Source organism: Pseudomonas peli, from assembly GCF_050563605.1.
GTDB classification, from domain to species: Bacteria; Pseudomonadota; Gammaproteobacteria; order Pseudomonadales; family Pseudomonadaceae; genus Aquipseudomonas; species Aquipseudomonas peli_A.
Genome location: NZ_JBNXUH010000003.1, coordinates 228,832 through 285,416 on the forward strand (window position 1 = coordinate 228,832; position 56,585 = coordinate 285,416).

At 61.9% G+C, this 56,585-nt stretch carries 53 protein-coding genes (2 of these 53 only partly in view); 30 read left to right on the plus strand and 23 right to left on the minus strand.

Annotation, left to right across the window (positions count from 1 at the left end; all coding sequences use genetic code 11):
* The 7 genes from ACQ4LH_RS05645 to pilG form a co-directional block, all read right to left on the minus strand.
* On the minus strand, positions 1–536 hold the 5' portion of the coding sequence (locus ACQ4LH_RS05645) for a chemotaxis protein CheB (RefSeq protein WP_430696315.1). The gene continues 484 nt to the left of window position 1, outside the view; 536 of the gene's 1,020 nt are visible here — the first part of the coding sequence; it begins with the start codon at positions 534–536; the stop codon falls past the left edge of the window.
* On the minus strand, positions 533–7,960 hold the full coding sequence (locus ACQ4LH_RS05650) for an Hpt domain-containing protein (protein ID WP_430696374.1): 7,428 nt from the start codon (positions 7,958–7,960) through the stop codon (positions 533–535). Before ACQ4LH_RS05650 ends, ACQ4LH_RS05645 begins: the two co-directional genes overlap by 4 nt.
* 33 nt (positions 7,961–7,993) lie before the next feature.
* Positions 7,994–8,851 carry a protein-glutamate O-methyltransferase gene (locus ACQ4LH_RS05655; protein ID WP_430696316.1) on the minus strand — a complete coding sequence of 286 codons (858 nt, stop codon included), beginning with the start codon at positions 8,849–8,851 and terminating at the stop codon, positions 7,994–7,996.
* Between the two features lie 68 nt (positions 8,852–8,919).
* Complete coding sequence (locus ACQ4LH_RS05660) at positions 8,920–10,965, minus strand: methyl-accepting chemotaxis protein (RefSeq protein WP_430696317.1); 2,046 nt, start codon at positions 10,963–10,965, stop codon at positions 8,920–8,922.
* Positions 10,966–11,049: 84 nt separating this feature from the next.
* Entirely contained in the window at positions 11,050–11,586 is a 537-nt protein-coding gene (locus ACQ4LH_RS05665; protein ID WP_430696318.1) for a chemotaxis protein CheW, read from the minus strand.
* A gap of 45 nt (positions 11,587–11,631) precedes the next feature.
* Entirely contained in the window at positions 11,632–11,997 is a 366-nt protein-coding gene (pilH, locus tag ACQ4LH_RS05670) for a twitching motility response regulator PilH (protein WP_108485952.1), read from the minus strand.
* A 57-nt stretch (positions 11,998–12,054) separates the two neighbouring features.
* Positions 12,055–12,462 carry a twitching motility response regulator PilG gene (gene pilG, locus ACQ4LH_RS05675; RefSeq protein WP_160012893.1) on the minus strand — a complete coding sequence of 136 codons (408 nt, stop codon included), beginning with the start codon at positions 12,460–12,462 and terminating at the stop codon, positions 12,055–12,057.
* Between the two features lie 240 nt (positions 12,463–12,702).
* Here pilG and gshB point away from each other — a divergent pair, with 240 nt between their 5' ends.
* The 7 genes from gshB (at position 12,703) to ACQ4LH_RS05710 (ending at position 18,534) form a co-directional block, all read left to right on the plus strand.
* On the plus strand, positions 12,703–13,665 hold the full coding sequence (gene gshB / locus ACQ4LH_RS05680) for a glutathione synthase (protein WP_430696319.1): 963 nt from the start codon (positions 12,703–12,705) through the stop codon (positions 13,663–13,665).
* 56 nt (positions 13,666–13,721) lie between these two features.
* On the plus strand, positions 13,722–14,618 hold the full coding sequence (locus ACQ4LH_RS05685) for a TonB family protein (RefSeq protein ID WP_430696320.1): 897 nt from the start codon (positions 13,722–13,724) through the stop codon (positions 14,616–14,618).
* A gap of 73 nt (positions 14,619–14,691) precedes the next feature.
* Positions 14,692–15,261 (plus strand): YqgE/AlgH family protein, encoded by a 570-nt coding sequence (locus ACQ4LH_RS05690; protein WP_430696321.1) that lies wholly within the window; start codon positions 14,692–14,694, stop codon positions 15,259–15,261.
* Positions 15,261–15,704: a Holliday junction resolvase RuvX gene (ruvX, locus tag ACQ4LH_RS05695; protein WP_170048555.1), complete on the plus strand. Its 444-nt coding sequence runs from the start codon at positions 15,261–15,263 to the stop codon at positions 15,702–15,704. The genes ACQ4LH_RS05690 and ruvX overlap by 1 nt, the downstream gene beginning before the upstream one ends.
* A 31-nt stretch (positions 15,705–15,735) precedes the next feature.
* Entirely contained in the window at positions 15,736–16,242 is a 507-nt protein-coding gene (gene pyrR, locus ACQ4LH_RS05700) for a bifunctional pyr operon transcriptional regulator/uracil phosphoribosyltransferase PyrR (RefSeq protein WP_160012888.1), read from the plus strand.
* Between the two features lie 10 nt (positions 16,243–16,252).
* A complete protein-coding gene (locus tag ACQ4LH_RS05705; RefSeq protein WP_430696322.1) occupies positions 16,253–17,263 on the plus strand; it encodes an aspartate carbamoyltransferase catalytic subunit in 1,011 nt (336 codons plus the stop codon).
* Positions 17,263–18,534 (plus strand): dihydroorotase, encoded by a 1,272-nt coding sequence (locus tag ACQ4LH_RS05710; protein WP_430696323.1) that lies wholly within the window; start codon positions 17,263–17,265, stop codon positions 18,532–18,534. The genes ACQ4LH_RS05705 and ACQ4LH_RS05710 overlap by 1 nt, the downstream gene beginning before the upstream one ends.
* A gap of 194 nt (positions 18,535–18,728) precedes the next feature.
* Here ACQ4LH_RS05710 and ACQ4LH_RS05715 read toward each other — a convergent pair whose 3' ends face one another.
* The gene (locus ACQ4LH_RS05715; RefSeq protein WP_430696324.1) at positions 18,729–19,127 is read right to left on the minus strand and encodes an NINE protein; all 399 of its coding nucleotides are present in this window, start codon (positions 19,125–19,127) and stop codon (positions 18,729–18,731) included.
* 156 nt (positions 19,128–19,283) lie between these two features.
* Between ACQ4LH_RS05715 and ACQ4LH_RS05720 the strand changes: the two genes are divergently transcribed.
* Both ACQ4LH_RS05720 and ACQ4LH_RS05725 read left to right on the plus strand, forming a co-directional pair.
* Positions 19,284–20,495, plus strand: coding sequence for a putative DNA modification/repair radical SAM protein (locus tag ACQ4LH_RS05720; protein ID WP_430696325.1), 1,212 nt, complete (start codon positions 19,284–19,286; stop codon positions 20,493–20,495).
* Positions 20,495–21,373, plus strand: coding sequence for a TIGR03915 family putative DNA repair protein (locus tag ACQ4LH_RS05725; protein ID WP_430696326.1), 879 nt, complete (start codon positions 20,495–20,497; stop codon positions 21,371–21,373). Before ACQ4LH_RS05720 ends, ACQ4LH_RS05725 begins: the two co-directional genes overlap by 1 nt.
* Here ACQ4LH_RS05725 and ACQ4LH_RS05730 read toward each other — a convergent pair.
* Positions 21,339–22,484 carry a PilT/PilU family type 4a pilus ATPase gene (locus ACQ4LH_RS05730; protein ID WP_136663427.1) on the minus strand — a complete coding sequence of 382 codons (1,146 nt, stop codon included), beginning with the start codon at positions 22,482–22,484 and terminating at the stop codon, positions 21,339–21,341. The two genes, ACQ4LH_RS05725 and ACQ4LH_RS05730, sit on opposite strands and share 35 nt — an antisense overlap.
* A 106-nt stretch (positions 22,485–22,590) precedes the next feature.
* Positions 22,591–23,625: a type IV pilus twitching motility protein PilT gene (locus ACQ4LH_RS05735; protein ID WP_430696327.1), complete on the minus strand. Its 1,035-nt coding sequence runs from the start codon at positions 23,623–23,625 to the stop codon at positions 22,591–22,593.
* Positions 23,626–23,688: 63 nt separating this feature from the next.
* On the opposite strand from ACQ4LH_RS05735, the gene ACQ4LH_RS05740 reads away from it, so the two are divergent.
* The 15 genes from ACQ4LH_RS05740 to ACQ4LH_RS05810 all read left to right on the plus strand — a co-directional run bounded on the left by ACQ4LH_RS05740 (position 23,689) and on the right by ACQ4LH_RS05810 (position 38,674).
* Positions 23,689–24,375, plus strand: a complete 687-nt coding sequence (locus ACQ4LH_RS05740) for a YggS family pyridoxal phosphate-dependent enzyme (RefSeq protein WP_430696328.1) — start codon at positions 23,689–23,691, stop codon at positions 24,373–24,375.
* Between the two features lie 36 nt (positions 24,376–24,411).
* The gene (gene proC / locus ACQ4LH_RS05745; RefSeq protein WP_430696329.1) at positions 24,412–25,230 is read left to right on the plus strand and encodes a pyrroline-5-carboxylate reductase; all 819 of its coding nucleotides are present in this window, start codon (positions 24,412–24,414) and stop codon (positions 25,228–25,230) included.
* A gap of 9 nt (positions 25,231–25,239) precedes the next feature.
* Positions 25,240–25,830 carry a YggT family protein gene (locus ACQ4LH_RS05750; RefSeq protein WP_430696330.1) on the plus strand — a complete coding sequence of 197 codons (591 nt, stop codon included), beginning with the start codon at positions 25,240–25,242 and terminating at the stop codon, positions 25,828–25,830.
* Between the two features lie 13 nt (positions 25,831–25,843).
* Entirely contained in the window at positions 25,844–26,140 is a 297-nt protein-coding gene (locus ACQ4LH_RS05755; RefSeq protein WP_430696331.1) for a DUF167 domain-containing protein, read from the plus strand.
* Positions 26,141–26,376: 236 nt separating this feature from the next.
* The gene (locus ACQ4LH_RS05760; RefSeq protein WP_430696332.1) at positions 26,377–28,359 is read left to right on the plus strand and encodes a dynamin family protein; all 1,983 of its coding nucleotides are present in this window, start codon (positions 26,377–26,379) and stop codon (positions 28,357–28,359) included.
* A 110-nt stretch (positions 28,360–28,469) separates the two neighbouring features.
* Entirely contained in the window at positions 28,470–29,609 is a 1,140-nt protein-coding gene (gene metX, locus ACQ4LH_RS05765) for a homoserine O-succinyltransferase MetX (RefSeq protein ID WP_430696333.1), read from the plus strand.
* A 2-nt stretch (positions 29,610–29,611) separates the two neighbouring features.
* A complete protein-coding gene (metW, locus tag ACQ4LH_RS05770; RefSeq protein ID WP_430696334.1) occupies positions 29,612–30,232 on the plus strand; it encodes a methionine biosynthesis protein MetW in 621 nt (206 codons plus the stop codon).
* A gap of 38 nt (positions 30,233–30,270) precedes the next feature.
* On the plus strand, positions 30,271–30,690 hold the full coding sequence (locus ACQ4LH_RS05775; RefSeq protein ID WP_430696335.1) for a DUF4426 domain-containing protein: 420 nt from the start codon (positions 30,271–30,273) through the stop codon (positions 30,688–30,690).
* The gene (gene rdgB, locus ACQ4LH_RS05780; RefSeq protein WP_430696336.1) at positions 30,687–31,283 is read left to right on the plus strand and encodes an RdgB/HAM1 family non-canonical purine NTP pyrophosphatase; all 597 of its coding nucleotides are present in this window, start codon (positions 30,687–30,689) and stop codon (positions 31,281–31,283) included. Before ACQ4LH_RS05775 ends, rdgB begins: the two co-directional genes overlap by 4 nt.
* The gene (gene hemW / locus ACQ4LH_RS05785; protein WP_430696337.1) at positions 31,280–32,440 is read left to right on the plus strand and encodes a radical SAM family heme chaperone HemW; all 1,161 of its coding nucleotides are present in this window, start codon (positions 31,280–31,282) and stop codon (positions 32,438–32,440) included. The genes rdgB and hemW overlap by 4 nt, the downstream gene beginning before the upstream one ends.
* Positions 32,441–32,470: 30 nt before the next feature.
* On the plus strand, positions 32,471–32,794 hold the full coding sequence (locus tag ACQ4LH_RS05790; protein WP_090380340.1) for a DUF3392 domain-containing protein: 324 nt from the start codon (positions 32,471–32,473) through the stop codon (positions 32,792–32,794).
* 296 nt (positions 32,795–33,090) lie between these two features.
* Positions 33,091–35,343 (plus strand): type II secretion system secretin GspD, encoded by a 2,253-nt coding sequence (gspD, locus tag ACQ4LH_RS05795; protein ID WP_430696338.1) that lies wholly within the window; start codon positions 33,091–33,093, stop codon positions 35,341–35,343.
* Positions 35,344–35,566: 223 nt separating this feature from the next.
* Positions 35,567–36,244, plus strand: a complete 678-nt coding sequence (locus tag ACQ4LH_RS05800; RefSeq protein WP_430696339.1) for a hypothetical protein — start codon at positions 35,567–35,569, stop codon at positions 36,242–36,244.
* Positions 36,245–36,280: 36 nt separating this feature from the next.
* A complete protein-coding gene (locus ACQ4LH_RS05805) occupies positions 36,281–38,077 on the plus strand; it encodes a zinc-dependent metalloprotease family protein (protein WP_430696340.1) in 1,797 nt (598 codons plus the stop codon).
* A gap of 66 nt (positions 38,078–38,143) precedes the next feature.
* The gene (locus ACQ4LH_RS05810; RefSeq protein WP_430696341.1) at positions 38,144–38,674 is read left to right on the plus strand and encodes a type II secretion system protein N; all 531 of its coding nucleotides are present in this window, start codon (positions 38,144–38,146) and stop codon (positions 38,672–38,674) included.
* On the opposite strand, the gene ACQ4LH_RS05815 is transcribed toward ACQ4LH_RS05810, so the two are convergent.
* From ACQ4LH_RS05815 to ACQ4LH_RS05840, 6 genes are all read right to left on the minus strand, one after another.
* The gene (locus tag ACQ4LH_RS05815) at positions 38,671–39,072 is read right to left on the minus strand and encodes a hypothetical protein (protein ID WP_430696342.1); all 402 of its coding nucleotides are present in this window, start codon (positions 39,070–39,072) and stop codon (positions 38,671–38,673) included. The two genes, ACQ4LH_RS05810 and ACQ4LH_RS05815, sit on opposite strands and share 4 nt — an antisense overlap.
* Before the next feature lie 140 nt (positions 39,073–39,212).
* Complete coding sequence (locus ACQ4LH_RS05820; RefSeq protein ID WP_430696343.1) at positions 39,213–40,556, minus strand: DUF1329 domain-containing protein; 1,344 nt, start codon at positions 40,554–40,556, stop codon at positions 39,213–39,215.
* 181 nt (positions 40,557–40,737) lie between these two features.
* Positions 40,738–41,457, minus strand: a complete 720-nt coding sequence (trmB, locus tag ACQ4LH_RS05825) for a tRNA (guanosine(46)-N7)-methyltransferase TrmB (RefSeq protein ID WP_430696344.1) — start codon at positions 41,455–41,457, stop codon at positions 40,738–40,740.
* A gap of 10 nt (positions 41,458–41,467) precedes the next feature.
* Positions 41,468–42,262 carry a thiazole synthase gene (locus ACQ4LH_RS05830; RefSeq protein ID WP_430696345.1) on the minus strand — a complete coding sequence of 265 codons (795 nt, stop codon included), beginning with the start codon at positions 42,260–42,262 and terminating at the stop codon, positions 41,468–41,470.
* A gap of 48 nt (positions 42,263–42,310) precedes the next feature.
* A complete protein-coding gene (gene thiS / locus ACQ4LH_RS05835; protein WP_275960366.1) occupies positions 42,311–42,511 on the minus strand; it encodes a sulfur carrier protein ThiS in 201 nt (66 codons plus the stop codon).
* A gap of 102 nt (positions 42,512–42,613) precedes the next feature.
* Positions 42,614–43,000, minus strand: coding sequence for a DUF423 domain-containing protein (locus tag ACQ4LH_RS05840; protein WP_430696346.1), 387 nt, complete (start codon positions 42,998–43,000; stop codon positions 42,614–42,616).
* Positions 43,001–43,067: 67 nt separating this feature from the next.
* Between ACQ4LH_RS05840 and mtgA the strand changes: the two genes are divergently transcribed.
* Entirely contained in the window at positions 43,068–43,805 is a 738-nt protein-coding gene (gene mtgA, locus ACQ4LH_RS05845) for a monofunctional biosynthetic peptidoglycan transglycosylase (RefSeq protein WP_430696347.1), read from the plus strand.
* Between the two features lies 1 nt (position 43,806).
* Here the strand turns inward: mtgA and ACQ4LH_RS05850 are convergent, their stop codons facing one another.
* The 7 genes from ACQ4LH_RS05850 to ACQ4LH_RS05880 form a co-directional block, all read right to left on the minus strand.
* Positions 43,807–44,418 (minus strand): hypothetical protein, encoded by a 612-nt coding sequence (locus ACQ4LH_RS05850; RefSeq protein ID WP_430696348.1) that lies wholly within the window; start codon positions 44,416–44,418, stop codon positions 43,807–43,809.
* 136 nt (positions 44,419–44,554) lie between these two features.
* Entirely contained in the window at positions 44,555–45,409 is an 855-nt protein-coding gene (rpoH, locus tag ACQ4LH_RS05855) for an RNA polymerase sigma factor RpoH (RefSeq protein WP_397492284.1), read from the minus strand.
* A 112-nt stretch (positions 45,410–45,521) separates the two neighbouring features.
* The gene (ftsX, locus tag ACQ4LH_RS05860; protein WP_430696349.1) at positions 45,522–46,541 is read right to left on the minus strand and encodes a permease-like cell division protein FtsX; all 1,020 of its coding nucleotides are present in this window, start codon (positions 46,539–46,541) and stop codon (positions 45,522–45,524) included.
* The gene (gene ftsE / locus ACQ4LH_RS05865; RefSeq protein ID WP_339523477.1) at positions 46,538–47,206 is read right to left on the minus strand and encodes a cell division ATP-binding protein FtsE; all 669 of its coding nucleotides are present in this window, start codon (positions 47,204–47,206) and stop codon (positions 46,538–46,540) included. The genes ftsX and ftsE overlap by 4 nt, the downstream gene beginning before the upstream one ends.
* A 1-nt stretch (position 47,207) precedes the next feature.
* Positions 47,208–48,635, minus strand: a complete 1,428-nt coding sequence (ftsY, locus tag ACQ4LH_RS05870) for a signal recognition particle-docking protein FtsY (RefSeq protein ID WP_430696350.1) — start codon at positions 48,633–48,635, stop codon at positions 47,208–47,210.
* Between the two features lie 208 nt (positions 48,636–48,843).
* Complete coding sequence (locus ACQ4LH_RS05875; RefSeq protein WP_430696351.1) at positions 48,844–49,587, minus strand: TorF family putative porin; 744 nt, start codon at positions 49,585–49,587, stop codon at positions 48,844–48,846.
* A 99-nt stretch (positions 49,588–49,686) separates the two neighbouring features.
* Positions 49,687–51,429, minus strand: coding sequence for an amidohydrolase (locus ACQ4LH_RS05880; RefSeq protein WP_430696352.1), 1,743 nt, complete (start codon positions 51,427–51,429; stop codon positions 49,687–49,689).
* 108 nt (positions 51,430–51,537) lie between these two features.
* On the opposite strand from ACQ4LH_RS05880, the gene ACQ4LH_RS05885 reads away from it, so the two are divergent.
* From ACQ4LH_RS05885 to ACQ4LH_RS05905, 5 genes are all read left to right on the plus strand, one after another.
* Positions 51,538–52,473 carry a LysR substrate-binding domain-containing protein gene (locus ACQ4LH_RS05885; protein ID WP_430696353.1) on the plus strand — a complete coding sequence of 312 codons (936 nt, stop codon included), beginning with the start codon at positions 51,538–51,540 and terminating at the stop codon, positions 52,471–52,473.
* Positions 52,474–52,739: 266 nt separating this feature from the next.
* Positions 52,740–54,095, plus strand: a complete 1,356-nt coding sequence (locus ACQ4LH_RS05890) for a M16 family metallopeptidase (RefSeq protein WP_430696354.1) — start codon at positions 52,740–52,742, stop codon at positions 54,093–54,095.
* Complete coding sequence (locus ACQ4LH_RS05895; RefSeq protein ID WP_430696355.1) at positions 54,088–55,569, plus strand: M16 family metallopeptidase; 1,482 nt, start codon at positions 54,088–54,090, stop codon at positions 55,567–55,569. Before ACQ4LH_RS05890 ends, ACQ4LH_RS05895 begins: the two co-directional genes overlap by 8 nt.
* The gene (gene rsmD, locus ACQ4LH_RS05900) at positions 55,569–56,177 is read left to right on the plus strand and encodes a 16S rRNA (guanine(966)-N(2))-methyltransferase RsmD (protein ID WP_430696356.1); all 609 of its coding nucleotides are present in this window, start codon (positions 55,569–55,571) and stop codon (positions 56,175–56,177) included. The genes ACQ4LH_RS05895 and rsmD overlap by 1 nt, the downstream gene beginning before the upstream one ends.
* A gap of 120 nt (positions 56,178–56,297) precedes the next feature.
* Positions 56,298–56,585, plus strand: the beginning of a protein-coding gene (locus ACQ4LH_RS05905) for a hydrolase (RefSeq protein ID WP_430696357.1). It continues 708 nt past the right edge of the window; only the first 288 of its 996 coding nucleotides appear in the window; it begins with the start codon at positions 56,298–56,300; its stop codon lies beyond the right edge, outside the window.

The window sequence follows — 56,585 nt, forward strand, 5'->3', positions numbered from 1 at the left end:
ACCGGCAGACCGCCCGGTAAGGCATCGAGAAAGGCTTTTACTGCTGCGGGGCCGCCCAGGGAGGCCGCCAGCAACCACACCTGCCGCGCCGGCTCGCCGGCAACCAGCGGGGTATCCGCCAGCGCAGCCGGCAGGTCCAGACGCGATGGACGCTGCGCTTCCGCCAACAAGGCTTCCAGGCTCGGGCCAACTGCTTGCGACGGGTCGCCGACCAGCTTCTTCAGCTTGCCGAACAGCCGACGCTCCCAGCGCGGGTAGTTTTCCGAATGACGCTCAGGCGCGTGGCCTTCACCAAACAGCACCGGGGCCGAGGCACTTTCCATCAGGCTGTCGACCAGCGGCAAGTCTTCCGACTGGGCCAGATCAACTAGCCACAGGTCGGTTTCGCAAGCGTTCAGGGTTTCCTGATCGAGGCGCGCCGGGTCGCTGTTCATCACCACCTGATAGCCGCTACCAGTCAACGCCTGTTGCAGCACATGGCGCTGCAGCGAGGTGTCGGCAATAACCGCAATACGGGCTGCAGTTTTCTCACTCATGTGCGGTTTACCGGGTGGCGGCCCACCAGTTGCTGAATGGTTTCAAGCAACAAGGACTCCTGGTAAGGCTTACCAAGGTACTCGTTGACGCCGATGCTCATGGCCCGCTCACGGTGTTTTTCACCGGTACGCGAGGTGATCATGATAATCGGCAGGTCTTTCAGGCCTTCATCGTGGCGCACCAGAGTTGCCACTTCGAAGCCGTCCATGCGTGGCATTTCGATGTCCAGCAGCATGATGTCGGGCTTGCGCTCCTGCAGCTGTGAGATGGCATCGACACCGTCTTTGGCGGTCAGCACGTTCATGCCGTTACGCTCGAGCAGACGGCTGGTGACCTTGCGCACGGTGACCGAATCGTCGACCACCATGACCAGGGTCGGCCGATCCGCTTCGATCTCTGCCGCCGTTGCCGACTGTTTGAGCAGACGCGGCGTGAGCTGGGTAAGCAAATGCGCATGCAGCACGCGGATAGTCGCCAGCAGGTCGAGAATGACCACCACGCGACCGTCACCGAGGATGGTCGCACCGGAAATCCCGTGTACACCGGCAAACTGCGGGCCGAGGCTCTTCACCACGATCTCGCGCGAACCGGCCAGGGAGTCGACCTGCACAGCTACGGCGTGCTCTTTGGAGCGCACCAAAATCACCGGCAGCGGCAGGCTCTGGCCAACCAGTTTGGGCTGCTGGCCGTTGTTCAGCAGGTCGCCCAGGTAGCGCAGTTCATAGCTCTGCCCGGCGTACTCGAAACGCGGTGCATCCGGCGCGTAGTAGGCTTCCAATTCGTACGGGGAGACCCGCACGATACCTTCGATGGTGTTCAGCGGAATGGCGTAGAGGTCTTCACCCGACAGCACCATCAGCGCGCGGTTGACCGATACGGTAAACGGCAAGCGGATAGTGAAGGTGGTGCCAGTGCCCGGGATCGACTCGATGCTCATCGAGCCACCGAGCTGTTTGACCTCGGAGTGGACCACGTCCATACCAACGCCACGGCCGGAAATCTGCGTGACCTTCTCGGCGGTGGAGAAACCGGCCTCGAGGATAAACTGCAGCACTTCGTAGTCGGTCAGATCGGAGTCGGCGTCCATCAAGCCGCGCTCGATGGCCTTGCGCCGCACCGCTTCCAGGCGAATACCGCCGCCGTCATCGGCCAGGGTCAGGACGATATCGCCACCCTCACGGCCCAGCGCCAGGCGAATGGTGCCCTGCTCCGGCTTGCCGGCAGCACGACGCACATCGGCGACTTCGATGCCGTGGTCGACGGCGTTACGCAGCATGTGTTCCAGCGGCGCGACGATACGTTCGAGTACGGTCCGGTCCATCTCGCCATCAGCGTTGCCGACAACAAACTCGACCTGCTTGCCCAGCTCACCGGAAATCTGCCGCACTATACGGCGCAGACGCGGCACCAGACGGTCGAAAGGCACCATGCGCGTACGCATCAGGCCTTCCTGCAGTTCGGAGTTGACCCGCGCCTGTTGTAGCAACAGGGTTTCCGCATCGCGGTTACGCGCAGCCAGGGTTTCTTTCAGGTCGAGCAAGTCGGAAGCGGACTCGAACAGTGCGCGCGAGAGCTGCTGCAACTGCGAGTGACGGTCCATTTCCAGCGGGTCGAAATCCTCATAGCCCATACGCTCGGCTTCAGCCTCAATACGGCTGAGAATTTGCGCCTGGGTTTCGGTATCGAGGCGACGCAACTGATCGCGCACGCGGTCGATGGTGGCTTCCATCTCACTCAGGGTGAAACCGAAGTCACTCACCTGCTGCTCGACCCGGCCACGGAAAATCGATGTCTCACCGGCCAGATTGACCAGGCCTTCGAGCAATTCGGCCGGCACCTTGACCAGTTCCTGTGGCGCGCGACGGGAAGCGGCTTCTTGCGCAGCTTCTTCAGCACGGCGCACGAATGGCAGCACTTTGGCCACCAGCTCCTTGGCGGGCATGACGCTGGCCGCGACAATCGGCGTGCTCAGTTCCGGCAGACGCGCGGCTTGCTCGGCGACGGGTGCAGGCGCTTGCTGGCTCGCCGTATCGGCCACCAGGCTGTCATTCAGGCGCTGACGTAGCGCGTCGAGTTCCTGCTGCAAGCCTTCGAAGCCTGACTGCACATCGACAAACAGGCTCTGTGGCCAAGGCGCGCCCTGGGCTTGTGCTTCGGTCAGGTGCTGTTCGAGGCTGTGGGTCAGATCGCCTAGACGCTTCTGCCCAGCCAGTCGCGCACCACCTTTGAGGGTGTGCAGGATGCGCAGCATATCGTCGATGGCGGCGCCGTCTTCACGGTCAGCCTCCCAGCGGCCGATAGATACTTCCATAGCTTCCAGCAGGTCATCACCTTCCTCAAGGAAGATGTCGAGGATGTCCGATTCGGCATCGTCATCCTGCTGAGTTTCGGCGGCCTTGAGGGCAACCGACGACGGCATGCTCAGTTGCTCATCCGGGTTGGCGCGAAACCGCTTGATGGTTTCGATCAGCGCCTCGCCACTCGGTACGCCGCGTTTGCCGCGTACCGCTTCGAGCATCTCGGCCAGGCTGTCGTGACAGGCTTGGAGCAAGGTGAAGAGGTCCTGGCTGGCGCGCAAACGGCCTTGGCCAAGGCCTTCATAGAGAAATTCCAGTTCGTGGGCCAGATCGCCGATTTCACGGATTTCGGCCATGCGTGCGCCACCCTTGAGGGTGTGCAGATCACGCTGCAGCGATTCCAGCTCCAGGCTGTTGTTGACGTCGCCCATCCAGCGCTGCAGCGCCGCACCGGCGCTGTCGATGATGTCGAAACCTTCTTCAAGGAAGATTTCCACCAGTTCCGGATCGCGATCGTCATCAAGTACGGCAGGTGCCGCAACAGCGACCGGCGCTGGAACTGGCTCGGGCTCGGGCTCGGGCATCGCAGCAAACTCAACTTCGGCTTCAGCGCCAAACTCGACCAGTGGTTGCTCGTCGAACTCGGCAGCCGGCAGCTCGATTGATTCGATCTCCAGCGACTCGGTCGCCAAAGGCTCGATATCCACTGGTTCCTGCGGCGCATCCGCCAGGATGCCAAAGTCGATCTCTTCTTCTATCTCAGGCAGCTCAGCAAGCTCGGGCTCTGCCAGGTCGAACGACTCGATCATCGGCAAGGCTTCGGCTTCGGCTTCGGCTTCGGCTTCGGCTTCGGCTTCGGCTTCGGCTTCGGCTTCGGCTTCGGCTTCGGCTTCGGCTTCGGCTTCGGCTTCGGCTTCGGCAGCAGGCTCGGAGAAAGCTGGAGTCACAGGCAAGCTTTGTCCGCCACTCTGGCGGAAGCTGCGAATAGCTTCGATCAGCTCCAGCGGCGAATGCATGGCGGCGCGCGCCTGCAGCTGTTCCAGCAGTTGTGCCAGGCTGTCATGGCTTTGCTGCAACAGCTTCGCCAGTGGCTGCGAGAAGCTGTAACGGCGATCCACAAGGCCTTCATAGAGGGATTCGAGTTCATGGGCGAGATCGCCAATCGGACGAATTTCGGCCATACGCGCGCCACCCTTGAGGGTGTGCAAGTCGCGTTGCAGGGATAACAGCGCAGCTTTGTTGTCCGGCTCGGCCAACCAGCGTTCTAGCGCCTGACCGGCACTTTCCAGAATATCAACGGCCTCTTCGAGGAAGATCGACACCATTTCTTCGTCGAGCGACTCGTAAAGCGAAGCTGCTGGCGGTTCGATCAGCGGCTCGTTGACGGCCTCGATAGGCGCAGGCAGTTCTTCAACTTCCGGCGCATCCAGCTCCAGCGGCTCGATCAAGTCATCAGGCTCAGCCAAGCTGAGTTCTTCCAGTGCCGCAGTGGCATCGGCCAGCTCGACAATCTCGATACCGGCTGCACCGTTATTGGACAACAGTGCCAGGGTATTAGGGTCCAGCGCTTCCATCAGCAAATTGCGCAGGGCCGTCACGCGCTCAGGGGCACCGCTGACCTGCAGGCCAGCAGCCACCTGATCCATCATGCCAATCAGGGCTTCGTGGGCCTGCTCAGCCTCGCTGAAGAAACGCTCGCTGACTGCCAGGCGGCCTTCTTCGACTGCACCATAGAGGTCGAGCAGCGCTTCGCAGAGTTCATCAATTTGCGGCAGCTCGGCCATCTCGGCGCCACGGCCAAGGGTGGTCAGCTCGTCCAGCAGGGAACTCAGTTCCTGGCGCTCGGACGGGTGTTCACGCCACTTGCGCAGCAGGTCCTCGGCATCCAGCAGGATATCCATGCCTTCGGCGAGGAAGATGCTGATCATCTGCGGATCGCGTTTCTCGCCCTGCTCACTCTGGCGGCTGTTTTCAGCATGCTCGAGACGGTCGCTGTGCAGCTTTTGTACACGCTCGAGGAACTCGGCAGCACCTGGCAGGACGGCCAGTGGCTGGCTTTCGAGCTGCTCAAGGCCCAGACGGAACAGCTTCTCGGCGCTGCTCAGCAGCTCCGCTTCGGCCAGATCCATCGGGATCAGGTTGGTTTTGAATTCTTTGACCAGCTTTTCCAGCGGCGAGGCGATTTCGGCCACAGGCAGAATGCCGGCCATCGAGGCACTGCCCTTGAGGGTGTGCAGAGCACGCTGCAGGTCATCAGTGACCGGCTGCGGCAACTCCTGGGCACAGTCAGCCAAGAAGCCAACCAGGGTATCGAGGTGCATTTCCGCTTCGTTGCGGAAAATTTCCAGCAACTGCGGGTCTAGCCCGTCTTCATCCTCAACAACTTCGGCGGTAGCGGCTGGACTGCCCTCGGGCTCCGCTACCAGCTCAACCGGGGCTTGAGGTTTTGGGAGGCTTCGACCCTTGGCCAGGGCATGGGCCGTCGCTGCCAGGTGATCGACATCGTCCCGCTGACGCTGCGCCTTGTTGGCGAACTCATCGACCAGCGCTGGCATCAGCACGACCACGTCGGCGATCACCTGCTGCACGTCGGCGCCAGGTTGAATGCTACGATCGAGCACGCGGTTGAGCAGGTTCTCAATCGACCAGCCCAGCTCACCAATGACCAGAGCACGAACCATGCGCCCACTGCCCTTGAGGGTGTGGAAGGCACGACGGATTTCGGTCAGGGCCTCTTTGTTGTCGGTGTTGGCGCACCACTGTGGGAAGTAGTCGCCAATGGTTTCCAGTACTTCACCGACTTCTTCGATAAAGACTTCCAGGAGCTCTTCATCAATCGGCTCTTCATCGGCCGGTGGTGGCAGCAGGCTCGGCGGCACATCGTGGGCCGGCGGGTTGATCGCCTGCACGGGAGCGGCCATCACATCGGCCATCGACAGGGCTTTCTCGGCCGCAGGTTGCGCGGGCTCTTCGCTCAGCGGAGCGCTCGGCAGCTCAACTTCAGGCAACTCGAGCGCGGCCAGTTCGGCCTCGTTCCAGTTGGCGGGGCTGTCGGTTTCGTCCAGTTCAAAGCTGCCCAGTTGCAGCTCTTCACCAGCAAAAGTTTGCTCTTGCTGGGTTTCAGCCAGCGATAGTGGCTCGGCATCGGCCAGGTCGATACTGAAATCGATCAGTTCAAGATCAGCCGACGGCGCTTCGCTAGCCCACTCAGCATCGCTGGTCGTGGCTTCAATTGCGGTCGAATCCAGATCGGCAAATTCGCTGCTGAAATCGTCAGCCAATTCCAGGCTAAGCGGCTCTTCAGCAACCGGCGGCAGGCTCAGCTCGATTTCAGCCGGCAGTTCAGGCTCGGCGCTGAGCACTTCCATATCGTCCAGTGGATCGGCCAGTGGCGCGAAGGACTCTACAGGCGGCTCGACACGGTCGAGAATCGACGGCTTTTCTTTCAGCGGGTAGCCCAGGCTTTCCAGGCTTTCTTCGGCCACATCAAGAATCAGATCGCCCTGGGTCGCATGGTCTTCTGCCAGACGCTCAAGGTAGTACTCAACGCTGGTGATGGCGTCCGCCAGGGTGTCGAGGTTCTGCCAGTTGGGCACGGCCTTGCGCGCCAGCAGCTGTTCCTGGATATAACGGTTGCAGGCATTGAGCAGGTCGGCGGCGCGTTGCAGCGGAATCATCGCCAGGCCGCCGCGTACCTGAGTCAACAGCTCAGGTACGCGAGCCAGGTGTTCGTGGTTCCACTGCGAGGCGATAAACTCGATGATCGCGTCTTTGGCCTGTTCCAGACCATTGCGCGCTTCCTTGATCACCAGCTGGTGAATCTGCGCCACGTCGGTGGTCGGCAGATGGCTTTCTTCGCGGCCGCCGTCCTGCGCGGGGCCAACCATGCCGGCCAGGGTTGCTTCGACGTACAGCAGAGCGCCGGCGACATCCATCAGCACCGCATCGCTCGGCTCGCCCTGGCCCTTGGCCAGACCGTTGACTACATCAAGCTGATCGACAATGACTTTGCGCGGCTGGCCAAAGCCGAGCACTGCGAGGGTGTCGGCAATCTGCTTGAGCGGTGCAGCGAGTGCATCCAGATCGGCGACCTGAGTACGATCACTGCGCACGAACAGATCGAGGCTGTCCTTGACCCGCACCAGTTCTTCACAGAGTGCGGCGACCACCGAGCGCATGGCGTCGCGGTCCGGGCCGGCCAGGCGGGCACGCTCTTCGTCGACAACATCGTTGTCCGGCAGTGCGTCGTCGAGGCGGTATTGCTCTTTAAGGTTGCGCACGCGCGGCGACTGCGCCGACGACTTGGCCACATAGAACAGCAGGTTCTTGCTCAGCTCGTCGGGAGCGGCCTGGTTAAGACCATCGGCGCCCTGCTCGAGCAGGCGCTTGAGTTCCTTATCAACCTGCCGCAACAGGGTGCGAATCGAGGTGCCATTGGCCACGCTGCCATTGGCCAGACCTTCGACCACACCGGAGGCGATCTGCCACAGCGGGCCGAGCGGTGAATCCTTGCAGAGGTTTTCCAGGCGCGCGAACACCCGCGCCATATAGCCCAGGTTGGTTGGCAGGTCCTGATTACGGATCACTCCGACCAGGGCCATTTGCAGCATTTGCCGCAACTTGCGCAGCAATACCGGCAGTTCGGCGGTGCGCAGTTGATCAATGGTTTCATGGGGCAGCGCGGGCGTGCGGCCGGACATATCCGGGGCGAACAGGCTGGTTTCCGAGAGCAATTTTTCCCCACGCGCAGCGCGCAGGTCATTGAGCAGAGGCAGCACGACCATCGGCAGGTCGCGGCGAGCAGTCTGGATACGGTCGAGGTAAACCGGCAGTTGCAGAATCGACTGCATCAGCACTTCCAGGGCTTCACCCTGGTTGGTCACGCGGCCGTCGATCAAGGCACCGGCCAGCTGTTCCATTTCCTCAGCCAGCAGCGCCGCGCCAAAAAACTCGACCATCTGCAAGGTGCCAAGCACCTGATGCACATAGGTCTGGCAGAAACGCATGCGCGTAGCGTCCTGGGGGTTCTCGACGAACGCCTCCAGCGCCTGACGCGCCTGTTTCAGGGTTTCCGCGATCTCGCCCTTAACCCATTCCAGGGCGACATAATCGTGCCGATCACCCATAGCCACTCCACTCATAAACTTGGCTCTTCTGCCTTATCCCTTGCGGGTAAACGCCAGCACTCGCTCGTCGGCTACCGGGATCAACTCCGGATGCTGCCAACCTGCTACTTCGCCCACTCCCACCACCAGCAGTCCTCCAGGCGCCAGGCGCTCGGCCAGGCGGTTAAGGATCTCGCGGCGACGCCAGCGACGAAAATAGATCAACAAGTTCTGACAAAAAATAACGTCCATTCCGGACATAGGCGCCTTGGCCAGCTCCAGCACATTGAGCCGGGCGCAACACACACGCGCGGCCAGATTCGGCACCACTTTGAAACGTCCATCGTCCTGGGCCAGGAAGTAGCGCTGGCACAGATCGGCATCCAACTGTTCCAGACGGCGCGCGCCATATTGGCCATCACGCGCCTTGCTCAGGGCATTCAGGCTGATATCGGTGCCTGTTACCCCGAAATGATCCGGATGTTCACTTTCACGCAGAACTTCAGCAGCACTGATGGCCAGCGAGTAAGGCTCTTCGCCACTGGCGCATCCCACGCTCCACAGCTCCCATGGCTGCGTCATGCCCTGCTGCAAACGCTCGCGCAAATAGCTTTCGAGCACCTCAAAGGACGGGCGATGACGAAAGAAACGAGTTTCCTGCACAGTCAGCCGATCCAGCAGGGTCGACCACTCCACCGCACCGCGGGGACCATCGGTTACCTGCCGGTAATACGTGGCGTAATCCATTACGCCCAGCTCGCGCATCCGCGCACTCAGATTGGTTTGCAGAAACGCCCGCCGCCGTTCATTGAGAACGACTCCGGTGCGCTCCTCGAGCAGCGTCTGCCAGTCACGGAACTCCGTGGCTGTCATGTCTGCCAAAGGCTGCAAGGCCCAGACGCCTGACTGCATGTCGTGCCCCTCGCTCACGGCCATAGTCCTTGTGCGACAGGCTTTTCAGCCTGCCGCGTGGCACCCGATTAAGCCTGCTCCCCACCCGGCAAGGTAAAGCCGGATACCGACTTACGCATCTCACTGGCCATCTTGGCCAGGTTACCAATGCTCTTGGCGGTTGCAGTGGTACCGGAGGAGGTTTGCGAGGTAATTTCCTGGATCACGTTCATCGTGTTGGAAATGTGGCCCGCCGACGAGGCCTGCTGGCGAGCAGCGTTGGAGATGTTCTGAATCAAGGCCGCGAGGGTCTTGGATACCTTCTCGATCTCTTCCAGTGCAACCCCGGCGTCCTGCGCCAGACGAGCACCGCGCACCACTTCCGAAGTCGTTTGCTCCATCGAGATAACGGCTTCGTTGGTGTCGGTCTGAATCGTCTTAACCAGCGCTTCGATCTGCTTGGTTGCAGCAGACGAACGTTCTGCGAGGCGTTGTACTTCGTCCGCTACCACGGCGAAGCCTCGACCCGCGTCACCCGCCATGGAGGCCTGAATCGCGGCGTTCAGTGCAAGGATGTTGGTCTGGTCAGCAATGTCGTTAATCAGGCTAACGATGTCACCGATCTCCTGGGACGACTCACCGAGGCGTTTAATACGCTTGGAGGTGTCCTGGATCTGCTCACGGATGTTATCCATGCCGGTGATGGTGTTGTGCACCACTTCGTTGCCTTTGTTGGCGATGGCTACGGAACGTTCCGCTACCGCGGAGGACTCCGAGGCGTTCGCCGATACCTGGTCAATCGACACAGCCATTTCGTTGATCGCCGCAGAAGCACCGGCAATTTCCTGGGCCTGGTGCTCGGAAGCTTCAGCCAGGTGCATCGCCGTGGCCTGGGTTTCCTGGGCCGCACCGGCTACCTGAACGGCGGTCAGGTTGATCGTTGCTACCAGGTCACGCAGCTGGTCGATGGAGTAGTTGATGGAGTCAGCAATGGCACCGGTAAAGTCTTCGGTTACCGTCGCGGCCACGGTCAAGTCACCGTCTGCGAGGTCGGCGATTTCGTCGAGCAGTCGCAGAATCGCCGCCTGGTTACGTTCGTTCTTCTCAGCGGTGGACGCCAGACGACGGTTGGTTTCACGCACCATCACCAGGCCGATCAGGATGATCGAACCAAGCGCCAGGGCGCCAAGCACGTAACCGATCAGGGTGTTGATGGCGCGACCGGTGGCCAGGTCATCAAAACCGACAGCCAGGTCGGAAGCTTTGTCCAACAGGGTCTGCGAAACGCTGAAGATCACGTTGGCCGATTCGCGCACCTGGAACAGTTCAGGCGAGGTTTCGAGAATTTCGTCCACCGAACCGGATACGAATTCGAACAACTCGGAAATTTCCGCCAGACGCTCGAGAGCTTCCTCGTCGCTTACCTGGGTAATTTCCATGGCGGCGTTGCCTTCAAGCATCGCGCTCAATACGCGACCGAACAGGCTGGCATCGCGACCAAACATGTCGGCAGCCTGCACCGAGTCCTGGTCACCGGCGAGTACCTTGTTTACCGAACCCAGAATACGTTCTGCCAGCAAGGATTGACGCTGAGCAACCGATACCTGAGCCGCCGGCGCGCCGCTTTCCAACAGAATATCGACCACTTCTTCGTACTCGACCTGCAGCTGCGGAATGGTTTCTGCCAGGGTGGCAGCTACCTGATGCAGCGACAGTACGGTCTGTTCGTTGGCCAGGATGGCGTCGGTGTTCTGCCGCAACGTATCCCAGTCCTGCTGCACCACAGCAATCTGTGGCTGCAGGGATTCCGGCGCTGCGGGCAGCCCGGTTTCCTCGTTACCGTCGGTCAGATAACCCCAACGTGCCTGGAAGTCGTTGCGCGCATCACGCAGCAAACCAAACGCTTCGGCCGTACCGGCCGCCGCTTCGGTGGAGTTTTTCGCGATACGCTGGGACAGTACGCGCAGCTCACCGGCGTGACCGATGTACTCCGTGTCGTAGTTGGATTGGGTGTTGATGTAGGCGAAGTTGGCGAACAACAACACGATCGAGACAATCAGGACAATAAACAGCCCTGCGATCAATGTGCTACTGCGCGCACCTGCTAACAAATTACCTGCATTTAGTTTTTTCATTTACTGGCCCCCGCCTGGACCGACCGCACTACGGTTCCCATGTAACGCCAAAAGGCCGACAAAGCCGGCCCCACCGATAAACTGTTAATACGCCACGTCGAGAAAACCCTGGTTCTGGGCCAGCGCGTGTGGGCTGAACACCAGCCAGGGCTGTTCACGTTGAAATACTCCGTGGATAAAAGGTGCTATGGACGCTTCGAGCGGCGGTAGCTGCTCGGAGAAGGTGTCCACAGGAAAATGCTGCATGCCGAACACTTCATCGACCGTGAGGCCAGCAAAGACTTCCTGGTGATCAACCACCAGTACTCGGCGCTTTTTGCGCAGTGGCGACAACTCATTGCCGAAGAACCCACACAGGTCCATCACCGGCAACAAGCGACCGCGCACGTTGGCCACGCCCTTGACCCAACTCTTCACGCCGGGCAGCAGAGTATGGCGCGGCTCATGCAACACCTCGCCAACCTCGCCCATGGGCGCGACGAAAAACCGTTCGCCCATACGAAAACCGATACCGCTCCAGGTCTGCACGACCGCTTGCTGCGAAGGCAAGCCAGCAGCCAGCGAACGACAGAGCCTGTCGATATCTTGAAGGGTTTGAAAAGGTGTTTGCGCGTCCGACATGCCAGCTGCGGCCTTATTCTTTTTTAATTGCGGACTGACCCGGTATTAGCCGGCCAATACCGCATTCAAGGTTTTAACCAGGGTTTCTTCATCAACCGGCTTGGTCAGGTAATCCTTCGCACCCTGGCGCTTACCCCAGACTTTGTCGGTTTCCTGATCTTTGGTGGTAACGATGATCACCGGGATGTGACTGGTGTCGGCATCCTTGGTCAGCTGACGGGTCGCCTGGAAACCGTTGAGGCCAGGCATGACGATGTCCATCAGCACTGCATCCGGTTTTTCCTGGCGTGCCAGAGCAACGCCATCGGCACCATTTTCCGCCTTAAGTACCTGATGACCGTGCTTTTCCAGCATGGCGGTCAGTTTGTACATTTCAGTCGGCGAGTCATCAACAATCAGAATTCGAGCCATGGTGTTTCCCAGTGTTTCCCAATACTTTAAAAAGGCGCTCAGCTGTTCAGCCAGGCGTCAGGACGCTTGTTCCACCGGTACAAAGTCAGGCACATGAGCTTTGATCGCACCGAGCAGCTCTTCTTTACTGAAGGGCTTGGTCAGGTACTGATCGGAGCCAACGATGCGCCCCTTGGCTTTATCGAACAAACCGTCTTTGGAAGACAGCATGATCACCGGGGTGGATTTAAAAGCGCTGTTGTTCTTGATCAAGGCACAGGTCTGATAGCCATCGAGCCGCGGCATCATAATGTCGACAAAGATGATGTTCGGATGGGTATCGGCGATCTTTGCCAAAGCATCGAAGCCGTCAACTGCGGTAATTACCTCGCAGCCCACCTTTTTCAGCAGGGTTTCCGCGGTACGACGAATCGTTTTCGAATCGTCGATCACCATCACCCTCAAACCCTCGGAATGCTGTTCCATGTTTGCCCTACCATCGCCTCGGTGAGTCGTTATTTTTGCGTTATATCAGTGCGCCTGAGGCCCTGTCACCGACGGGCTACAACCCAATCGTCGGGCCTTTTTAGCACACTCTCCAGATGCAATCTATAAGCCGCACGGGGCCAAGGTTTTTCCTTGACCACCCGACTTGTCAGCGCCACCCTGACGCCACATCACGTCTTAGCACACTTTAATCGCTGCCATTTTACGGAGAACACCGCCATGAGCGTCCGCCTCGGCATTGTCATGGACCCCATCGCCCAGATCGCCTTCAAGAAGGACAGCTCGCTGGCCATGTTGCTGGCCGCCCAAGCGCGCGGCTGGACCCTCTTCTACATGGAGCAGAAAGATCTTTACCAGGCCAAGGGTGAAGCACGCGCTCGACTGTCAGAGCTTAGCGTATACAACGACCCACAGCGTTGGTTCGAACTGGGTAATGAGCACGATATCGCGCTAAGCGAGCTGGACGTGATCCTGATGCGCAAGGATCCGCCCTTCGATAACGAGTTTGTCTACACCACCTACCTGCTGGAACAAGCCGAGCAAGCGGGCGTTCTGGTGGTCAACCGCCCGCAAAGTCTGCGCGACTGTAATGAAAAGTACTTTGCCACCCAATTCGGCCAATACACTCCGCCGACCGTGGTCAGCCGTAGGGCCGACATTCTGCGCGAGTTTGCCAAAGAGCAGCGTGACATCATTCTCAAACCCCTCGATGGGATGGGCGGATCGATGATATTTCGTCACCGCGAGGGCGATCCCAACCTTTCCGTGATTCTCGAGACCCTGACCAACCACGGCCAGCAGCAGATCATGGCCCAGGGTTACCTGCCGGCGATCAAGGATGGCGACAAGCGCATCCTGATGATCGACGGTGAGCCGGTGCCTTATTGCCTGGCGCGCATTCCGGCAGCAGGCGAGACCCGCGGCAACCTCGCCGCCGGCGGGCGTGGCGAAGCCAGACCGCTGACCGAGCGCGACCGTGAAATCGCCGCTGCCGTCGGCCCGACCCTGCGCGAGAAAGGCCTGCTGTTCGTTGGCCTGGACGTGATCGGCGAGCATCTGACCGAGATCAACGTGACCAGCCCGACCTGCATCCGCGAGATCGACGCCGCCTTCGATACGCGCATCGGCGAGCAGCTGATGGACAAGATTGCCGAGAAGCTCAATGCGCGCAGTGCTTCATAGACTTTTCCATGCGCCCTCGGCAGACTGCGCGGCAACCTGAGCAGACCCGAAACGCGATGAACGCAGCAGCCCAACTCCCTGAACTTTCCAGCGCCGGCGTCCAGCCGGCGGACCGCCTGGGCTTTACCCTGTTCCTCGCCGCCGTGCTGCATGCCGCGCTGATCCTCGGCCTGGGCTTTACCCTGGCCGAACCGAGCCAAATCAGCAAAACCCTGGAAATCACCCTGTCCACGTTCAAAAGCGAAGAAAAGCCCAAAGAGGCCGACTTCCTAGCCCAGGACAACCAGCAAGGCAGCGGCACCCTGGAACACAAGGCAGCGCCAAAGACCACCGAACAGGCGCTATTTCAGGACAGCGAAGTCAAACGCATCACCCCGCCCGCCGCGCCGCAGCAACCAGCAGTGCGCCAGGAAGCGCCCAAGGCCGCCGTCGCCACCCGCACCCCGCAACAACAGAAAACTCCGATCAAACGCGAAGAAGCCAAGCCCACTCCGCAAGCCCGGCCAGCGCCGGTGTTCGACAGCGCGCAACTGTCTTCGGAAATCGCCAGCCTGGAAGCCGAACTGGCCCAGGAAGTTCAGCAATACGCCAAGCGCCCGAAGATCCATCGCCTGAATGCCGCCTCGACCATGCGCGACAAAGGTGCCTGGTATAAAGATGAGTGGCGCAAAAAGGTCGAGCGGGTCGGCAACCTCAACTACCCGGATGAAGCGCGCCGCCAAGGTATCTATGGCAGCCTGCGCTTGCTGGTATCGATCAACCGCGACGGCACCCTGTACGAAGTGCAAGTACTGGAATCCTCCGGCCAGCGCACGCTCGACCAAGCCGCCCTGCGCATCGTGCGCCTGGCCGCGCCGTTTGCGCCGTTTACCGGCGACCTGGCCGATGTCGATCGCCTGGAAATCATCCGCACCTGGCGTTTCGAGCGCGGCGACCGCCTGTCGAGCAACTGATCAGGCAGACTTTTACCGGCCGCAACAAGCGCAGCGCTTGAAGCCAATGGCCTGAAGCCTGAAACTAACGCCCATGAAAGACGCCAGCCCCAGCTACCTCAAGCACCACTTCCTGATCGCCATGCCGCACATGGCCGATCCGCATTTTGCGCAGACCGTCACCTACCTGATTGATCACAACGAGTTCGGCGCCATGGGCCTGGTGATCAACAAGCCTAACGGCCTCAACCTGGCTGACGTACTCGAACAGTTGCGCCCGGATGACGAGCCACCCGTGCTGTGCCAGAGCCTGCCGATCTTTAGCGGTGGTCCGGTGCAGACTGATCGTGGCTTTGTTCTGCACCCCAGCGGCCCGCAGTTTCAGGCAACTCTGGAGCTAGGCGAGCTGGGCCTGTCGACCTCACAGGACGTGCTGTTCGCCATTGCCGATGGCACCGGCCCGGAGAAGTACCTGATCACCCTCGGTTATGCCGGCTGGGAGGCTGGACAGCTGGAAGCCGAGCTGGCCGACAACGCCTGGCTGACCTGCCCCGCCGACAACGCGATCCTCTTCGACCTGCCCTTCGACCAGCGCCTGAATGCCGCAGCGGCACGCCTGGGCGTCAACCTTAGCCTGCTCACCTCACAAGCCGGGCACGCCTGATGGCCGAGGCGAATGCAAAACCGCTGCGCCTGCTGCTGGGCTTCGATTACGGCAGCAAACAGATCGGCGTTGCGGTTGGCCAGGTGATCACCGGCCAGGCCCGCGAGCTGTGCATCCTCAAGGCGCAGAACGGCGTGCCGGACTGGCAGAAAGTCGAAGCGCTGATCAAGGAATGGCAGCCGGACGCCATCGTCGTTGGCCTGCCACTGAACATGGATGGCACGAAAAGCGAGATGAGCGACCGCGCCGAGAAATTCGCCCGCCGCCTTAACGGCCGCTTCAACCTGCCCGTGCACACCCATGACGAACGCCTGACCACCTACGAGGCCAAAGGCCAGCGCCTGCAGCAAGGGCAGAACAGCGGCTACCGCGAACGCCCGGTCGATGCGCTGGCCGCAGCCTTACTCCTACAAGGCTGGCTTGAAGAAAATTGCCTGGGCTAAGCCCCACTGAGATTGCATCTGGAGTGTTGCCATGAGCTTACCCAACCCGGCCGAATTGCTACCGCAAATGGCCGCCGCCCTGACCAGCCACCTGAACCAGCGGCAGATCAGCGAACCGCGCTTTATCGGCATCCGCACTGGCGGCGTCTGGGTCGCCCAGGCACTGCTCGAAGCCCTGGGCCGCGACGACGCGCTGGGTATTCTCGATGTGTCCTTCTACCGTGACGACTTTACCCAGAATGGCCTGCACCCACAGGTGCAACCCTCCGAGCTGCCGTTCGAGATCGAAGGCCAGCACCTGGTGCTGATCGACGACGTGCTGATGAGCGGCCGCACCATCCGCGCAGCGCTCAATGAGCTGTTCGATTACGGCCGCCCGGCCAGCGTAACCCTGGTCAGCCTGCTCGACCTGAACGCTCGCGAGCTGCCGGTGCGCCCGGATGTGGTCGGCGCGACCCTGTCGCTGGACGGCGACCAGCGGGTAAAATTGTCCGGCCCCACGCCGCTGACCCTCGAACTCCAGACGCTTGCCAACTGAGACTCGCCAGATGACGACCATAGCCACCAAGCGCCCGCTGCAGCTGAATGACCAAGGCCAACTGCGCCACTTTCTGTCCCTCGATGGCCTGCCCCGCGAGCTGCTGACGGAAATCCTCGACACCGCCGACTCCTTCCTCGAAGTCGGCGCGCGTGCGGTGAAGAAAGTCCCGCTGCTGCGCGGCAAGACCGTGTGCAACGTGTTCTTCGAGAACTCCACGCGCACCCGCACCACTTTCGAGCTGGCGGCCCAGCGCCTGTCCGCCGACGTGATCAGCCTCAACGTATCGACCAGTTCGACCAGCAAGGGCGAAACGCTGTTCGACACCCTGCGCAACCTGGAAGCCATGGCTGCCGACATCTTCGTCGTGCGCCATGCCGACTCCGGCGCCGCGCACTTTATCGCCGAGCATGTGTGCCCGAACCTGGCGATCATCAACGGTGGTGATGGCCGCCATGCCCACCCGACTCAAGGCATGCTCGATATGCTGACCATTCGCCGGCATAAAGGCAGCTTCGAGAACCTTTCGGTGGCCATCGTCGGCGACATCCTGCATTCGCGGGTGGCACGCTCGAATATGCTTGCGCTGAAGACACTCGGTTGCCCGGATATCCGCGTAATTGCGCCAAAAACCCTGCTGCCGGTCGGCATCGAGCAATACGGCGTGACCGTTTACAGCGACCTCGCTGCCGGCCTCAAGGATGTCGACGTGGTGATCATGCTGCGCCTGCAGCGTGAACGCATGACCGGCGGCCTGCTGCCCAGCGAAGGCGAGTTCTACCGCCTGTTCGGCCTGACCGAAGAACGCCTCAAGCTGGCCAAGCCGGATGCGCTGGTCATGCACCCGGGGCCGATCAACCGCGGCGTGGAGATCGAATCGGCAGTGGCCGACGGCCCGCAGTCGGTGATTCTCAACCAGGTCACCTACGGCATCGCCATCCGCATGGCCGTGCTGTCCATGACCATGAGCGGGCAAAACGCCCAGCGCCAACTCAATCAAGATGCCGAGGAGCAGAACTGATGCGTATGCGTATCCTCGGAGCCCGGGTAATCGACCCCAGCAGCGGTTTCGATCAGCTTGCTGATATCTATATCGAAAGCGGCAAAATTGTTGCCATCGGCCAGATTCCTACCGGTTTCGTTGCCGAGCAGAGCATCGACGCCCAGGGCCTGATCGCCGCACCCGGACTGGTCGACCTTAACGTCGCCCTGCGCGAGCCCGGCTACAGCCGCAAAGGCAGCATCGCCACGGAAACCCTGGCGGCGGCGGCTGGCGGCGTCACCAGCCTGTGCTGCCCGCCCTTCACCAAGCCGGTGCTGGACACCCCGGCCGTGGCCGAGCTGATCCTCGACCGCGCCCGCGAAGCCGGATACACCAAGGTGTTCCCCATTGGCGCACTGAGCAAAGGCCTGGAAGGCGAGCAGCTGGCCGAACTGGTGGCCCTGCGCGACGCCGGCTGCGTGGCCTTCGGCAACGGCCTGGACAGCTTTCGCAATAACCGCACCCTGCGCCGCGCTCTGGAATACGCAGCGACCTTCGACCTGACGGTGATCTTCCATTCCCAGGACCATGACCTAGCGGAAGGCGGCCTGGCCCACGAGGGCGCCACCGCCAGTTTCCTCGGTTTGCCAGGTATTCCGGAAACTGCGGAAACCGTGGCACTGGCCCGCGACCTGCTGCTGGTCGAGCAGACCGGCGTGCGTGCGCACTTCAGCCAGCTGACCAGCGCTCGCGGCGCCCAGCTGATCGCCGAAGCCCAGGCCCGCGGCCTGCCGGTAACAGCCGATGTGGCGCTGTATCAGCTGATCCTTACCGATGAAGCGCTTAGCGATTTCTCCAGCCTTTATCACGTGCAACCGCCGCTGCGCACCACTGCCGACCGCGACGGCCTTCGCGCCGCGGTAAAAAGTGGAGTGATCTCGGCCATCTCCAGCCACCACCAGCCCCATGAGCGTGACGCCAAGCTCGCACCCTTCGGCGCTACAGAGCCGGGTATCAGCAGCGTGCAACTGTTGCTGCCGCTGGCCATGAGTCTGGTGCAGGACGGCCTGCTCGACCTGCCCACCCTGCTCGCCCGCCTGAGCAGCGGCCCGGCGCAAGCGCTGCGCTTGCCTGCTGGCAACTTGAACGTGGGCGCTCCCGCCGACCTGCTGCTGTTTGATCCACAGGCCTCGACCCTGGCCGGTGAGCGCTGGTATTCGAAAGGTGCCAATTGCCCGTTTATCGGTCACTGCCTGCCCAGCGCCGTGCGCTACACCCTGGTGGATGGGCACGTCAGCTACCAGGCCTGAGAACCTGCTTACGATCTGCTGCGCGTCGGCCCTGCGGCGTTAAAAACAGGCTCGGAATGCTCATGTACAAAAGTACACTCCGCTTCCTCGCCTGTTTTTGCCTTGCATGACTCTAGCTCGCAAGATCCTAAACAGATCCTAGGATCAGCCAGAAACAAAAAGCCCGCCAATTGCCGGGCTTTTTTGCCTGAACCTTAGCTGCGTTCGGCGTTCTTGATCGACACCTGGGAGTTCAGCGTCCAGAAGTCATACAGCACACCGAGCAGGAACAGGCCACCGGTGCACAGATAGATGATCCCGGTAATCCACTTGCCCTGGTACATGCGGTGTACACCGAAAATGCCAAGGAAGGTCAGCAGAATCCAGGCAACGTTGTAGTCGGTGTCGCCTGCGGTAAAGCGCAGATCGGCTTCGCGATCCATTGCCGGAATCAGAAATAGATCGACTATCCAGCCGATAAACAGCAAGCCGAAGGTGAAGAACCAGATGGTCCCGGTCACCGGCTTGCCGTAATAGAAACGGTGCGCGCCGAGAAAACCGAAAATCCACAGCAGATAGCCGATAAGTTTGCTGTGCGTGTCCTGTCGCTGCATATGTGTGCCTCCTAATGGCTTGATAGCGCTTTGACGCCACACTCTACGCAAGGTTCGCCGCCCGGGGAAATCCGCGATGCGATAGCCATATCAACGCTTGATGCCTGCAGGCGATTGCTAAATACTGTATGCATAACCAGTTAAACAGGCAGCATCATGCAGCTGATCGAAAAACTCACCGTGCTCGCCGACGCCGCCAAGTACGACGCATCCTGCGCCAGCAGCGGCGCGCCAAACCGCAGCTCCAAGGGTAAAAGCGGAATAGGTTCGACCAACGGAATGGGCATCTGCCACAGCTTTACCCCGGACGGGCGCTGCGTGGCGCTGCTGAAGATCCTGTTGACCAACTTCTGCCTGTATGACTGCCAGTACTGCGTCAACCGCCGCTCCAGCGACGTGCCGCGCGCCCGTTTTACCCCGGAAGAAGTGGTGACCCTGACCATCGACTTCTACAAGCGCAACTGCATCAGCGGGTTGTTTCTCAGCTCTGGAATCATCCGCTCGGCCGACTACACCATGGAGCAGCTGATCCGCGTGGCCAAATTGCTGCGCGAAGAGCACGAGTTTCGCGGCTATATCCACCTCAAGACCATCCCCGATGCCGACCCGCTGCTGATCGCCGAGGCAGGGCGCTACGCCGATCGCCTTAGTGTGAATATCGAACTGCCCACCGAGAGCAGCCTGATCCGCCTGGCACCGGAGAAAAAGGTACTGACCATCAAGCAGGCCATGCACTCGATCCATCAGGGCGAGAGCGAAGCCCGCGCAGAAATACGTGCGCCGCGTTTCGCCCCGGCTGGCCAGAGCACGCAGATGATCATTGGTGCCGACGCCACCGATGACAGCACCATCCTGCACACCGCCGCCTCGCTCTACGGCGACTACCGCCTGCGCCGGGTCTACTACTCTGCGTTTAGCCCGATCCCGCAAAGCCCGAATACCGTGCCGTTCGAAGCGCCGCCCTTGCTACGCGAACATCGCCTGTATCAGGCTGATTTTCTGATGCGTGGTTACGGCTTCGCGGTGGGCGAACTCCTTAGCGGCCCCGGCAACCTGGCCCTGGATATCGACCCAAAACTGGCCTGGGCACTGAATAACCGCGAGCACTTCCCGGTCGATCTGAATCGCGCGGAACCATCGATGATCGCCCGCGTGCCCGGCATCGGCATGCTCAGCGCCAAGCGCCTGGTGGCTCTGCGCAGACAGAAACGCATCCGCTTCGACGACCTGACGCGCCTGCGCTGTGCCCTAGAAAAAGCCAAGCCCTTTATCGTCACCCAGGATTACCGCCCCCTCCAGGCCAGCCGCGAATCGCTGCTGCTGCGTCAGCAACTGAGCGAAACGCCAGCACAGATGGCGCTCTGGTAATGCGCCGCGCCCCATTCGACGGCAGCTTTGCCGGCTGGCGCGATGCCGCCAGAAGCCTGTTACAGCAAGGCGTGCCACCGCATCAGATCACCTGGCTGACTGACGGCGACAGTGGCGGGCTGTTCGACCACGCTCCGGCACCCAGCAGCCCACCAGCAGCGACACCGCCACTACGCATCCCCAAGCAGCTGCTGGAACTGCTGCAAAGCGCTGCACGTTTTCGCGTCGAAGATCGGTGGAGCCTGCTCTATCGGATTCTCTGGCGCGTCGCCCAGGGTGATCGCGCCGCCATGCTGGCGGGGGACATCGATGGCAGCCAGTTGCATAAACGGCTGAAAGCGGTACGCCGCGAAGCCCACCACTTACATGCCTTTCTGCGCTTTCATCCGCGCCCCGAAAACGCCGAAGGACCACAACTGGTGGCCTGGCATGAGCCCGCCCACGACATTCTGGCCAGCGCCAGCGGACACTTTGCCGAACGCCTGGGGCGCAGCACCTGGTTGATTGCCACACCGGATGACGGCGTGCATTGGGATGGCCAGCGCCTGCACTACCAGCGGCCGTGCCCAAGTGAGTGGCAACGCCTGGCGCAAACGCCCGAGGATGATGGTGAGGCGTTGTGGCTGGCCTATTACGGCAGCACCTTCAACCCGGCGCGGCTGAATCGCAGCGTACTGGAGACCAGCATGCCCGTGCGCTTCTGGAAAAACCTACCGGAAGGCCCGCTGATTCCTAGACTGATGAGCCAGGCTCGCGCTGGGGCGCAGCGTGACGGCCAAGCCGAAGCAGTCGCGCGCCAGGGTGGCAAACGTATTCGCCACACCAGAGCGGAACTGCCACCGCTTAGCGGAAACGCCGACCCGGATCTTCCTCACTGACTTCCAGTGACAAGCCCTGGGCCATGCTGCTCAGGTGATCGCCATCGGATTCAGAACCGAGCTTGATCATCAGGCGCAGATCGTTGGCCGAGTCCGCATAGAGCAGCGCGTCTTCGTAGGTGATTTCGCCCTGGCTGTAGAGGTTGTACAGCGCTTGGTCGAAGGTCTGCATGCCCTGCTCGGTGGAGCGCTTCATCAGCGCCTTGAGCTCGTGCACCTCACCTTTGCGGATCAGGTCGGAAGCAAGCGGGGTATTGATCAGCACCTCGATCACCGCCCGGCGGCCCTTGCCGTCCGGCGTCGGGATCAGTTGCTGGGCAACGATGGCCTTGAGGTTGAGCGACAGGTCCATCCACACCTGATTCTGCCGGTCTGCCGGGAAGAAGTTGATGATGCGGTCCAGCGCCTGGTTGGCGTTGTTGGCGTGCAGCGTGGCCAGACACAGGTGGCCGGTTTCGGCGAAGGCCACGGCGTGGTCCATGGTCTCGCGAGTACGCACCTCCCCGATCAGAATCACGTCCGGCGCCTGACGCAGGGTGTTTTTCAGCGCTACCTCGAAGGACTCGGTGTCGATGCCCACTTCACGCTGAGTGACGATGCAGCTCTGGTGCTGGTGGATGTATTCGATCGGATCTTCGATGGAGATAATGTGGCCGCTGCTGTTCTTGTTGCGGTAGCCGATCATCGCCGCCAGGGAAGTCGACTTACCGGTACCGGTCGCACCGACAAACAGCACCAGACCACGCTTGGTCAGGGCCAACTTCTTGAGAATTTCCGGCAGTTTCAGCTCATCCAGCGTCGGGATGTTGGTCTCGATACGGCGCAGCACCATACCGGCCAGGTTGCGCTGGTAGAAGGCACTGACGCGGAAACGACCAACGCCACGGGCGCTGATAGCGAAGTTGCATTCGTGATTTTCGGTAAAGTCGCGGCGCTGCTGCTCGTTCATCACCGAATGCACGGTTTCACGGGTCTGCTCCGGTGACATGGGCGTCTTGGTGATCGGCATGATCTTGCCGTTGACCTTCATCGACGGCGGTACGCCAGCGGTAATAAACAGGTCAGAGCCGCCCTTTTCCACCATCAGGCGCAGCAGTTTTTCGAATTCCATCGTTGTTCGCCCATGTGCATCACGCGGTTATGCAAAGCCAGCGACAGGCGCGTGTATTGCCGCTGGGCGGAACCCGACAGGCGATTGCCGGCCGGGCACTGTCGATTTAAAAGTTTTCCGGAGTCTTGGCTTTCTCACGTGCCGCTTCGCGACTGACGATCCCCTTGGAAACCAGAGTCTTCAGGCAGGAGTCGAGGGTCTGCATGCCCAGCGCGCCACCGGTCTGGATTGCCGAATACATCTGCGCCACCTTGTCCTCACGGATTAGGTTACGGATGGCAGGGGTGCCGATCATGATTTCGTGGGCTGCCACGCGACCACCGCCGATCTTCTTCAGCAGGGTCTGCGAGATAACCGATTGCAGGGATTCGGAGAGCATGGAGCGGACCATGGACTTCTCTTCGGCCGGGAATACGTCGACCACGCGGTCGATGGTTTTGGCCGCCGAGGTGGTGTGCAGGGTGCCAAACACCAAGTGACCGGTTTCTGCTGCGGTCAGGGCCAGGCGTATGGTTTCCAAGTCGCGCATCTCGCCGACCAGGATGATGTCCGGGTCTTCCCGCAGTGCCGAGCGCAGGGCTTCGGAGAAGCCGAGGGTGTCGCGGTGCACCTCACGCTGGTTGATCAGGCACTTCTTCGACTCGTGAACGAATTCGATCGGGTCTTCGACGGTGAGGATGTGGTGGTACTTGTTGCTGTTTATATAGTCGAGCATCGCCGCCAGGGTGGTCGACTTGCCCGAGCCGGTCGGCCCGGTCACCAGCACCAGCCCGCGCGGCACATCGGAAATCTTGCGGAAGATCTCGCCCATGCCGAGGTCTTCCATACTCAGCACTTTCGACGGAATGGTCCGGAATACCGCGCCAGAACCACGGTTCTGGTTGAAGGCGTTAACCCGGAAACGCGCTACACCCGGCACTTCGAAGGAGAAGTCGGTCTCGAGGAATTCCTCGAAATCCTTGCGCTGCTTGTCGTTCATGATGTCGTAGATCAGTGCGTGCACCTGTTTATGGTCCAGTGCAGGCAAATTGATCCGGCGAACATCACCGTCGACCCGAATCATCGGAGGCAGGCCAGCGGAGAGATGCAGGTCCGATGCACCTTGCTTGGCGCTGAAGGCCAGCAATTCAGTGATATCCATGGGACTCCCTAATGACAGACAAGCAGGTAGAATGCCGCGAAACCCAGGCGGCGGGCGCAAGTAATGTCCACGATAGCAGAGAATATTGCAAAGGTCGGAGTGCGCATCCGTGAGGCGGCGCAAGCCTCGCAGCGAGATTGTGCGACTGTTGGCCTGCTCGCGGTGAGCAAAACCAAACCCGCCGAGGCGATTCGCCAGGCGTTTGCTGCCGGCACCCGCGATTTTGGTGAGAACTACCTGCAGGAAGCCTTGGAAAAGCAGGTCGAACTGAGCGATCTGCCGCTGACCTGGCACTTCATCGGTCCGGTCCAGTCGAACAAGACCAAGCCCATCGCCGAGCACTTTGCCTGGGTGCATTCGGTGGATCGCCTGAAAATCGCCCAGCGCCTGTCTGATCAGCGTCCGGCGCATTTACCAGCGCTGAATATCTGCCTGCAAGTGAATGTCAGCGGCGAAGCCAGCAAGTCCGGCTGCAACCCGGACGAGCTGCCGGCACTGGCACAAGCGGTTACACAACTGCCCAACCTGCGCCTACGCGGATTGATGACAATCCCCGAGCCCACCGATGACCCCAGCGAGCAACGCGCCGCCTTCGCCCGCTTGCGTGAGCTGCAGCAAGGCTTGAACCTGGACCTCGACACCTTGTCCATGGGCATGAGCCATGACCTGGAAGCGGCGATTGCCGAAGGCGCGACCTGGGTGCGCATCGGTACCGCCTTGTTCGGCGCGCGTGACTACAGCAGCAACTGATTGAGTTTGCCTTCAGCATTATTAAGGAAGCCCGTTATGACCACTCCCCGCATTGCCTTTATCGGTGCCGGCAATATGGCCGCCAGCCTGATCGGCGGCCTGCGCGCTCAGGGCATCGACGCCAGCGCCATTCGCGCCAGTGACCGCGGCGCCGAACAGCGCAGCAAGATCAGCGCCGAGCACGGCATCGAAACCTTTGCCAGCAACGCCGAGGCCATTCAGGGGGTGAACGTGATCGTGCTGTCGATCAAGCCGCAGGTGATGAAAGAGGTGTGCCAAGACCTCGCCGCGCATATCGGCGAGCAGCAGCTGGTGGTGTCGATTGCCGCCGGCATCAGCTGCGCCAGCCTGGAAAGCTGGCTTGGCCCGCGCGCCATTGTGCGCTGCATGCCCAACACCCCAGCGCTGCTGCGTCAGGGCGTTAGCGGCCTGTATGGCAATGCTCAGGTTTCGCCGGCCCAGCGCCAGCAGGCCGAACAGCTGCTCAGCGCCGTCGGCCTGGCCCTGTGGCTGGATCAGGAAGCGCAGATCGATGCCGTGACCGCCGTCTCCGGCAGCGGCCCGGCGTATTTCTTCCTGCTGATCGAAGCCATGACTGCTGCCGGCGAGAAGCTTGGCCTACCGCGCGAGACCGCCGCCCAGCTGACCCTGCACACCGCCCTCGGCGCCGCACGTATGGCCGTGGCCAGCGATGTCGATGCCAGCGAACTGCGCCGCCGGGTAACCTCACCGGCCGGCACCACCGAAGCGGCGATCAAGACCTTCCAGGCCGACGGCTTTGAAGCCCTAGTCGAGAAAGCTCTGAATGCTGCCGCCCACCGCTCTGCCGAGCTGGCCGAACAACTCGGTCAATAAGGAACGAAGATGATCGGACTCAATACCGCTGCTGTTTATATCCTGCAAACCATTGGCAGCCTGTACCTGCTGATCGTGCTGCTGCGCTTTATCCTGCAACTGGTGCGGGCGGACTTCTACAACCCGGTCAGCCAGTTTATCGTGCGCGCCACCCACCCACTGTTAAAGCCGCTGCGCAAGGTCATTCCCAGCCTGGCCGGGCTTGATCTGGCATCTCTGGTGCTGGCGATTGTGCTGCAGCTGCTGCTGATGGCTGTAACCCTGCTGCTGCTCGGCTACGGCCTGGACAACCCGCTGCAACTGCTGGTGTGGTCGATCATTGGCGTCACCGCGCTGTTCCTCAAGGTGTTCTTCTTTGCCCTGATCATCAGCGTGATTCTGTCCTGGGTCGCCCAGGGCAGCCATAACCCCACCGCCATGCTGATCAATCAGATCTGCGAGCCGCTGCTGTCGCCGATCCGCCGCATCCTGCCGAGCATGGGCGGACTGGATCTGTCGCCCATCGTCGCGTTCCTGCTGCTCAACCTGATCGACATGCTGGTGATCCGCAACCTGGCGATCATGACCGGCATGTACAAAGGCCTCAGCCTGGCGATCTGACCACGAGGACCGGATGAGCCACTTTCGCTGGGATGGTGCCGATCTGATTCTCGAGTGCCACCTGCAGCCCAAAGCGAGCAAGGATGAGTTCGCCGGGCTGCACGGTGAGCGGGTGAAAATCCGCCTTACCGCGCCGCCCGTGGATGGCAAAGCCAATGCCCAGCTGCTGGCCTTTCTGGCCAGCGTGTTTGCCGTGAGCAAGAGCCAAGTCAGCCTGGAAAGCGGTCAGCAAAGCCGGCAAAAGCGTGTACGCATCAAACAACCGCAGCGCCTGCCAGACGAACTCGCACTGACCGCTCGGTCACTCTGACCGACCATAAGGCGGGCGTGCGACGACATGCAATTGACGCCATAGCTGCGACCCGCATAATGCCAAGCAGTCAATCCACGAACTTCGTGGATCTGGCGTAATTCCACAGGCTTTAAAGCGTTATCTGCCGCGTCGGCTCGCTGCGCGGCATCGTTCAATGTGTGCCCGACTTAACCTGGGTGCCGTATAGCCCCAGTCGTCCCACAATGGATGCGCCAACCGGAGGAAAGCCCAGGATGAGCATGGAACGTCTCAGTCAGCAGGTCGATGCTTACGTCACCTGGAAGCGCGAGCTGATGCGCGAAATCACCCGCTATCGCAGCTGGCTGGTGACCAATCGGCTGAACTCCGAGGCTGTGGAAGCCAAGCTTGAGCGCGCACTGAAGCTGCTGCGCACGGACCACATCACCCTGGCCTTTGTCGGCGAGTTCTCGCGCGGCAAGACCGAGCTGATCAACAGCCTGTTCTTCTCCTCCTACGGCCAGCGCATGCTGCCGTCCCAGGCTGGGCGCACCACCATGTGCCCCACCGAGCTGTTCTTCGACCCGCGCTCGGAACGCTCCTATATTCGCCTGCTGCCCATCGAGACCCGCGTGTCCGAAGCCAGTGTGGCGCAGTTCAAACGTATTCCACGGCATTGGGTAAATATCCCGCTGGACCTCAGCGACCCGGACAATATGGTCCAGGCCTTTGTCCAGGTCGCGCGGACCAAACCCATGCCGGTCGAACAGGCAATTGCCCTGGGCTTTCACCCGGACATGCTGGAAAGCACCAATAAACCCGGCGAAGTGCTGGTTCCGGCCTGGCGTCACGCCATGGTCAACTTCGACCACCCGTTGCTGCGTCAGGGCTTGCGCATTCTCGACACTCCCGGCCTGAACGCCCTCGGCAGCGAGCCGGAGCTGACCCTGTCGATGCTGCCCAGCGCCCAGGCGATCATCTTCCTGCTGTCCGCCGACACCGGCGTAACCGCCAGCGATATGGCCGTGTGGCAACAGCATATCCGCCAGCTCGACGAAGACACCCAGACCAGCCTGTTCGCCGTACTGAACAAGATCGACGTGCTGTGGGATGACCTGGCCGGCGAAGCCTTTGTGCAGAACGCCATCCGCCAGATCCAGACCAGCACCGCACGCCAGCTCGGCATCCGCGTCGAGGACGTACTGCCGCTGTCGGCCAAGCAAGCGATGCTGGCCAAGGTGCGCAAGGACCCTGAACTGCTGGCCCGCAGCCAGATGAGCAACCTGGAAAACCTGCTGTGCGAGCGCATCATCGCGCAGAAGGAACGCCTGCTCGAAGACCGCGTGGTCAATCAGGTGCTGGCTCTGCTGCAGAACAGTCAGCATGTGCTCAACCTGCGCCTGGAAAAGGTCAACGAACAACAGGGTCTGCTGAGCAACCACCAGCACGACAACGGCCAGATGCTGTTCGAGCTGACCGCCAAGACCAAGGAAGACCACAGCCAGCACCATAAACGCCTGCTTGGCCTGAAAACCAACCAGCGCCTGCTCAAGCGTCAGGGCGATCTGCTGCGTCACGCCTCGCGCAGCGAGCGCCTGGACGAACACCTGAACAAGGTGCGCAAGAATCTCACCGGCAGCTGGACCACCCTAGGCATCAACCAGGCCATCCTGCATTTCTTCCGCAGCGTGGAGCAGGACCTGCACAACCTGGCGCAGGAAGCCGAGATGGCCAACAAGATGGTCGCGGCCATCTACCGTCGGCACAACGAAGAGAACCCGCTGCATGGCGTCGACGCACCGCAGTTCAACGTCAACCGCTACCTGCGCGAACTCAAGCAGCAACAGACCAAGGCCGACCAGTTCCGCCTGCAGCTGAAAACCCTGCTGACAGAACAGCGCAGCCTGACCAAACGCTTCTTCGCCACCCTGGTGCAGGAAGTGATCGGCCTGCACCAACGCATGCGCCAGGAAGCCGAACAATGGGCCAGCGATGCGCTGATGCCACTGATGCAGCACACCCTGGAACACAAGCAGCTGCTGGAAACCCACATGCTGCGGCTCAAGGCCCTGGCCCAGGAAACCCAGCAGGCACGCCAGCGCGGCCAGCAACTGGCACGTTACAGCGGCGAGCTGGAGCAGCAACTGGCGCAGGCCAACGACATGCTGCGCATCCTGCGCCGCCCTGCCCCCGTGCAACGTCAGGGCAAGGTGGTCAACCTGCCAGGGGCTGCGCGCCCGCATAGCATCGGCGAATAGCCCGCCGCTTCAGCGCCGCCACATCCGCCGTACCCCAGCCGCCCCATGCGCTTGCCGCCTGGGGCGGCGCTCTTTAGACTGCGGCTCTTCCTTTATTGCGAGCAGGGTCGATGTCGACTGCCTTTCCCCAAGACTCTGTTGGCCTGGTAACCCCGCAGGTGCTGCACTTTGCAGAACCTCTGGCGCTGGCCTGCGGGCGCAGCCTGGCCGACTACCAACTGATCTTCGAAACATATGGCGAGCTGAATGCCACGGCGAGCAACGCCGTGCTGATTTGCCACGCCTTGTCCGGCCACCACCATGCCGCTGGTTATCACAGTGCGGAAGACCGTAAACCGGGCTGGTGGGACAGCTGTATCGGCCCTGGCAAACCCATCGACACCAACAAGTTTTTCGTCGTCAGCCTGAACAACCTCGGCGGCTGCAACGGCTCCACCGGCCCCAGCAGCATCAACCCAGCGACCGGAAAACCCTTCGGCGCCGACTTCCCGGTTATGACCGTGGAAGATTGGGTGCACAGCCAGGCGCGACTGGCCGACAACCTCGGCATCAGCCAGTGGGCCGCAGTGATCGGCGGCAGCTTGGGCGGCATGCAGGCCATGCAGTGGACCATCAGCTACCCCGAGCGCGTACGCCACTGCCTGGCGATTGCCTCGGCACCCAAGCTATCGGCGCAAAACATCGCCTTCAACGAAGTGGCGCGCCAGGCGATCCTCACTGACCCACAGTTCCATGGCGGGCACTTCCAGGAACAGGGCGTAATCCCCAAACGCGGGCTGATGCTGGCGCGCATGGTCGGTCACATCACCTACCTGTCGGATGACGCCATGGGCGAGAAATTCGGCCGTGGTCTGAAGAGCGAAAAGCTCAACTACGACTTCCACAGCGTCGAGTTCCAGGTGGAAAGCTACCTGCGCTATCAGGGCGAGGAGTTCTCCGGACGCTTCGACGCCAACACCTACCTGCTGATGACCAAGGCGCTGGACTACTTCGATCCGGCCGCGTCCTTCGATGGCGATCTGGCCAAGACCCTGGCCCACGTCAGCGCTGACTTCTGCGTGATGTCCTTCACCACCGACTGGCGTTTTTCGCCGGCGCGCTCGCGGGAAATCGTCGATGCGCTGACTGCCGCGCGGAAAAACGTCTGCTATCTGGAAATCGATGCGCCCCAGGGCCACGACGCCTTCCTCATGCCGATCCCGCGTTACCTGCAGGCGTTCGACAGCTATATGAAACGGATTAAGGTGTAGCCATGCGCGCGGATCTCGAAATCATCCAAGAGTGGATTCCCGCCGGCAGCCGGGTGCTCGACCTGGGTTGCGGCAATGGTGAATTGCTCGCCTGGCTGGCCGAACACAAGCAGGTGTCCGGCTACGGTCTGGAAATCGATGCGGACAACATCGCCCAGTGCGTGAGCAAAGGCGTCAACGTGATCGAGCAGAACCTCGACAAGGGCCTCGGCAACTTCGCCAGCAACAGCTTCGATGTGGTGGTTATGACCCAGTCGCTGCAAGCCCTGCATTACCCGGACAAGGTTCTGGCGGAGATGCTGCGCGTCGGCAAGACCTGCATCATCACCTTCCCAAACTTCGGCCACTGGCACTGCCGCTGGTACCTCACTACCAAGGGCCGTATGCCTGTGTCGGATTTTCTCCCGTACACCTGGTTCAACACGCCGAACATCCACTTCTGCACCTTCGAAGACTTCGAAAACCTGTGCCACAACCAGGGCGCGAAAGTCATGGATCGCCTGGCCGTGGACCGCGACCACCGGCACGGCTGGGCCAGCCGGATCTGGCCTAATCTGTTAGGTGAAATCGGCATTTACCGGATCAGCGGCCCCACGGCCGAAGACGTGCAGATCGCCAACTAGGCGACTGCCCCGCAAGATTTGCTATCTGGAGAACCCTTATGCGTCGCATCGCATTTCTGTTTATCGCCCTGTGCCTGAGCATGCCGGCGCTTGCTGAACGCAAGCAGACCTTCGGCGACCTCGACGTGCATTACATCGCCTTCAACTCCGAGTTTCTGCAACCGGACATCGCAGCCGCCAACGGCCTGGTGCGCAGCAAGACCCAGGGCGTGGTGAATATCTCCGTGCTCAAAGCCGGTACAGCCAGCAGCGCCAGCGTCAGCGGCGAAGTGAAGGACCTGGTCGGCCGCAGCCACCCGCTGACCTTCAAGCAGGTCAACGAGGGCGCAGCCATCTATTACCTGGCGCAGTTCCCCTTTACCCAGCGCGAGATGCTGCGTTTCACCATCAATGTGCGCGCGGCCGATGGCGTGGCGCACAGCTTCGATTTCAACCAGGAATTCTTCCCAGACGAATGATGAACTTCAGCGAACTGGTGCTGGCCAGCCACAACGCCGGCAAACTCAAGGAGCTGCAGGCCATGCTCGGCAGCAGCGTGCGCGTGCGCTCAGTCGGCGAATTTTCGATAGTCGAGCCGGAAGAAACCGGCCTGTCGTTTATCGAGAATGCCATTCTCAAAGCGCGCAACGCCGCTCGACTGTCCGGCCTGCCGGCGCTGGCCGATGACTCCGGCCTGGCGGTGGACTTTCTCGGCGGTGCGCCGGGCATCTACTCGGCACGCTACGCCGATGGTCAGGGTGATGCGGCGAACAACGCCAAGCTGCTCGACGCCCTGAAGAATGTGCCGGATGCCGAGCGCGGCGCGCAGTTCGTCTGCTGCCTGGCGCTGGTGCGCCACGCCGACGATCCGCTGCCGATCATCTGTGAAGGCCTCTGGCATGGGCGCATCCTGCACGCAGCACAGGGCGTGGAAGGTTTCGGCTACGACCCGCTGTTCTGGGTGCCCGAGCGCGACTGCTCCAGCGCCGAGCTGCCTGCGGCCGAGAAAAACCAGATCAGCCACCGCGCCCGCGCCATGGCCCTACTCAAACAGCGGCTGGGCCTGGCATGACCACGGCGTCCGGCGGCGGCTTCGAGCTGCCGCCACTTGCACTCTATGTGCACATTCCCTGGTGCGTGAAGAAGTGTCCGTATTGCGACTTCAACTCCCATGCCGCCGGGCCAACGCTGCCGGAAGAAGAATACGTCGACGCTCTGCTGGCGGATCTGGATGCCGATCTGGCGCAGGTGCATAACCGCCCGCTGAGTTCGATCTTCTTTGGCGGCGGCACGCCTAGCCTGTTTTCGGCCAAAGCCCTCGGTCGCCTGCTTGAGGGCGTGGAGCGGCGTGTGCCGTTTGCCGCCGATATCGAGATCACCCTGGAAGCCAACCCCGGCACCTTCGAACAGGCCAAGTTCAAGGACTATCGCCGCCTGGGCATCAATCGCCTGTCGATTGGCGTGCAGAGTTTCCAGGCGCCCAAACTGATCGCCCTGGGGCGTATCCACGACGGCGATGAAGCCGTGCACGCAGCCGATATGGCCCGCGCCGCCGGCTTCGACAATTTCAACCTGGACCTGATGCACGGCCTGCCGAACCAGTCCATCGAGGATGCCCTCAGCGATCTGCGCATCGCCATTGCCCAGGGGCCGACGCACCTGTCCTGGTATCAGCTGACGGTGGAGCCGAATACGGTGTTCTGGAACCAGCCTCCAGTGATGCCCGAGGACGATATTCTCTGGGACATTCAGGAAGCCGGGCAGGCCCTGCTGGCCGCCGAAGGCTACGCGCAATACGAAGTCTCGGCCTACGCCCAAACCGGCAAGGCCGCGCGGCACAACCTGAATTATTGGACCTTCGGCGATTTTCTCGGCATCGGTGCCGGCGCTCACGCCAAGTTAAGTTGCCCGGACGGTAGCATCAGCCGCAGCTGGAAAACCCGCCTGCCCAAGGACTACCTGGACCGCAGCAAACGCTTCAGCGCCGGCGAACGCCCGTTGAGCGCAGATGAATTGCCCTTCGAATTTCTGATGAATGTGCTGCGCCTCACGGACGGCGTCGCCAGCGAACTGTTCACTCAGCGCACCGGTCTACCACTCAACCAACTGGCCGCAGCGCGCCTAGAAGCCGAGCAACGCGGCCTGCTGCACAGCGACCCGACACGCCTGAGCGCCACCCGCGAAGGCCAGCTGTTTCTCAACGACCTGCTGCAACACTTTCTACCCTGACGCATGCGCCCACACGGCTAAGGAAACCTGATGGACCTGCTACTCGACCTGATCGTCACCCTGTCGCGCTGGAGCCGCAGCCACCTCTACGATATTTCCCTGGCGATCATGGCCACTCTGCTGGTGTTGTTCGGCCCCGGCATCAACGCCTGGGTGCAGCGCAATACCAGCAGCATGAACTTTATCTTCCGCACGCTGATCTTCGTGTTGCTCTGCGCGGTGGGCTACGGCCTGCTGATCGTCTTCGCCACGCCTTACCTGGCCAAGGGCCTGGGCTTCTTCAACAACTTCACCCTGGCTCCAGTGCTGATCCTGGTGTTCTTTATCATCGGCATCCTTGCCGACCGCAGCTAGGCTGCTGGCGAACTGATCGGGAGCCTGACCATGGGCTCCCGCTTGCAGGCGCAACCGCCAACTGACGCCCATCACGCCCTGGCAACAAATTGCCGACCGACTGTGACGATCATCGCAGATCGCCATCACGCCTCAACAAGCGCCGATTTTTTTCATTAGCCTTGCGCCCCCAACACTGCTCGCAGTGCTGGTTGCAGCCGTTTTATCCCATCCAAACAGCGCCTCCAGCCTTTCCTTGCCCGACCTTGCGTCGGCTGCGGCAGTGCATTACGGCCACACATACTGATGCCCTAGCCATGATCACGCCTGCCCTGCGCCCACTTCTCCGCCTGCTACTGCTGCACACCGCGCTGCTGCTCGGTATCGCCAACCAGGCCAATGCGTCGACCGAAGCGCCTGCACAGAACGAGGACAGCTGGACCATCAATATGCAGAGCGCGGAAATTCGCGACTTTATCGAGCAGATATCCAGCATCAGCGGGCAGACCTTTATCATCGACCCGCGGGTAAAAGGTCAGGTCACGGTGATTGCCCAGCAGCCGATGAATATCGCCGAGGTCTACAAGCTGTTTCTCTCGGTGATGAGCACCCATGGTTTCGCCGTAATGCCGCAGGGCAATCAGCTGAGCATCATCCCCAGCAGCGAGGCCAAGACCACCGCCGGCAGCCGTGGCAACCTGGAAACCCGCGTGCTGCAAGTGCAGCATGGCGCCGCCAACGACCTGCTGCCTCTGATCCGCCCGCTGGTGGCCAACCATGGTCATCTGGCCGCCGTGCCTTCCTCCAACAGCCTGATCATCAGCGACACCCCGGCCAATATCGCCCGCATCGACGAAATCATCCGCCAACTGGACAGCCAGAATCAGGACGATTTCAGCGTCTATGACCTGCGCCATGCCTGGGTCCATGAACTGGCGGCAGTGATCAACGGCTCATTGAAAAACGCCCAGACCAGCGGCGCCCAGGTAATCGCCGATACCCGCGCCAACCGCCTGCTGCTGCTCGGTCCCAGCGAAGCCCGCGCACGCCTGCTGAAATTGGCGCAGAGCCTCGACACGCCCAGCTCGCGCTCGGCCAATACCCGCGTTATCCGTCTGCGGCATGGCGATGCCAAGGAGATGGCGAAGACCCTTGGCGACTTCGGCGACAACCTGAGCCAAAGCCAGGGCAATGAAAACGCCACGCCGCTGAAGCTGATGATCCGCGCCGACGAGAGCCTCAACGCCATCGTCATCATGGCTGAAGCCGATATCGTCAATATGTTCGAGGACCTGGTGCGCCAGCTGGATATACCCCGCGCCCAGGTGCTGGTGGAGGCGGCCATCGTCGAGATGTCCGGCGATATCAATGACGCCCTTGGCGTGCAGTGGGCCATCGATGGCCGCAACGGTAGCGGCGGCCTGGGTGGCGTCAACTTCAGCAACACCGGCCTGTCAGTCGGCACCCTGCTCGGCGCCATCGCCAGCGAAAACCCCGGCGAACTCGCTGCGGCGCTGCCCAATGGGGCGATTATCGGGGTCGGCAACGACAACTTCGGCGCGCTGATCACCGCGCTGTCGTCGAACGGTAAAAGCAACCTGCTCTCTACCCCAACCCTGCTGACCCTGGACAACCAGGCCGCCGAGATTCTGGTCGGGCAGAACGTACCGTTCCAGACCGGCTCCTACACCACCGACGCCGCCGGCTCGGGCAATCCCTTCACCACCATTGAGCGCAAGGATATCGGCGTCACCCTCAAGGTCACCCCGCATATCAATGAAGGCGCCACCCTGCGCCTGGTGATCGAGCAGGAAATCTCCTCCATCGCCCCGAGCACTGGGCTGAATGCCCAAGCGGTGGACCTGGTGACCAACAAGCGCTCGATCAAGAGCACCGTGCTGGCCGATGACGGCCAGGTGATCGTACTCGGCGGCCTGATTCAGGACGACATCACCAGCAGCGAGAGCAAGGTGCCGCTGCTCGGTGATATTCCCGGAGTCGGCCGGCTGTTCCGCTCAACCCGCGAAGCCCGACAGAAACGCAATCTGATGGTGTTCCTGCGCCCGACCGTGGCGCGCGACGGCGTCGGCCTGGCCAACCTGAGCCTGGGCAAATACCGTGACCTGCGCCTGCTCGGCCAGGCCAACGGTTACGACCATCTGCCGCAGCAGGCCCATGCCTTGTTCGACCAGGGCATTGAGGCGCCTGCGACCGACCTGCGCCAGCCGGCCAAAGCCATCCCGGCAAAACCGAGCAAGACCCTGATCGAAACACCAAAACCTGTCGACCCCGCCACCCTGGGCGATGGCCGTGGCGGCGAAAGCAAACCCAAGGTTGTAGCGCGCCGCCACACCATCCAGTTGGTTGAAGGCAGCAGCCGCGAATTTATGCAGGCCCTGCTTGAGCGCCATCCCAAACAGCCGCTGCGCCTGGCCGAGCGCGAGCGGGACGGAGAAACCCGCTACGTCGTGCTCTATGGCAGCTACCCGAACCGCGAGACAGCGCTCAAAGCCCTGGCAGCCCTGCCCGAACAGCTGCCCAAACGCGGCGCCAGCGCCCAGCCCGAGTAAGTAAAGAGGCGTTGCAGCACCACGCAGCAACGCCAAAGCCGAGCGGCGTGGAACTGTGCCCCATTCCGAGCGAGACGTGGCACACCCTGGATATGAGACCAACGTTCAAATTAAACAAGCTGGCCCTGCCCATACCCTCTGCCTGTGAACTGCATAGCGAATAACCGCCAAGGCTCTACCTAGACTGCGCGACTTCAACTTTCCAGACTAATGGAGCAGTCGCATGTCAAAACGCTGGATTACAGCCGCAGTCGCCACCGCCATTGTCGGCGGCGTCTTGGGGGTCGTGCTCTCGGCTGACCTTGAGCCAAAGCCAAGCCAAGCGGCATCGAATAACAATCCCGACAGCAAATCGCCCGCGCCCAGCGCAAGCACGGCCGCGCCCGTCAGCCCAGCAGCCAGCCAAGGCGCAAGCGGCGTCTCCACCTTGCAGGCCAAACCGCCCGCGGCCACCAGCAGCGCCGCGCAGGCCACGCTCTGGGATGCAGACTCCCTGCAGGAAACCGAGAGCAACGGCATCACCCAGCACCTGACCCAGGTCGACCCACAGCAACTCAGCAACCTTGCGGTTGGTCAGGTGGTATCCCTGGCACTGCCGGGGCGTAGCAGCCCAACCCGCGCCACCCTCGGCGAAACCCGCAACACCGCCGGCAGCGCCGTATGGCAAGGCAGCCTGATCGATGGCGATGAGGTGGAAAGCATGACCCTGGTGAAGGGCACGCTGGAGACCCATATCACCGTCTCCACTCTCGACGGCAGCCTGTCGATCATCATCGATAACGCCACCGGCAAGACGGTGATCACCGATGAAAACCAGCTGGTACTGCGGGCCGATCCCAACGACCACCTGCACTACGACCATAAAGAACTGGCCCCGCTGCCACCGCCCGCTCAGGGCTGATCGCCTCTTTACCCACATCGCACAAGGAACGCTGATATGAAGAAAGTGCAATGGCTCTCTGCCCTCGCACTGGCCCTGACCGCCCATAGCGCCCAGGCCAACCCGCAAACCGTCGACATCATGGTGCTCTACACCAAAGACGCGCAGAGCCTGCCCAACGGCCGCGATATCGACGCACGCATCGCCAGCTATATCGAATACACCAACACGGCCTACGCCAAAAGCGGCGTGAATATCCGCCTGCGCCTGGTGCACAAGCAACTGCTCGACTGGGCCAATTACTACGACGTGTCCAGCGCCAACCTCAACAAGTTCACCGATGACGCCCAGGTAAAGCGCCTGCGTGAGCAATACGGCGCCGACGTGGTACAGCTGATCAACCGCACCACCCAGGGCCAGGGTTATGGCGTCTGCGGTATCGCCTGGATGGGCACCGGGGCGAAGAACAGCGACCGCTTCAACAGCGGTGCCAAGGAAATGGCCTATGGCCTGACTGGCGTCGACTGCAGCCTCAGCACCTTCGCCCATGAAGCCGGCCACAATATGGGCCTGCGCCACTCCTACGAGCAGGACCAGCAGGAAGGCTACTACAACGCCAACGGCCACAACGGCACTCACGAATGGAGCCGTGGCTACGGCGTCCAGGGTCAGTTCAGCACCATCATGGCCTACCCGCAGGTCTTCAATGCTCGCCGTCAGGCGCCGGTATTTTCCAACCCACGGCTGAATGACGCCGACTGCGCCAATCAGCCCTGTGGCATGCCGGATCGCTCCGATGCGGTGCGCGCACTCAACGCCATGGCCGGGCAGATCGCCACCTTCCGCGCCACCCAGGTGCCGGTCACCACTAATCCCGGCACCGGCAACCCGACCACGCCGCCGGCCGAACTGCCCTGGTGCAGCAAACCCGCACTCAAGGGTTTGGTCAGCAACGGCGAATTCAACAGCAACGAAGGCTGGCGTGCACTGTTCGGTCAGGCGCAGCTGAGCCTGGTCAATGTGGCCCTGAACTGCCGCGACAATGCGTTGCAGATGGATGCACAGGCCTTCGACGTACTGGCCACACCGGTCACCGGCCTGACTGCCGGCGCGAAATATCGCCTGAAAGCCAAAGCCATGCTCAAGGCCCGCGACAGCCGTGAGAACGTACGCGTGGCGATCCTGCAGGAAAGCATCGATGGCCGCTTTACCTACAGCGCCGAACAGACGGTCAGCCTGTCCGTGACCGGCAACGAGTTCAGCCGCCTGGAAAAATCCTTCACCTACACAACGCCAAGCAACGTGCGCAATCTGTATGTGGCGATCTGGAGCGACAGCGGCAGCAGCCTGCTGGTCGATGAGATCGAACTGCAGGAAGTCCAGGCCGCCGCGCCTCCTGTACCACCTGCACCGACCCAGTTCGGCTGGAACTTCGAGAACGGCATTGGTGGCTGGTCTGGCTTCCACGGCAGCGCCCGCGCCAGCACCTTCGCCAGCGGTAGCCGCCAGGCCCTGGAAGCCTATCAACGTCAGTACGAAGGCGCCGGTGCGAGCGTCAGTCTGATCGGTAATGTCCAGGCAGGTAATCGCTATCGCGTTTCGGCCGACCTGAGCATTGGCCGTAGCAGTGCGGTCAGCGCCATCGCCTACGCCTATCTGTATGTCGAAGATGGCAATGGCCGTGGCCAGTACCTGCCGCTTGGCCAGCGCGCCACCCGTGGTGGCAACTGGAGCAAGTTGCAACATGAAGTACAGCTACCAGCCGGCACTCTGCGCCGCGTCGATCTGCTGATCCTTGGCACGCAACGCGGTGAGTCGTTGTTTATCGATAACGTCAGCATCAGCAAGCTGTAAAACTTCGGCACCACCAAAACCCATGGCTGCGTCAGCAGCCATGGGTTTTTTCATTGAGGAATAGCGATGTTGCAACCCAGCAAACCAGCCCTGCCAGTTGTCTCGGAGCACCTGATCACAGGCCTGTGCCTGCTGCTTCTGCTGGCTGGCAGTATCAGCCTGGCCTCTCAGGGCGCGGCGTTTTGGCGATTGCTGCAGAGCCCGGTCAATCTGCCCCCCGTGCAACAAGCTCCGATACAGCCAGTGATAGACCAGCAGCAGCTGGCCGCGCTGTTCGGCGCACCTCTAATCGACAGTAGCGGCCCGGCTCCGGCCACGTCTCTGCAACTGACCTTGATGGCCGCCTTCAATCACCCACAAAGCAGCCGCTCCAGCGCAATCATTGGCCAGGCCGGTCAGCCTCCTGAGCGCTTTATGGTGGGCGCAACCATCGCTCCCGGCGTCACCCTCGACAGCGTGCAGCGCCAGCACGTCACCTTGCGCCGTCATGGCCGCCGCGAGAGCCTGCACTTTCCGGACAAGTCCACTCAGCCGCTTACAACTGCAGCCACACCCGGCGCGACAGAACTGCTCAGCCAGGCCGCCAGCCACGACTAAAGACCTGTAGCAGATATCTGGATCGGTACGATCTCGATGCGGTCCTGCTTGGAGACCAGCTGAAACGCCCGCAGCTTGGTATCGCCATAGCCTTGCGCATTGGTAAAGCGGTCATGCACCAGCACGATCAGATCCGGATAGGGAAACACCCCAGGGTTGAAATGCCCTACCGCCAGCAGCTCACTGGTTTCCCGCTGCACCAGCGGCGGCGCCAGGCGCACCAGCTGACCGCGATGATAGACCCGGTAATAGCTGCTCTTGCCCAAGGCAAAGCTGCTTTCATTGAACTGGCGGATCGACCAACTGCCGGCCACCTCCTGAATGCTGCGCTCGCCCTGAGTACTGCAGCCGCTCAACAACAGCGCAACCAACAACAGAAACTGACTCCGCTTGCCCATACACCCTCCCTGGCATGCCTGGATAACCGTTAGAAATCGACGCAGCGCAGGCAGGCTCAGCCATACGCGCTCGCATCACTGTAGTTGCCCGCCCATAAAAAACCGCCTGCGAAGAGGCGGTTTTTCAGTTCAGCCGAGGCTCAGTTACCTTCGCGGCGTAGCGCCTGCGGGGTGAAGTCACGTGGGCCCAACTTGGCGTTGAAGTTGTACATCGGCTCGTTGTTATCCAGGCCATCGACGAAGTAGCGCTTGCCCTTGAAGTCGTAGATGGTTTCCAGAGTGCTGCCAAACATCGGTACATCGTAGTAGCTGATCGGGTGGCTTTCCTGCACACCGCTCAGCTCGCCGCTCTTGTCGTAGAGGTCGGCGGCGAGGATCTGCCAGCTGTCTTCGTCGATATAGAAACGACGTTTGGCATACGGGTGGCTAAAGCCCTTGCGCAAATCGGCCTCGACTATCCAGACGCGGTGCAGCTCATAGCGCAGCAACTCGGGGTTAACCGTGGAGCTCTTGAGGATGTTGTCGTAGGGAATGCCCTTCTGGTGCACGGCGTAGCTGTTGTACGGCACCAGCATTTCTTGTTTGCCGACCAACTTCCACTCATAGCGATCCGGTGCACCGTTGTAGGAGTCGACCTGATCGGCAGTGGCCATGCCGTTGCTATCTGGTTGCAGGGTGTCATAGGCCAGCATCGGCAAACGGCGCACGCGGCGCTCGCCACGGTTGAAGCGCCAGGCCTTGCGAATCGCCAGTACCTGGTCGAGGGTTTCCTGCACCACCAGCGCCGAACCGGCGAGCTTGGCCGGCGCGACTACCTTGTACTTGTAGTAGAACAGGGTGTTATCCAGGTCCTGCGGGCTGACGCCTTCACGACCGTAGAGGAAGTAGATGTCGCGTTCCAGCTTGAGCAGGTTATAGGCGCCGTTGGACAGCACCGCAGCCTGGTTGGTGGCGAAGGTAATCTGGTCGCCACGGTAACGCATGATGTGGTTCCAGATGACTTCCTGACCAGTTTTCGGCAGCGGGAATGGGATACCGGCTGCGGCGCCATCGACCCCATTACCACCGGAAATCAGCTCGGCGGCCTGCGCATTGAAGCGCGTGGCGTCATAGATGCGCTGCGGCGCGGCCGCGCTGCGACGGGTAGGAAACACTCGCAGGAAGTAATCCGGGTTCTTCTCCAGCAGCGTCTTCAGGCCCGCCGGTAGCTGCGCCTGGTACTGCGCCATGTTCTGGCTATTGACTTGATACAGCGGCGCATCGGCGCTGTAAGGATCGGGGTGGTGCATACCCGGCTGGTAGTTGGCCGGCGGTTGCGCCAGGCCACCGTCCCATGCCGGGATGGTGCCGGCGGCATTGGCCGCGCGCTCACCGCCCAGCGGGGTCAGGTCCTGGCCCAGGCGAGCAGCCTGGGTACTGTCGACTTTGGCCTGTGCCTGTAACGCGCACGTAGCCAGCAGCAGAATTGAAAGCGTTCTCAACACAGCGATCTCCTCGCAGCCTGGCCTGAGGCAGGGCTGCTGTTTTTATGACCTGGGCTGGTGCCCGGGTTTATGTGCCGTCTTGGTGAGGAGCCATCCTGGCGGTCGTCGGATTATTCCGATCTTGTGCAATCGTCCTGGTGCTTATGGTCTTGCTGCTCCGATACCTCAGCGCGTGGATCAATCAGTCAATGCGCTGGAACTTCAAATCCCATACGCCATGCCCCAGACGCTCGCCGCGACGTTCGAACTTGGTAGTCGGGCGCTCCGTCGGGCGCGGTACATACTGGCCATCCTCAGCCAGGTTCTGGTAGCCAGGAGCCGGGTTCATGACTTCGAGCATGTACTCGGCGTAGGGCTGCCAATCGGTGGCCATGTGCAGCACGCCGCCAACCTTAAGCTTCTGCCGGACCAGTTCGGCGAAGGACGCCTGAACGATGCGGCGCTTGTGATGACGCGACTTATGCCACGGGTCAGGGAAGAATAGCAGCACCCGGTCCAGGCTGGCGTCGGCCACACAATTGCGCAGCACCTCCAGCGCATCGCAGCTATAGACGCGCATATTGCTGAGGTTCTGGGTCATCAGGCCGTTGAGCAGCGCGCCAACACCCGGGCGATGCACTTCTACCCCGATAAAGTCCTGCTCGGGCGATGCGGCGGCCATTTCCAGGGTCGAATGGCCCATGCCGAAGCCGATTTCGAAGGTACGCGGCGCGCTGCGGCCGAACACCTGATCGAAATCACGCAAGCCGTCTTCCAGCTGCAGGCCGAACTTCGGCCAGCCCTGATCGAGGCCGCGTTGCTGGCCTTCGGTCATGCGCCCGGCACGCATCACAAAACTCTTGATCGCGCGGTGCTTGGAGGTGTCTTCAGCCGGCTCAGGCTGTTGCTGCAATTCAGTCATGCTGTGCTCGTTACTTGATCAGGCCATCCAGCGGCGAAGAAGCGCTGGCATAGAGTTTTTTCGGCATACGCCCAGCCAGGTAGGCCATGCGCCCGGCGATGATCGCGTGCTTCATCGCCTCGCCCATCAGAATCGGGTTCTGCGCGTGGGCAATCGCGCTGTTCATCAGCACCGCCTCGCAGCCCAGCTCCATGGCAATGGTGGCATCGGACGCGGTGCCGACACCGGCATCGACCAATACGGGAACGGTAGCTTCTTCGAGGATGATGCGCAGGTTGTACGGGTTGCAGATGCCCAACCCGGTGCCGATCAAGCCGGCCAGCGGCATCACCGCGATGCAGCCCATAGCCGCTAGTTCGCGGGCGATGATCGGGTCATCGCTGGTGTACACCATCACGTCGAAGCCGTCCTTGACCAGCACTTCGGCGGCCTTGAGGGTTTCGATCACATTGGGGAACAGGGTCTTCTGGTCGGCCAGCACTTCCAGCTTGACCAGCTTGTGGCCGTCGAGCAGCTCGCGGGCCAGGCGGCAGGTACGTACGGCTTCGATGGCGTCGTAACAGCCGGCGGTATTCGGCAGGATGGTGTACTTGTCCGGCGAGATCACATCCAGCAGGTTCGGCTCGCCCGGGTTCTGCCCGATATTGGTACGGCGCACCGCCACGGTAACGATCTCGGCACCCGAGGCCTCAATGGCCAGGCGGGTTTCCTCAAGATCCTTGTACTTGCCGGTACCGACCAGCAGACGCGACTGGTAAGTACGGCCGGCCAGGGTAAAAGGCTTGTCGCTGGGAACGTGGCTCATGGGTAATCCTCGTAAAGTGGGCGAGCAGTCAGCGGGCTAACACTGGTTTCAACCGCCACCAATCGCATGTACCACTTCAACCTGGTCACCTTCGCGCAAGGCGGTGGTGGCGTGCTGGCTGCGCGGCACGATATCCAGATTGAGCTCAACCGCCACGCGGCGTCCGGCCAGATCCAGACGGTCGATCAACCCGGCGACGGTGGCGCCGTCGGGCAATTCGAATGCTTCACCGTTTAACTGAATATGCATGACGGGTCGGTCACAACTGGGAAAAGGGCCGGCATTCTAGCCTGATCATGGGCGTTGACCAAGGCTGAAGGCTGCCGCTCGTCCTGCTTTCTGACTTACGGGTCAGGCGATACCACGGCCGCCCAGCTTCCAGGCCGCCATGCCCAGGCACAACCAGCCCGCGAGAAACGCCAGGCCACCGAAAGGCGTGACCATGCCCAACGCACCGATGCCGCTCAAGGTCAGGGCATACAGGCTGCCGGAGAACAGCACGATGCCCAGGGCAAACAACGCGCCGGCGCAATTTACCAGGGGCACCGGCCGCAAGATGGCTAGCAGGCCGACACCGAACAGCGCCAGCGCGTGGATCAGCTGGTAGTGGGTGCCGGTCTGGAATACCGCGAGATAAGCCGGTGTCAGCTGACTCTTCAGGCCATGCGCGGCAAAGGCACCCAGGGCGACACCGGTAAAACCGGCGCAGGCGGACAGCAATAACCACAGACGAGCCATGCATCACTCCAGCTATAAAGACAGGGCTGGCTATAATGGTCGGCAAAATCATCCCGGCCAAGCACGCATGTTTCGATCTATCGCCCGTCGCCTGCTCAAACTCCTGCTCTGGCTGATCCTCGGCTCGGTATTGCTGGTGTTGTTGTTTCGCTGGGTGCCGCCACCCGGCACAGCGCTGATGGTCGAGCGTAAGATCGAATCCTGGCTCGACAACCGGCCCATCGACCTGCAGCGCAGCTGGCGCCCGTGGAGTGAACTGCCGGACGACCTGAAGATGGCGGTGATCGCCGGCGAGGATCAAAAGTTCGCTGAACACTGGGGCTTTGATGTCGCGGCCATCCAGGCAGCCCTGGAGCACAACCAGCAAGGCGGCTCGCTACGCGGCGCCAGCACTCTCAGCCAGCAGGTGGCGAAGAACCTGTTTCTCTGGTCAGGGCGCAGCTGGCTGCGCAAAGGCATGGAGGTGTGGTTTACCGGGCTGATCGAACTGCTCTGGCCCAAGCAGCGGATTCTTGAGGTGTACCTCAACAGCGTCGAGTGGGGCGATGGCGTGTTTGGCGCCGAAGCGGCGGCGCGGCATCACTTCAAGGTCGGCGCGCCCTACCTGTCACGCCAGCAGAGCAGTCTGCTGGCCGCCGTGCTACCCAACCCGCGCGAGTGGAGCGCCAGCCGTCCGAGCGCGCGCATCAGCCAGCGGGCCAACTGGATTCGCCAGCAGATGTGGCAACTGGGCGGCAGTCATTACCTCAACCGCCTGCAACCCAGCCACCCCGAATGGTGGCCGAGCTGGTTAAAGGGCGTTTAGCTCAGCGCTGTTTAAGCAGATGCCGCGGCACGGCATAGAGGAAGTACAGCTCTTCATCTTGCAGATGCGCGGTCATGCCCAGCTCGGGATAGACCCAGGCCTGCCCCTCGGCCAACTCCAGGGTCAGACGCGGCTGACCGATACTGACGGCGAGTCGCGTAACATCCAGCGGCGCCGGCGGCAACAGGGTCAGCGCAATAATCGGGCGATTGGCCAATGACACCAGCAACTGGCTGCCCAGCGGCTGCTCCTTATCCGTCGGCTTTAGACCGGCAGCGGCCAGCAGGCTTTCGCGCTCGGCTTTGTCCAGACCGACTTCCGCCTCCAGCGACCAATTGCCATCAGCATCCTGCAATTCACCGCGATACAGCAGGCGTGCGCCTTCCAGATTAGGCTGCAGCCATAGCTCGCCATCCAGAGCATCATGCAAGAGCACCAGGCTCAGGCGATCATCGGCCAGCGGCGTAAGCACCTTGGCTTGCCATTCTGCCAGCCAAGGCAAGGGTTGCGCGGCCGGCTGCGGGCGCATCAGCCACGCGCCCCAGGCAAAGAACAAGGCGGCGACCACAGCAAAGATCAGCCAGTGCTGCGGGCGTATGGGCGGTAATTTCATCGAGGTTTTCCTTGACCATAAAAAATCGCCGGGAGCGATTTTTAACGTCGCGCAGCGACGCTGCCCGAAGTGTGGCCCCCGTATGGCAGGCCATAAAAAAGCCGCACCTGGGTGCGGCTTCTGACAGTAGCGCGATTTACGCGGCGATCGAGCCCTTGAGCTTGTTCATCGCGTTCTTTTCCAGCTGACGAATACGCTCGGCCGATACGTTGTACTTGGCGGCCAGGTCATGCAGCGTGGCTTTTTCTTCGGCCAGCCAGCGCTGGTAGAGGATGTCACGGCTGCGCTCATCCAGACCTTCCAGCGCTTCATGCAGATTGGCGTTGGAGCTGTCGCTCCAGTCGGAATCTTCCAGCTGACGCGCCGGGTCGTAGCGGTGGTCTTCCAGATAATGCGCCGGCGACTGGAAGGCGCTTTCGTCGTCCGCTTCGGCAGCGGGATCGAAGGCCATGTCATGGCCGGTCAGGCGGCTTTCCATCTCACGCACTTCACGCGGCTCAACGCCCAGGCTTGCGGCGACGGCATGCACTTCGTCGTTATTCAGCCAGGCCAGACGCTTCTTCTGGCTACGCAGGTTGAAGAACAGCTTGCGCTGCGCCTTGGTGGTGGCGACTTTGACGATGCGCCAGTTTTTAAGGATGAACTCATGGATCTCGGCGCGAATCCAGTGCACGGCGAACGACACCAGGCGCACACCCATTTCCGGGTTGAAGCGCTTGACCGCCTTCATCAGGCCGACGTTGCCTTCCTGAATCAGGTCAGCCTGGGCCAGGCCATAACCGGAGTAGCTGCGGGCGATATGTACAACAAAACGCAGGTGAGCCAGCACCATTTGCCGGGCGGCTTCGAGGTCTTGTTTGTAGAAGAGACTTTCCGCCAGTTCACGCTCCTGCTCGGGGGTCAACAGCGGGATGCCGTTCACCGCATGCACGTATGCCTCCAGGTTGGCACCCGGAACCAGAGCATGAACAGGTTGCAAAGAAGTGGACATTTGAATCCTCCGACTTACGAATCGTGGAGCAGTCTAGCACTGCTCCTTGGGACTTTATACCGAGGTACAAGTTCCCTTACACATAGTCAATATCAAGCAAAACAATAACTTACTATCTCGGGGCCAGTTCGCTCAAGTGCCTTGCGACCGCCAGCCAGGCGCCAATATAGCCCAACAGCACTGCGCCGAGCAGCAGGGATAGACCATCGGCTATCGGCACGCCCGCCAGGGCGAAGTCGCTGCCGTACAAACCGGCCAGGCGCACCACGGCGTCATTCAGCCAGCCCAGGCCGTAGGCCAGCAGCAGCCAGGCCAGCAGGCCAGCCCCCAAGCCGTAAAGCGTGCCCATATAGAGGAAAGGCCGGCGCACGTAGCTGTCGGTGCCACCAACCAGCTTGATCACCTCGATCTCGGTGCGGCGGTTCTCGATGTGCAGACGAATGGTATTGCCGATCACCAGCAACAGCGCCATCACCAGCAACAGGGTCAGACCGAAGACAAAGCGCTCACCCAGCTTGAGCATGGCGCTCAGGCGTTCCACCCAGAGCAGATCAAGCTGCGCCTGTTGCACCCGCGGCAACTCGGCAAGACGCAGACGCAGTGCCTCCAGGGCGACCTTGTCGACTTGCTGCGGCGTCACCACGATCACCCCAGGCAGCGGGTTGTCAGGCAGTTCCTTAAGCGCTTCGCCAAGGCCGGACTGTTGCTGGAACTCGGCCAGAGCCTGCTCGCGGCTGATCCACTCGGCCTCTTCCACATCGTCCATTGCCGCAATCTGCTCGCGCAGCGCCTGGCCCTGGGCATCCGTGGCGTCGATCTGTAGAAACAGGGAAATCTGCGCCGCGCGCTGCCAGGACACACCCAGGCGCTCGACGTTATCCAGCAGCAGCGCCAGGCCCATGGGCAGGCTCAGGGCCACGGCCATCACCAGGCAGGTAAAGAAGCTGCCGATCGGCTGCTTGCCCAACCGGCGCAGGCTGTCGACCAGGCTGGCGCGGTGGTTTTCCAACCATGAATGCAGCTGGTGGGAAAAGCTCGGACCGTCGTCGTCCGGCGTCGGCGATTCGGACTTCTTCGGCGCGGCACCGACGCGCTGCGCGGGCTGCGGAGGCGGCATGCGGGTGGCGCTCATGCGGCCTCCCCGTCGCCGATCAGGCGGCCGCGCTGCAGGGTCAGCATGCGGTGGCGCATGCGCGCGATCAGCGCCAGGTCGTGGCTGGCGATCAGCACGGTGGTGCCCAGGCGGTTGATGTCTTCAAACACCCCCATGATCTCGGCCGCCAGGCGCGGATCGAGGTTACCGGTGGGCTCATCCGCCAGCAGCAGCGCCGGGCGATGCACAACGGCGCGGGCGATACCGACGCGCTGCTGCTGACCGGTAGACAGGTCGCCAGGGGATTGCTCGGCCTTGTCGGCCAGGGACACGCGCTCCAGCGCGGTGCGCACGCGAGTGCCGATTTCGTCCTTGGACAGGCCGAGAATCTGCAGCGGCAGCGCCACGTTGTCGAATACGCTACGGTCGAACAGCAGCTGATGGTTCTGGAACACCACGCCGATCTGCCGACGCAGAAACGGAATCTGCGCATTGGTGATGTGCGACAGGTCCTGCCCGGCCAGCAGCAGCTTGCCGCTGCTCGGTCGCTCCATCGCCAGCAACAGGCGCAGCAAGGTGCTCTTGCCGGCGCCGGAGTGCCCGGTGACGAAGAGGAACTCGCCACGGCGCACGTGGAAACTCAGTTCGTGCAGCCCGACGTGGCCGTTGGGGTAGCGTTTACCGACCTGCTCGAATTTGATCATCCTATTTCTCCGCGAACAGCGCCTGAACGAAGGCTTCAGCCTCGAAGGTGCGCAGGTCATCAATGCCCTCGCCCACCCCGATATAACGAATCGGCAAAGCAAACTGCTTGGCCAGGGCGAAGATCACCCCACCCTTGGCGGTGCCGTCCAGCTTGGTCAGCGCCAGGCCGGTGAGGTTTACCGTCTGATTGAATTGCTTGGCCTGATTGATCGCGTTCTGCCCGGTACCGGCGTCCAGCACCAGCAGCACTTCGTGCGGCGCGGTGTCATCCAGCTTGCCAATCACCCGGCGGACCTTCTTCAGTTCTTCCATCAGGTTGTCTTTGGTGTGCAGACGCCCGGCGGTGTCGGCGATCAGCACGTCCATGCCACGCGACTTGGCCGCCTGTACCGCATCGAAAATCACCGAGGCGGAGTCGGCGCCGGTGTGCTGGGCGATTACCGCAATCTGGTTGCGCTCACCCCACACCTGCAGCTGCTCGACGGCGGCGGCGCGGAAGGTGTCACCGGCGGCCAGCATGACCTTTTTGCCATCCTGCTGGAGTTTTTTCGCCAGTTTGCCGATGGTAGTGGTCTTGCCGGCGCCGTTAACGCCGACGACCAGAATCACATAGGGCTGCTTAGTGCTATCAACTCTCAGCGGCTGCTCGACCGGTTTGAGCAGCGCAACCAACTCATCCTGCAGTGCCTTGTACAGCGCGCCGCTGTCGGCCAGCTCCTTGCGCGCCACACGCTTGGTCAGGTTGCCGATGATCGCCGTGGTGGCCTCGACGCCAACGTCAGCGGTCAGCAGGCGCGTTTCCAGGTCTTCGAGCAGGTCATCGTCGATGGCCTTCTTGCCGAGAAACAGGCTGGCCATGCCCTCGCCGAGGCTGGCGCTGGTTTTCGACAGGCCTTGCTTGAGGCGCTCGAGAAAGCCCGCCCGGGTTTCTTCGGCGCTTTTGACCGGAGCGGCGACAGGTTGCACGACTGCAGGTTCCGCCACGGGCGGCACGACAACCGGCTCAACCAGCGCAGGCTGTTCAATATGGGCATGCAGCACTTCGCTGCCGGCATTGATACGGAAACGCGACGGCCGTGGCTGTGGATTGGCTTCGCTGGCTTCAGGCCGCGCGGGAGCGACAGTCAGCTCAACCGGGACAGGGACCACCGGCGCAGGCTGCGGCTCGACAACGACTTCTGCGGGAATGGCCGGCGACTCAACTGGCGCAGCGACTTCGCTTACCGGCGCAACGGGCGCAGATACGGGCTCGGCAACAGCCGGCACAACAGGCTGCTCGCTGACGGGTGTCGGTTGCGGCTCAGGGCTGGTCGGTGCTTGCGGCTTCTTGCGCAGCCAGCCGAACAGGTCTTTCTTCTCCGCAGGCTTCTCGGTGGAGGCCGGCGCAGAAGGCGCGGGAGTGTTCTTCTCGTCGTTGGGACCAAACATGGAGGACGGCTATCTCGAAAGGTGCGACACGCCGGTACAAGGCTCAGAAAGTATTACCCACGCAGCGCAACAGAGCTGAAGAGTGTGCGCAGTAATACCCGGATGCCCCAGCAGACACGGCCGCCAGTAAAACGGATGCGTATCCTAGCACCTCCGCGCCCGCTGGCGCTAAGACCAAGCGGGCCCGTCCGACAGCACGTGTTACTCCTTAGAAGGTCTTGCTGGCGCTGGCGACCAGGGTCGGGCCGCAAAGGTCGTCGTAGCCGTTGAAGTTCAAGCACTCGGCTTTCGACTGGTCGGTGTCGATGTAGCTCAGCCCCCAGGTCACGCCGATCAGGTCGCGAGTCAGGTCGACCTGCCAGTAGTCATAGCTCTGCCGCGACCTGCTGAAATCTTCATTCCAGAGCACATCGTCCTTGTAGTCGACGTTGCCGTAGCGAGCATCCAGGGCCACGTCCAACGGCAACAGGGTGCGATAGCCGATATATGAGTTGAGCTTGTCTTCGTCGGTATCGACCGAATACTTGCCGCCGACATAGGCGCCGTAGGCCTCGAGGGTGACGATGATGTCGCTGCTGTTGAACTGGCTTTCGCCTGGGTAGGTGTACTTGCTGTACATGGCGTCCAGGCTGATGTTGTCGTTGATCTGCCAGTAGTAGCCGGCGTAGTAGTCGACTTCCTGGCGGGTGCCGTAGTTATCGTCATTTTCCCAGTCGTAGCCAAAATTGACATGGCTGGTCCAGGCCCCGAGGTAAGCACCGCTGACGTGGCTGAGCATCACGTCGAGCTGCGCGGCCGGGTCGCCGAGGGTTTGCGAAACGCCGTCGGAGCGGTAGTCGCTGACCACTTTGGGGGTAATCAGCAGGGCGAACTGATCATTCAGCTCCACTGCCTGGCTGCAGAGGGGCAGCAGCGTCAGGCTGGCGAGGGTGAGGATGGGTAATACGCGCATTGGCTATTCCTTATTGTTATGGGTCTGTGGCGACTGCTGGACAAGGCTCCGCCCGATGCGGGGAGCAGTGCCGATAAGGCGGAGCGGGCGGAGTCGGGGTCAGGAGGCCGGGGCGTAAACCTGTTTGCCGGCGAAGAAGGTGCGCAGCACCTGGGTGTCGAACAGCTCTTCATCGCTGACCTTGAACACATCGCGGTCGAGGACGATCAGGTCGGCCTGCTTGCCGGGTGCCAGAGAGCCGATCTGGCTGTCCAGGCGCAGTGCCTTGGCGGCATTCAGGGTGTAGGCCTGGAACATGCTTTCGCGGTCGATGCTTTCCTTGGCATTCAGCACGCCCATCGGCCCTTTGCGGGTGCTGGCCTGGGCGATGGCATTCCACGGATTGGGGCTGGATACCGGCCAGTCGCTGGCCCCGGCGATAGTCGCGCCGGCCTGGTGCAGCGAGCGCGCCGGGTACTGATACTGGTAAGCGGCGGCGCTGACGTAGGGTTTGACCAGCTCTTCTGTGTAGGTCTCGGCGGTGGCCCAGAGCAGCTGCATCGAGGCGATCACGCCGAGCTGCTTGAAGCGCGCAAACTCCTTCGGGTTGACCAGCTGCAGGTGGCTGATGCTGTGCGGCACAACCGCCGGCTTGAGCGAGCGTGCGTACTCGAAGCCATTCAGCGCTTCGCGCACCGCGCGATCGCCGACCGCATGCACATGCATGATCCAGCCGCGCTGCTCAGCCGCCACCGCCAATTTGCCGAAGTTCTTCGGGTCGATCAGCAGCTCACCGCGTTTGAGGCTGTTCTTGAACGGGTCGATCACCGCAGCGGTCTGGCCGGGGAACTCCATCACACCGTCGGCGAAGATCTTGATCCCGGGGAACGTCAGATTCGGCACGCCCTCGAATTGCTGCATAACCTTGCCCAGCACTTCGAGGTCGGCCGGCGTGCTCTGCGGATGGGTGATCAGCAGCGCCGCAACGTGGGCGCTCAGCTCGCCGCTCTCGGCCAACTTGCGATACAGCGGCAGTACGCCGACATCCTTCTCGGTAGGGCGCATTTCGAACAGCGAGTCGCCGCTGCCGGCATTGGACGCCGCGTCCATCCAGGCGGTAACGCCGACCTGGTTATTGACCTTCACCGCCTCACGCGCCGCGTTAAGCATCACCGCCTCGGTGGGTGCGGGCAGTTGGCTGCGCACCCGATCCCAGCCGTTTTCCGCCAGGTAGCCAGTGGGGGTGAAGTCGGCGCTATGGCCGATATAGTTGCGCTCCTTCTCCGGCAGGCTTTTCACCAGCGCGGCATCGATCTTCACCCGCCTCAGCATGGCGTTGTTGGCCCAGCCGGTATGGCCGTCGATGCCATTCAGCACCACCGGTTGATCCGCCCAGCGGCCCTGGTTGAAGATCTTGCCCAGCCCGGCGCTCTGCTCCCAATAGCCCGAACTGGCACCGGAGATGACGATGATATCGCCCACCCGCGCCGCACCGGCCTGATCCTGGGCAATGATCCATTGCTCCAGCTCGGCCAGCGGTTTGACTTCGTCATACAGGTTGGAGCCCATGCTGTCGTAGGCGGCCACCACCGGGTGGCTGTGGGTGTCGATCATGCCCGGCATCAGCACCTTGCCGGCCAGGTCGATCAGCTGCGTATCGCCATCGGCCAGGGCCTTGATCTCAGCATTGCTGCCCACCTTGAGGATCTTGCCATCGGCCACCGCGACCGCTTGTGCCAAAGGTTGGCCCGGTTCGGCGGTGTACACCTTGCCGTTAAATAGCAGCAGGTCAGCGGCCGCCATGGCTTCCATCGAGGAAAAAGCCATGGCTGCGGCCAACAGGCTTGGAATAAATCGTTGCATTGCCTTAGCCTCTTGTTCTTATTGGTTTCGCCGCGAGACTAGCGCCTGGCAGAGTGACGCAGAACCACAGCGCCAAGCAAAACGCTTTTGCCCAACAGGAAAAACTCTATGGACAAGCTCAGCGCCCTGAGCATGTTTGTCGCCACCGCCGAGCACGGCAGCTTTAGCCGCGCCGCCGAGCAACTGGGCAAGACGCCTTCGGCCCTGACCAAGGCGGTCAGCCATCTGGAAGCCGAACTGGGCGCGCAGCTGTTCGAGCGCAGCACCCGCCGCACTGCGCTGACCGAAGCCGGGCGGCTCTATCTGGACACCGCGCGCCAGGTGCTACAACGCCTGCACGATGCCGGTGAGGAAATCGGCCAGCTCAAGCACGGCCTGCATGGCAACCTGCGCCTGACCGCGCCGCTGGGCTTTGGCCGGGCGTTTCTCGATGAGGCTTGTGGTGGCTTTCTCGCCGCCAACCCACAAATCCGCCTGCGTGTCGATCTGAGCGACGCCTTTGTCGATCTGGTCGAAGGCGGTTATGACCTGGCCCTGCGCGAGGGCCGCAGCGACCTGCCGGGGCTGATCGCCAAACCCCTGGGGCACAACCGTATCGTGCTATGCGCCAGCCCGGCCTACCTGGCCGCCCACCCGACGCCGGTGCGCCCCGAGCACTTCGCCCAGCACCAGTGGCTGCTCTACCGCCACCCATCGCTGGACCAGCACTTCTGGTGGCTGGCGCAAAACGGCGTGCGCCTGCGCGTCCCAGTGCCTAATGCCCGCCTGGAAAGCGACAACTACGACCTGCTGCTGGCCAATACCCTGAGCGGCGCCGGCCTGTACGGCTGTCCGACCTGGAGCGTGCAGCCGTATCTGGACAGCGGCCAACTGGTGCAGGTGATGAGCGAGTATGACTTCGACCCGGATGCCTTCGGCCCACTGATCCTCGCGGTATACCCCAGCCATCGGCGCGCCACGCGCAAGGTGCAGGCCTTTATCGATTACCTGGCGGCGTTTCTCGACGCTCGCGGGCTGGGCCTCAATTCCGCCGCCGAGACCTGAACAATAGCCACGGCACAGGCGGAACCGGCCCACACCGGCAAGGTCTCACGGTTCTGTTACGCGCCGCTTGCCGTTAGAATCCGCCCCTGCCTGAGCCGCCCGAAAGGCCGAGGCTATGCAGATCGCACACAGGTTCTATGGATTGACTGCCGCAACACGCCATACTCTGCCGCAGGTTTTGCCCAACACCTCATACCTGCGCTTCACAGCGTGCCGAGTCGCCCTCCGCGCCACGGCAACATGTCATTTACGGTGAACAGACTCCCATGCCAACGCTTGCCCATCGTGTCGCCGCCCTATGTTTCGGCGTGCTCTTTACACCGCTGCTGGCCCTGGCCGCAGAGCCGCAACCCACCCACGAATTCATCCTGGACAACGGCCTCAAGGTCATCGTGCGCGAAGACCATCGCGCGCCGGTGGTGGTCAGCCAGCTCTGGTACAAGGTTGGCTCCAGCTACGAGACGCCCGGTCAGACCGGCCTGTCCCACGCCCTCGAACACATGATGTTCAAGGGCAGCCGCAAGCTCGGCCCCGGCGAAGCATCGCGCATCCTGCGTGAACTGGGCGCCGAGGAAAACGCCTTCACCAGCGACGATTACACCGCCTACTACCAGGTGCTGGCCCGCGACCGCCTGGCCATCGCCCTGGAACTGGAAGCCGACCGTCTGGCCAGCCTCAAGCTGCCGGCCGATGAGTTCGCCAAGGAAATCGAGGTAATCAAGGAAGAGCGCCGCCTGCGCACCGACGACAAACCGTCGAGCCTGGCCTATGAGCGCTTCAAGGCCATGGCCTACCCCGCCAGCGGTTACCACACGCCAACCATCGGCTGGATGGCCGACCTCGAGCGCATGACCATCGAGGAACTGCGCGCCTGGTACGAAGCCTGGTACGCGCCAAACAACGCCACCCTGGTGGTGGTCGGTGACGTCAGCGTCGCCGAGGTGAAGATCCTCGCCGAGCGCTATTTCGGCGCCATCCCCAAGCGCACAGTGCCCACGGCCAAAGCGCCGCGAGAGCTGGCCGCACCGGGCGAGCGACGCATCACCCTGCACCTGAAAACCCAGCTGCCAAGCCTGATGATGGGCTTTAACGTGCCGGGCCTGGCCACCGCCGAACAGCCGCGCCAGGTGCATGCCCTGCGCCTGGCTGCCGCCCTGCTCGATGGCGGCTACAGCGCCCGCCTGCCGACACGCCTGGAGCGTGGCGAGGAACTGGTATCCGGCGCGTCAGCCTGGTACGACGGTTTCTCCCGTGGCGACAGCCTGTTCATCCTGTCCGCTACGCCCAACGTGCAGACCGGCAAAACCCTGGAACAGGTCGAAGCCGGCCTGTGGCGTGAGCTGGAGGATTTGAAAAACACCCCGCCAAGCGCCGAGGAACTGGCCCGCGTGCGTGCGCAAGTAATCGCCGGCCTGGTCTACGAGCGTGATTCGATCACCAGCCAGGCCACCGCCATCGGCCAACTGGAAACCGTCGGCCTGTCGTGGAAGCTGATTGATCAGGAACTGGCCGAACTGGAAGCCGTGACCCCGGCCGATATCCAGCAGGCCGCCAGCACCTTCTTTACCCGCGACCGCCTGAGCGTCGCCCATGTTCTGCCTGAGGAGAAGCGCAATGAGTGAGCGCAATGGCCTGCGCTACGGCCTGCTCGGCCTGGCGCTACTGATATTGATGGCGCTGCTGGCCCTGGTGATCAACCGCCCGGATAGCAGCCCAACCGCGGCTCCGGCCGCCGAATCGACCAGCATCGAATCCCTGGCCGCCCTTGGCGATCAGCCGCCCAGCCGCCGCGACCTGAATATCCAGACCTGGCAGACCGCCGAAGGCGCCAAGGTGCTGTTCGTCGAAGCCCGCGAGCTGCCGATGTTCGACCTGCAACTGACCTTTGCCGCCGGAAGCAGCCATGACGATGGAACCGCCGGCCTGGCCATGCTGACCAACGCCATGCTCAACGAAGGCGTGCCGGGCAAGGATGTCGGCGCAATCGCCGCCGGTTTCGAAAATCTCGGCGCCAACTTCGGCAACGGTGCGTTCCGCGACATGGCCATCGCCAGCCTGCGCAGCCTCAGCGCCGCGGACAAACGCGAACCAGCCATGCAACTGTTCAATCAGGTGCTCGGTCAACCGACCTTCCCCGACGACGCCCTGGCTCGGATCAAAAACCAGTTGCTGGCGGGCTTCGAATACCAAAAGCAGAACCCCGGCAAGCTGGCCAGCCTGGCGCTGTTCGAGCGCCTATACGGCACGCATCCCTACGCGCACTCCAGCGACGGCAATGCCGAGTCGATCCCGGCCATCAGCCGTGAGCAGCTGCAGGCCTTCCACGCCAAGGCCTACACCGCCAATAACGCGATTATTGCGCTGGTCGGCGACCTGTCGCGCAGCGACGCCGAAGCCCTGGCCAGCCAGGTGTCCGCCACCCTGCCAAAAGGCCCGGCGTTGCCACGTATTGCTCAACCGGAAGAGCCCAAGCCGGGCCTGCAGCATATCGAGTTCCCGTCCAACCAGACCCACCTGATGATTGCCCAGCTCGGCATCGACCGCCGCGACCCGGACTACGCCGCGCTCTACCTGGGCAACCAGGTATTCGGCGGCGGTGGCTTCGGCACCCGCCTGATGACCGAAGTACGCGAGAAGCGCGGCCTGACCTACGGCGTCTACTCCGGTTTCAGCGCCATGCAGGCGCGCGGCCCCTTTATGATCAACCTGCAAACCCGCGCCGAACTCAGCGACGGCACTCTGCAGCTGGTCAAAAGCATGCTCGCCGACTTTATCGCCAACGGCCCGACCAATGATGAGCTGAACAACGCCAAACGCGAGCTGGCCGGCAGCTTCCCGCTGTCCACCGCGAGCAACGCCGCCATCGTCGGCCAGTTGGGCTCCATGGGTTTCTATGACCTGCCGCTGAGCTACCTGGAAGACTTTATGCGCGACGTCGAAGCGCTGAGCGTGGAACAGGTCAAGGCCGCCATGGCCAAGCACCTCAACCCCGACGCCTTGGTGATCGTCACCGCCGGCCCGAGCGTGGCGCAGAAAGAATTGCCGCCGCCCACCGACAACCCAGCCGAGCAACCTACTGGCGTCCCGGAGCACTGATGAGCAAGCGACCTAAGCCGCCGAAAGCCAACCCCGCCCATAGCGGCGATGGCCAACTGCGGATCATCGGCGGGCAATGGCGCTCGCGTCAGTTCAACTTCCCCATGGCCGCCGGGCTTCGGCCGACGCCAAACCGGGTGCGCGAAACCCTGTTCAACTGGCTGGCGCCCTATGTCGAGGGCGCCAAGGTGCTCGACCTGTTCGCTGGCAGCGGCGCGCTGTTTCTTGAAGCGCTGTCACGCGGCGCCGGCAGCGCCCTGGCCCTGGACCTCAATCCAGCCGCCATCGCCAGCCTGCGCGGCCACCTGCAAACGCTGAACTGCGACAACGGCCAGCTGCAGCAGACCGACGCCCTGCTCTACCTGCAGAACCCGGCAGCCACGCCGTTCGATCTGGTATTTCTCGACCCGCCGTTTAACCAGAACCTGCTGCTACCCGCCTGCACCCTGCTCGAGCAGCACGGCTGGCTGGCGGCCGACGCCTGGGTCTATACCGAAAGCGAGAACTCACCTTCCAGCCTCGACATGCCCGGCAACTGGCGTCTGCACCGTGAGCAGAAGGCCGGCCAGGTGTACTACGCGCTATGGCAGCGCACGGCCGCAGCCTGAGGCAAACTCCGGGCTTCACGTCGTGAAGCCCGGTCAGGTTCTGTTATTCGCCCCACTCATTTAACTTCCGTTTCACCGCCTCAGGCCCTAGCCTGAGCGCTTTCCCAATCGATATTTGTCATGCAAACGTCCTTCAAGCCCGCCTGGTGGCTACCCGGCCCGCATCTGCAAACCCTGTGGAACCCAATGTGTCGCCAACCGGCGAAGCTTGAGCGCACGCGCGAACGGCTGTGGCTGGACGATGGTGACTTTCTTGATCTGGACTGGCATGGCCCACACCAGGCCGACGCACCGCTGGTGTTGGTCCTGCACGGTTTGACCGGTTCATCCGACTCGCTGTATGTGCTGGGTTTACAGCAGAAATTGGCGGCTCAGGGCTGGGCCAGCGTGGCGCTGAACTGGCGCGGC

Bases quoted from the DNA above. Each gene is read 5' to 3' on its own strand.
- ACQ4LH_RS05650 (WP_430696374.1), bottom strand. From the start codon at position 7,960: ATGGGTGATCGGCACGATTATGTCGCCCTGGAATGGGTTAAGGGCGAG.
- ACQ4LH_RS05655 (WP_430696316.1), bottom strand. From the start codon at position 8,851: ATGCAGTCAGGCGTCTGGGCCTTGCAGCCTTTGGCAGACATGACAGCC.
- ACQ4LH_RS05660 (WP_430696317.1), bottom strand. From the start codon at position 10,965: ATGAAAAAACTAAATGCAGGTAATTTGTTAGCAGGTGCGCGCAGTAGC.
- ACQ4LH_RS05665 (WP_430696318.1), bottom strand. From the start codon at position 11,586: ATGTCGGACGCGCAAACACCTTTTCAAACCCTTCAAGATATCGACAGG.
- pilH (WP_108485952.1), bottom strand. From the start codon at position 11,997: ATGGCTCGAATTCTGATTGTTGATGACTCGCCGACTGAAATGTACAAA.
- pilG (WP_160012893.1), bottom strand. From the start codon at position 12,462: ATGGAACAGCATTCCGAGGGTTTGAGGGTGATGGTGATCGACGATTCG.
- gshB (WP_430696319.1), top strand. From the start codon at position 12,703: ATGAGCGTCCGCCTCGGCATTGTCATGGACCCCATCGCCCAGATCGCC.
- ACQ4LH_RS05685 (WP_430696320.1), top strand. From the start codon at position 13,722: ATGAACGCAGCAGCCCAACTCCCTGAACTTTCCAGCGCCGGCGTCCAG.
- ACQ4LH_RS05690 (WP_430696321.1), top strand. From the start codon at position 14,692: ATGAAAGACGCCAGCCCCAGCTACCTCAAGCACCACTTCCTGATCGCC.
- ruvX (WP_170048555.1), top strand. From the start codon at position 15,261: ATGGCCGAGGCGAATGCAAAACCGCTGCGCCTGCTGCTGGGCTTCGAT.
- pyrR (WP_160012888.1), top strand. From the start codon at position 15,736: ATGAGCTTACCCAACCCGGCCGAATTGCTACCGCAAATGGCCGCCGCC.
- ACQ4LH_RS05705 (WP_430696322.1), top strand. From the start codon at position 16,253: ATGACGACCATAGCCACCAAGCGCCCGCTGCAGCTGAATGACCAAGGC.
- ACQ4LH_RS05710 (WP_430696323.1), top strand. From the start codon at position 17,263: ATGCGTATGCGTATCCTCGGAGCCCGGGTAATCGACCCCAGCAGCGGT.
- ACQ4LH_RS05715 (WP_430696324.1), bottom strand. From the start codon at position 19,127: ATGCAGCGACAGGACACGCACAGCAAACTTATCGGCTATCTGCTGTGG.
- ACQ4LH_RS05720 (WP_430696325.1), top strand. From the start codon at position 19,284: ATGCAGCTGATCGAAAAACTCACCGTGCTCGCCGACGCCGCCAAGTAC.
- ACQ4LH_RS05725 (WP_430696326.1), top strand. From the start codon at position 20,495: ATGCGCCGCGCCCCATTCGACGGCAGCTTTGCCGGCTGGCGCGATGCC.
- ACQ4LH_RS05730 (WP_136663427.1), bottom strand. From the start codon at position 22,484: ATGGAATTCGAAAAACTGCTGCGCCTGATGGTGGAAAAGGGCGGCTCT.
- ACQ4LH_RS05735 (WP_430696327.1), bottom strand. From the start codon at position 23,625: ATGGATATCACTGAATTGCTGGCCTTCAGCGCCAAGCAAGGTGCATCG.
- ACQ4LH_RS05740 (WP_430696328.1), top strand. From the start codon at position 23,689: ATGTCCACGATAGCAGAGAATATTGCAAAGGTCGGAGTGCGCATCCGT.
- proC (WP_430696329.1), top strand. From the start codon at position 24,412: ATGACCACTCCCCGCATTGCCTTTATCGGTGCCGGCAATATGGCCGCC.
- ACQ4LH_RS05750 (WP_430696330.1), top strand. From the start codon at position 25,240: ATGATCGGACTCAATACCGCTGCTGTTTATATCCTGCAAACCATTGGC.
- ACQ4LH_RS05755 (WP_430696331.1), top strand. From the start codon at position 25,844: ATGAGCCACTTTCGCTGGGATGGTGCCGATCTGATTCTCGAGTGCCAC.
- ACQ4LH_RS05760 (WP_430696332.1), top strand. From the start codon at position 26,377: ATGAGCATGGAACGTCTCAGTCAGCAGGTCGATGCTTACGTCACCTGG.
- metX (WP_430696333.1), top strand. From the start codon at position 28,470: ATGTCGACTGCCTTTCCCCAAGACTCTGTTGGCCTGGTAACCCCGCAG.
- metW (WP_430696334.1), top strand. From the start codon at position 29,612: ATGCGCGCGGATCTCGAAATCATCCAAGAGTGGATTCCCGCCGGCAGC.
- ACQ4LH_RS05775 (WP_430696335.1), top strand. From the start codon at position 30,271: ATGCGTCGCATCGCATTTCTGTTTATCGCCCTGTGCCTGAGCATGCCG.
- rdgB (WP_430696336.1), top strand. From the start codon at position 30,687: ATGATGAACTTCAGCGAACTGGTGCTGGCCAGCCACAACGCCGGCAAA.
- hemW (WP_430696337.1), top strand. From the start codon at position 31,280: ATGACCACGGCGTCCGGCGGCGGCTTCGAGCTGCCGCCACTTGCACTC.
- ACQ4LH_RS05790 (WP_090380340.1), top strand. From the start codon at position 32,471: ATGGACCTGCTACTCGACCTGATCGTCACCCTGTCGCGCTGGAGCCGC.
- gspD (WP_430696338.1), top strand. From the start codon at position 33,091: ATGATCACGCCTGCCCTGCGCCCACTTCTCCGCCTGCTACTGCTGCAC.
- ACQ4LH_RS05800 (WP_430696339.1), top strand. From the start codon at position 35,567: ATGTCAAAACGCTGGATTACAGCCGCAGTCGCCACCGCCATTGTCGGC.
- ACQ4LH_RS05805 (WP_430696340.1), top strand. From the start codon at position 36,281: ATGAAGAAAGTGCAATGGCTCTCTGCCCTCGCACTGGCCCTGACCGCC.
- ACQ4LH_RS05810 (WP_430696341.1), top strand. From the start codon at position 38,144: ATGTTGCAACCCAGCAAACCAGCCCTGCCAGTTGTCTCGGAGCACCTG.
- ACQ4LH_RS05815 (WP_430696342.1), bottom strand. From the start codon at position 39,072: ATGGGCAAGCGGAGTCAGTTTCTGTTGTTGGTTGCGCTGTTGTTGAGC.
- trmB (WP_430696344.1), bottom strand. From the start codon at position 41,457: ATGACTGAATTGCAGCAACAGCCTGAGCCGGCTGAAGACACCTCCAAG.
- ACQ4LH_RS05830 (WP_430696345.1), bottom strand. From the start codon at position 42,262: ATGAGCCACGTTCCCAGCGACAAGCCTTTTACCCTGGCCGGCCGTACT.
- thiS (WP_275960366.1), bottom strand. From the start codon at position 42,511: ATGCATATTCAGTTAAACGGTGAAGCATTCGAATTGCCCGACGGCGCC.
- ACQ4LH_RS05840 (WP_430696346.1), bottom strand. From the start codon at position 43,000: ATGGCTCGTCTGTGGTTATTGCTGTCCGCCTGCGCCGGTTTTACCGGT.
- mtgA (WP_430696347.1), top strand. From the start codon at position 43,068: ATGTTTCGATCTATCGCCCGTCGCCTGCTCAAACTCCTGCTCTGGCTG.
- ACQ4LH_RS05850 (WP_430696348.1), bottom strand. From the start codon at position 44,418: ATGAAATTACCGCCCATACGCCCGCAGCACTGGCTGATCTTTGCTGTG.
- rpoH (WP_397492284.1), bottom strand. From the start codon at position 45,409: ATGTCCACTTCTTTGCAACCTGTTCATGCTCTGGTTCCGGGTGCCAAC.
- ftsX (WP_430696349.1), bottom strand. From the start codon at position 46,541: ATGAGCGCCACCCGCATGCCGCCTCCGCAGCCCGCGCAGCGCGTCGGT.
- ftsE (WP_339523477.1), bottom strand. From the start codon at position 47,206: ATGATCAAATTCGAGCAGGTCGGTAAACGCTACCCCAACGGCCACGTC.
- ftsY (WP_430696350.1), bottom strand. From the start codon at position 48,635: ATGTTTGGTCCCAACGACGAGAAGAACACTCCCGCGCCTTCTGCGCCG.
- ACQ4LH_RS05875 (WP_430696351.1), bottom strand. From the start codon at position 49,587: ATGCGCGTATTACCCATCCTCACCCTCGCCAGCCTGACGCTGCTGCCC.
- ACQ4LH_RS05880 (WP_430696352.1), bottom strand. From the start codon at position 51,429: ATGCAACGATTTATTCCAAGCCTGTTGGCCGCAGCCATGGCTTTTTCC.
- ACQ4LH_RS05885 (WP_430696353.1), top strand. From the start codon at position 51,538: ATGGACAAGCTCAGCGCCCTGAGCATGTTTGTCGCCACCGCCGAGCAC.
- ACQ4LH_RS05890 (WP_430696354.1), top strand. From the start codon at position 52,740: ATGCCAACGCTTGCCCATCGTGTCGCCGCCCTATGTTTCGGCGTGCTC.
- ACQ4LH_RS05895 (WP_430696355.1), top strand. From the start codon at position 54,088: ATGAGTGAGCGCAATGGCCTGCGCTACGGCCTGCTCGGCCTGGCGCTA.
- rsmD (WP_430696356.1), top strand. From the start codon at position 55,569: ATGAGCAAGCGACCTAAGCCGCCGAAAGCCAACCCCGCCCATAGCGGC.